Here is a 57,671-nt window from a genome sequence, read left to right as displayed (position 1 = left end):
CCTACAAGCCAGCGTCTTATTCGCATTTGGGGTGCAGCTTAAGCGGCATAATTTCTCCTTTTTGCCGCTTGTATTCCTAAAACTACCGTTTAGTGGTTTTGTAAAGACAGATTATTTACAGTGCCGTATAGTCAAAATTACAAAACAGAAAGCTGGCAAAAGCTAAGAAAAGTTAGCAAAAGCTAGTAAACGCTAACGGTAGTATACGAAAGGGGGCCTGATGAAAGTAACGATTGCTATTGTGCCGCCAGAAGAAGAGCAGTGCGTTCAATTGTCAGTTCACAATATTGACGATAACCTTAAACGCATTATAGCCAATTTGCAAAGCATTGATTCTAAAGATGCAAAATCAAGCAATGCTGAAAATAATACTGATATTGCCGAAAATAATACTGCGAATGCGGCAAATAGCAATAATAATTCATTCATATATGGTTATATTAATGATTCGATTATTGTTATGCACGAGCCAGATGTGATTATGATTTGCGTAGAAAATTCGCGCGTAATCATTCACAGTGATAAAGGCGAGTGCGTGTCTTACAAGCGTCTAATGGATTTTGATAATCCGCAATTCGCGTCGTTTGTGCGCATATCTAAATCCGCAATCGTGAACTTAAATCGCATTGTTCGAGTTGATCCAGGATTCGGCGGAAGTATGAGCGTAAAAATGGACGACGGAAGCGTTGAGTGGATTAGTCGCAGATGCTTGAGCTCGTTCAAAAAGCGCTTGGGAATGTAGTTTTAAGCGTATTTTTAATACTAATTTTTAATAGTAATTTTTTAATACTTAAAAAGGAAACGATTATTATGGAAAAGCAAGTTACAACTTTTGGTAAAACAATGGTAAAAAACATTGTTAGAGGCATTGGCATAGGGTGCACTATTTTTACAGTAATGTCTTTTGTTTCAAGCCTGTTAGCACATAGCGCGGTTGGAAACAGAATTGCATCTTATGCTGTAGCCGCGTTTGTTATAGGCATAGGATATGGAGTGTTCGCTATTTTTTGGTCGAATGAACGCATGTCAAATCTTGCAAAGTTCGTTTTTGCGCTAGTTCCTCCAATTGCTATTCAATTTATTGTGTCTGTGATTGTTGGATGGATTTCATTTAAAGATGATCCAGCGGTGATTTGCGGATGGATTGCGTTCACTGTTATTTTACCGATTCCTATTGCTGCAATAATTTATTACTTCGAGAAGAAGAAAGCGAAAGAAATGAACGCTAGATTGCGCGAATTGCGTAAAGAAAGCAAGTAAATTAGTGACAATTAAATAATTTAAGTAAAAATTTAAGTAAATAAAATAATCAAATAAAAATTGAGTGGTGTTCATCTTCGCCTTTGAAGAAGAACGCCACTCGCTATTCTAAAACGCGTCATAGAATGGTCATAATTTATTCGGCGTTTTGCTAGATTTTTGCTAAAAATTAGTATTTTGACTAATCTTTAGCAATTGTCTTTCCAGCATTAGCTCCAGAAGTCAAATCCTGAATCTCATTAATCTCCATAACAGGAACAGCAGCAGGCTTCTTTGTGCCCTTTTCTTCTGCAACGCGAACCTGCTCGTTGTAAATCGCGTCATCCGTGTGAAGTGTAACAGTTCCGCGGAAGCGATAGCCCTTCTTTTCTGCCAAATTTGCAACTGCAACAACAAGCTGGCTGCCGTCTTGCAAGTTCTTAAAATGCTGACCTGCAGTGCGCTCGTGGTAAGCAAGGTGATTATTGTCTAGAACAAACATCGACATCTTTGGGCCAAGATCAAGCTCGCCATCTTTGCTAATCGTTGCAATCCAAGCCAAATTGTTCTCAATAAAAGTCTTCATATCTTCACTAAGAGTTGCCATGTTGAGTCCTTTCTTCAACTGATTATTGTGCAATCGCGCAATCATATGATTATGATTCAATCACTTTTAAGATTACGCGCAATCGTGCATATAAAGGCTTAAAAATCGATGCATTTTTGTAAAAATGCGTAAACTTGTGACATAAATCACTAATTGCATAATGCTAAGAGTTCCGCTTTGTGTTGCTCAACACAGGGATAATAGTAGTTGCGTTATATTTGTAGTGCGCGTAATACATTTGTTACGTTTTTACAGCTAAAAACGTAACAAATGTCTCATCAATGATGCAAATGTAACGGATTTAAGCCAAAAAACGTAACATTTGTCTCACCAGCGAGACAAATCTAACGAATACGTAGTGCGATTGTACCGAATTTTGGTGTTTTTTGATACAAACGCACTACCTAAATCATGAATCGTAAATATTAAGGCAATAGCGTGCTATCAAGTGCTGATTTCGCAATAAAGTAGTAAATTTTCCGAAGGAACGCCAATGGGTTGTACTTTTCTTGTTTTTGTGGCTATTCTATAAAGTTTATAAGGCAATTTAGCTAACTTAAAGAAAAATTTAATGCTATAGCCTTGTTGTTTGCAATAATGAGGGGAGTGACATGAGTGAAATAAATAGCGCTGTTCAACCAAGGCAGAATAATCGAATTACCGTAAACATTGCGCGAATCATGTTGCTCTTATGCGCCGCAATTTGGGGCGGAAGTTACGTATCGTCTAAATACGCTCTAGAGGTATTCACGCCGCAATGGCTTATGGGGGTTCGCATGCTTGGAGCGTGCATAATAATGGGCGTGGTTTTCTTTAAGACGATTCGCAAAAATTTTACTAAAAAGCTAATAATTCCTTCGCTTTTAACGGGCGTTACATACTACGCGTCTTTAGTTACGCAAACAGAAGGATTAAGGTGGATTGATCCAGGCAGAAGCGCTTTTCTTACAGCTGCATATTGCGTTATAGCGCCATTTTCCGCGTGGATGATTATTAAAAAGAAGCCAACGCTTTTAGGAATTATTGCTGCTTTAACATGCGTTGTGGGCGTTGGATTCGTTGCGCTAAAGCCAGGCTTGCTTGTTCTTACGCTTTCTCACGGAGATGTTTTAACTCTTATTTGCGCGGCTGTTTTTGCGTTTAACTTAACATACTTAGCGTATTACTCTAGGCAGTACAATCCCGTTGCTTTAACATTCGGCCAGTTTAGTGTTTCTGGAGTTCTATTTTTGTGCGGAGCTGCAATAAGCGAGCCTTTGCCTAACTTTAATGCCGAAGATAATTGGATTACATTTACAAACATGTTCTATCTTATAGTGATAGTAACTGTTGTTGCTCAAGTTATTCAAAACTACACGCTGATTTATCTTTCTACAGCTAACGCTTCTGTGATTATGTGCACAGAATGCTTGTTTACATTGCTATTTTCTAGCATTCTTTACAATGAGCGAGTAACAAGCATGGCTTTTGTTGGATTTGCGTTGATTTTTGCTGCGATTCTTCTTGCAAGTTTGGCAGAGCATATTGAGCTTATAAAAGCAAGAAAAAAGCAGAGCGCTTATAAATCTAAAGCAAAAGTGGCATCTGCGCCAGCATCTACAATCTAAGTAGTAGTCAATTTGAATACTAATTAGCGAATATTTTTGGTGATTACTAATTGGTGTATATTGCTCAGCGAATAGTGGTAGATAACGATTTTTAAGGTGTGCTTGTGAAGAACTTCTTTAAGGGAATATCATTTACGCAAGTTCTAGCTGGCTCTCTTGCAGCTGTGACGGCGTTTTTGCTTTCGTCAAAAATTGGTATTGCGGGGTCTGTTATTGGCGTTGCAATAGGTTCGATTGTCTCTGCTGTAGCATCGCAACTTTATCAAAATGTTATTCACGCGTCTTCTAAAAAGATACAGTCTTCTTCTGCGCTAAAGTCAGGTTCAAGCCGCTATGAAGAAGATGACACTAAAGTGGTAAATAATGCGCGTTTTATTGCATTAGAGGATGATATGCCTAAAGAATACGAAGTTTACAATAATATGATTGATTCGAGCAAAGAAAAACAAGCTAGAAGAGTTGTTGCAATGGCTTCTAATACAAATGTTGCAAATGTTGCTGGCGATTCTTTACGTGATGTTGATTCTTTAAGTTCGCAAAACGCAAAATCGGGGGAATCGCAAGCACTTAATGCCGAAAGCACGAGTGTTATGGAATTATCTTCCTTAAGAAAACTAAAAGAAGAAGATAATGAGCTTTCGGAAGGAGACGAAGACTCGATTCTTACTCTTAACGACGCTAAACGCGAATTAGGTGGCGGTAGTTATTACGCAAATAGTGAAGCGAAGTATAAGAAGCTTACGATTGTTATTGCTATTTTGAGCGCGCTCGCGGCTGTTCTTCTTACTGCTGGCGTTGTGCTTCTGTTTACTCAAGGAAAGGGCACAGATAATTTAGTGCCTTCTGGCCAAAATACAGAACAGAATAATGGCCAGAATCAAAATAATCCAATGCGACAAAACGGCCAGAATAATGGCGTTCAAAATCAAGATAAGAACTCGCAAGACGCGCAAAAAGACTCTCAAGACGCGCAAGATAGTAAAGACAGCAAAGAAGGCGAAGACGGCAAAGAAGGAAAAGAAGGAAAAGATTCTTCGAGCAAGAATTCTAGCGAAAAGCAAGATAAAAAGACTCACGAAGGGTCTTCCTCCTCTTCTTCTTTAGATTCAAATGAGTCTAATGCAGGTTCTGGCGAGCAAAGCTCTGGAGATTCTGGTGTTTCTGGAGCGGATTCTGGTGCGCGCGGGTCTAAAGGCGATTCTTCGGTTTCTGGCGACTCTTCGTCTTCGTCGTCGCTTTCATCTAACGGAGCGAGTGGCGGATCTGCTGCACAACAAGGCGAATCTGGCTCGCAGCAATCAGGTGGCGGCGAATAGTCGACGAATAGTCGGCGAATAGAAATAGCTGCCAAAAACGCCGTATACGACACGCCGAGTTTGGTTGGCAGCAAAATCTGTTGTATTCTATCAAAGGTTCGTTTGAGCTGTACAACTAAAACGGGGCTATGGCGCAGCTGGTAGCGCATCTCCATGGCATGGAGGGGGTCGGGGGTTCGAATCCCCCTAGCTCCACAATTTGAAACGTCACTTCTAATCGGAGTGGCGTTTTTGTTATATTTCGATACGTATCTTATATACTTGTAAGTCCTAGTGCATGTAACGTATTTTGCACAAGCATTCTAAACTTAAAACTTAACTTAAAACTTATAGGAGATAATTCAGCATGTTAAAGCGCGCGTGGAAAGTGGCATGCAAAATAGCCAATAATGAGCGTACGTCTGGGTTGATTATGCTCGGATTTGCTTTAGCTGGATTAATGCTTGCAAATTTGCCATTTGCGTCGCCTATTTTTGAAGCTGTTTCTCACACGCAAATCGGAATTCCATACACCAACATTCACATGTCGATTAGCCACTGGGTTCAAGACGGCGTGCTAACTATTTTCTTCCTTACAGTTGGTTTAGACTTAAAACACGAGCTTATTGCAGGATCCCTTAGAGACCCGCGCGCTGCAGCAATGCCAATGATTTGCGCTGTTGGCGGCATGATTGTTCCGCCGATTCTTTTTGTTGGAACTGTTACAATATTCTCGGAGTTGCACGCTGGTCAAGAGATTATGCGACTTACTTCTGGAGCGCTTCCATCTTTAGAAATGGTTCGCGACGGTTGGGCTATTCCTACGGCAACAGATATAGCATTCTCGCTGGCTGTTCTTGCGCTTTTTGCTAAAACGCTTCCTAAAGCATTGCGCGCATTTTTAATGACTCTGGCTACAGTCGACGACCTTCTTGGAATTGCGTTAATCGCAGTGTTCTTCTCTTCGCTTAACGCATGGTATTGGTTTGTAGGCGTTGTTTTATGCGGATTAGTGTGGACTATGCTTGTGCGATTAAAGCGCGTTCCATGGCCTGTTGTGGCTCTTGTTGGCTTGCTTGCGTGGGTTATGATGTATCAAGCTGGCGTTCACCCAACTCTTGCAGGCGTAATGGTTGGTTTGCTAACTCCTGCGCATCTTGTTCACGGCGAAAAGTCGCTTAGGGCCGAAAGGTATCGCCAGAAAATTCAGCCTTTGTCTTCTTTGTTTGCGCTGCCAGTTTTTGCGCTTTTTGCAACTGGAGTTCATTTTGAAACATTGACTTGGCAGCTGTTTTTGTCTCCAATACTAATTGCGATTACGATTGCGCTAGTTGTTGGAAAGCCTCTTGGAATTATGATTACAGCTTGGCTTGCTAAGAAAGTTATTGGCTTGCGCGTTCCAGACGATTTGCGCGTTCGCGACCTTTTGCCTACAGCATGCGCGTGCGGAATTGGCTTTACTGTGTCTTTGTTAATCGCTTCGCTTGCGTACAGCGATGCGGATCTTTCGGGCGAAGCGCGATTCGGCGTACTAGTGGCGTCTATTATTGCGGCTGCTGTTTCTGGATTCTTGCTTGCAAAGCAATCGAATCATATGGAAGAAGAATTAGACGATATTGAAGAGTGATTTAGAGTGATTTAGAGTGATTTAGAGTGATTTAGAGTGATTTAGAGTGATTTAGTCTGTTTTTAATTGCGATTAGAAGGTTTTAGAGGTGACTTATGGTTTCTAATAATAATTTAGGTAATTTAGATAATTCTGGTAAATCTGATAATCCAGATAATTCTTGCGACTCGCGCTCGCAAAGCGAACAGAACTCACCTTGGAAAGACACTTATTACAGCGGTGCCGTAATGATGCGTGGGCCAATGATTCCTAAGGAAAGCACAACGGAAACACTGTTGCAACACGATTTGCCTAATAGCGATTTGCATAATAATTACGCGTGGCAAGGCCTTGACCCTTGGCGAGTTCTTAGAATACAAGCCGAATTTATTGATGGCTTCGACGCTTTAGCAAAACTTGGATTAGCTGTTAGCGTGTTTGGTTCTGCTCGAATAAAGCCAGACGAGCCAGAATACAATAGCGCTCGCATAATGGGCAAAGAGCTTGTAAAACGCGGTTTTGCGGTGATTACGGGCGGAGGGCCTGGAATTATGGAAGCGGCAAATCGCGGAGCAGCAGAAGCTGGTGGAACAAGCGTGGGGCTAGGAATCGAATTGCCTCACGAGCAGGGCTTAAACAAATGGGTAAATCTTGGAATGCAATTCCGTTACTTTTTTGTTCGCAAAACAATGTTCCTAAAGTATTCTTCGGGAATTATTGTGTGCCCAGGCGGTTTTGGCACAATGGACGAGCTTTTTGAGTCGCTTACGCTTGTTCAAACGCATAAGGTTTCTAAAATTCCTGTTGTGCTTTTTGGCAGCGAATATTGGAAAGGCCTTATGAATTGGATTGAAACTACAGTTAAAGAAAGAGGACTTATATCGTCTTTTGACCCTAGTTTGCTTGCGATTACAGACGACCCTCTAGAAGCTGTGCGAATTGCTAGCGGAGACAAGTTTATTAACTAGTTTTTGCTGCTAGCGTCTTGGATAGTTTTTGCTAGTTTTTGCTAATTTTCCTTCATTTTGCGCTCGTTTATAAGCGTTGTAAGTTGCCAAATTTCTTCTCCAACGTCGATTCCGCGTGGGCATTGCCTGGAGCATGCTCGCACGGATTGGCACGCGCTTATGCCGTCGCTAGAATCCGCCAAGTCTAATCTTCGATTAGTGGCGTTATCTCTGGAATCATTAATAAATCGCGCAGCATTTATAAGCGCTGCAGGTCCAATAAATGCTTCTCCGCCTGCATAAACTGGGCAAATTCCTTCGCACACGCCGCACATTATGCAATTGCTTAAAAGCTCAAACTTTGCAAGCTGCTCTGGGTGTTGCAAAAACTCAATAATCGCAAGCTTTCCGCTGCTGTTTCTTGTTTGAACATTTTGCGCTTGCAAATATGGCTCAAGTCTTTTAAGTTGTGCAATCATTGGAGAAAGGTCACAAATAAGGTCTCTTTGAACAGCAAAGCCAGAAAGTGGCGCAACCTCAATAATGCCAAAGCTTCCATTTTGGATTAGTGAAGATATTTCTTTAGATTGTGACTGAAGATTGTGATTTTCGGCGACTGATGTTGTAGCTGCAGTTGATGTTGTGGTTAGTGTTTCGGAAGCTTGCGACTTTACGCTACCAGTTTTTCTAAAACCGCTTGATCGAACGCCTTGATTTTGCGGGTTTTGCGTATTTTGCCTAGCATTTTGAGCGATTGTGGCTGTGCAAAGTAAAGTGGGCATGCCGTTTACGTTTGCAGCATCCGATCCGCAAACGCCGTGACCGCAAGAGTATCTAAATGCTAAAGTGGGGTCTAGTGTGCGCTTAATTTTAAGCAAGCAGTCTAAAATCGTGTCGTTTTTGCGCGCGCGAATCGTATAATCTTGAATCCAATGTTTTCCGCTTAATGGTTTAGCTTGCAGGTCGCCAGAATTTTGAGCCTGGAATGGGCTGCTTTTACGCTTTTTTGCAAAAGGACTTTCTCTGTGCCTTCTAACTAAACCAGGGGAGTTAGTGGAGGAGATTTGTGTTAAGTTAGTGGTTGGGCCAGTGCTTGAATCGCCAGCAACCGCTGAGTCGCCAGCAACCGATGAATCGCAAGAACCGTCATTTGGAGTAAAACGAGATACGCGAAAAGTCACAAAAGCTTCATCGCTTGTAGTGCAATCTTGATTAATGGAATGCGCAAAGTTGCGTCTAAAATCGTCAACCATTTGCGCATACCTCCAATTCGTATAATTCTAGTTTGCCATAATACTTGCACAGAAATACTTGCACAGAAATACTTGAGCGAAAATGCAGAAGTAGAAATACTTGCACAAAATCACAAAAGTAACAAAAATGTTGGCTGCGCCTAACGTTAGGCTTAAATTATGACAGATGCTTTGTTTTTGCTGGATACAAATAAAGACGATGCGCCCGTTCTTGCAAATGGGATTGAAGAGGGATGGACTCTTAGCTTGCCTCAACACGTTAAAAGGCACGCAATAAGCGCAATGCGACTTTCGGATGGAGATTCGCTAGACCTTTCGGACGGCAAAGGAGTGCGAATTCACGCAACGATTACAGACAGCGAAAACGGCTTAGTTAAAGTAGATTCGTTTATAAAAGAGCCAGCGCCAACAACCAGATTAGCGTTGATTCAGGCGCTTGCAAAAACGGGTCACGACGAGCAAGCAATAGATATGGCTACGCAAATCGGAGTAGACGAAGTAATTCCTTGGTGCGCAAATAGGTCAATCTCAAAATGGAAGCCAGGGCGCACGGATAAGCGATGGAATCAGGTGCTTGAGGCTGCAACGGAGCAATCGCGAAGAGCGTGGATGCCGCAGCTTTTAGAGCCAGTTACAAGTAAGCAGATTCTAGCAATTTGTAGGCGTGCATGCGTTTATGGAAGTCTTGTAGTTGTTTTGCATCAAGATGCAACGGATTCTTTTAGTCAAATCGAAAACTACGTAAACGACTTAACAGAAAAATGCTTAAAAGATGGCAAAACGCGCACTGTTTACGTAATTGTAGGGCCAGAAGGTGGAATTAGCGAAGAAGAAGTGCAAAGTTTTATAGACGCTGGAGCTAAAAGTTGCGTTTTGGGAAGCAATATTTTACGAGCGTCTACAGCAGGGCCAGTATGCTTATCGTTGCTTTCTAGAGCGCTTGGCAGGTACGAATAGTAAGCAATTTTGCAATTAATTCTTGCAAGCTTTGTGCGTGTTTTGTGTAAAATGGTAAATGGTATTTTGCAATAAGAATTGTAATAAGAATTGCAGTAAGAATTATTGAAAAGTGGGCAAAATAATGGATAAAGCATGCAATACATACATAACTGACAAAGATTGCATTTTTTGCAAGATAATTGATGGGCAAATCCCAAGCAGCAAAGTGTATGAAGACGATGCAGTAGTGGCTTTTAACGATATTAATCCGCAAGCCAAGGTGCATGTTTTGATTGTTCCGCGCAATCACTACAAGAATGTTGTTGAGCTTGCGCAAAATGATTGTGATGTTTTGGCTCATATTGCATGCGTTGCGCAAAAAATTGCAAACGACTTTTATAATGGCGATTATCGCCTTGTTTTCAACACTGGTTTGGGAGCTGGTCAAACCGTGTTCCATGTTCATGCTCATGTTTTAACAGGCGAAAAACTTGAAGAAGGTAGTTTATAAATCGTGGCAAATAGTACAACGCGTATTGTTCAAATTCCAAGCGAATTAAGCCCAGTTGCTGTTTTGGGAGCAGCAGATTCAAACTTAAGAGAGTTGGAGAAGGCTTTTCCAAGCGTAGATATTTCCGTTCACGCGGATTGTGTGAAAATAGTATCTAGAAGCGCAAGAAGTGAGGAAGACGCTTGCAAAGCTGAACACGCGTTGCGCAAAATAGTTGATTGCGCTTACGAAGCTCCTGTTGATTCTTATGCTGTAAAACGCATGTTAGAAAGAGATGTGCTTAAAGGTAGCGAGCATAATGTGCGAATCGATAGGATTGGGCACAATGGTGGAGTTTTAGGCGGAGCGTTTAGCGGATTAAAGTCTTTTGATGCTGGTGCTGGCTTTGGTTCTGGCTCTGGTTCAATCGAAAGCGATTTTGCGCGAAATTCTGCCGATTTAATGCCATCTAGTGAAGATGCTAAAAGGCGAGCAATGAGCCGCAAAGCGCGAATGGCTAAAGGCGTTATAACGTTTGCAGGCGGAAATCCTGTTCGCGCAAAAACAGCGGGTCAAACGGCTTATGTGCAAGCAATGGAATCAAATACTGTAACGTTTGGAATTGGGCCTGCTGGTACTGGAAAAACGTATTTGGCGGTTGCTAAGGCGGTTAGAGCTTTAGAAGATGGGCGAGTGCGAAGAATAGTGTTGACGCGCCCTGCTGTAGAAGCTGGGGAAAATCTTGGATTCTTGCCTGGAACACTAAACGACAAAGTGGACCCATATTTAAGGCCGCTTTACGACGCGCTTTCCGACATGTTGGGCGCGCCGCAACTTAAGAGGTATATGGACGAAAACGTTGTGGAAGTGGCTCCGCTTGCATACATGAGAGGTCGCACGCTTAATGACGCTTTTGTTATTTTAGACGAAGCGCAAAATGCTACTGTTCAGCAGCTTAAGATGTTTTTGACGCGTCTTGGATTTAACACAACAATGGTGATTACTGGAGATAGAACGCAAGTTGATTTAGCGGTTCCAAAATCTGGATTAGCTTCGATTGAGAACGTGCTAAAAGACGTTAAAAGTATTGCGTTTGTTCACTTAAATGCGCAAGACGTTGTTAGGGCCGAGCTTGTTGGGCGAATCGTAGAAGCGTACGAAGCGTGGGAAAAGCGCGAGGCTGATTTTAGGCGCGAGAAGAATGGTGCAAAGCGCGAGGCTGGGGATGCGCGTGGAAAGTCGCAAGAAACCGTGCAGTCGCAAGAAACCGCAGAATCGCAAAATCGCAAAATCTTGAATCGCAAAATCTTGAGAGGAATATCAAGTAATCATGAGTGTTGAAGTGATGAACGAAACCGTTTGGCAAATCGACCCAAAAATATTCTCCGACCTTGGAATGTGGGTTTTGCAACAAATGCGAGTAAGCGTTCAATCCGATTTGTCGATTACTTTTGTAGACCCAGAGCCAATTGCTAGTCTTCACGAAAAGTGGATGAACTTAGAAGGACCTACAGACGTTATGAGCTTTCCAATGGACGAGCTGACTCCTGGAAGCGACGACAAAGTTAGCGAAGGAATGCTTGGAGACCTTGTGATTTGCCCGTGGGTGGCGGCGCAACAGGCAGCTGCGGCAGGGCATAGCACAATGGAAGAGATGCTATTGCTTACGATTCACGGAATGTTGCATTTGCTTGGCTACGATCACACTACGCCTCAAGAAGAAAAGCAAATGTTTGGCTTGCAAAGACAGCTTTTGCTAACGTTCTTTGCGGCTAGATCTGGTGAGCTTTACGACGCCACTTTGCCAGCAGGTGCCGTAAATGAGCTGGAAGAATACGAGAAAAATCATGCTAAATAACATTACAATTCCGCCGATTCCCGATTTGCCTGCGCATATGTGGGCTTGCTTGGGTGTGATTGCAATAGTCGCAGTTTTGCTTGTGTGGCTTTCGCTTGCAATGGCGGCGGCGGAAGGGGCTGTGCCAAGAGTTACAAGGTCTAGTCTTAATAATCTTATGATTGAAGAGCAAACGAACGATAACGAAAGTCAAGTCGTTCGCTTGAGGAAGCTTGCTAGAATTCGCAGAGCGAAGAGGCTTATAGCAGATAGGTACGCAACGAGCGGAGCGTGCGCGTTTGTGCGAATCGTGTGTAATGTGCTGGATGGCGTGGCTTTTGCTGCAATCGCGGCAGCTCTTGGTGCGTCTTTTTGGCTAACGCTATTAATCGGACTAATAGTGGCAATGATTGTTGCAATTGTTTCTATTCTTGTGCGGCCAAGGTCTGTGGGCGCGGCTCAGCCAGTGTTTAAGCTAATGCGCTTGTCTAGAATAGTTTCGATTGCTGTTTTTGTGAATCCGTTTGCAAAAATCGCAAGCCGTGGAGATTCGCAAAGTCAAAGCCAAAATCATAAGAAAAATGCTGCTCTTTCCGACGACGAAGAGTTGGAGAATATTCAATTAGATCAAGCTAAAGCGAGTATTGACAGGCTTGTAGAGGCAAATGATTTTGACCCAGAAGTTTCGGAGATGATGCGCAATGTGCTTACACTTTCCGACACGTTAACGCGCGAAATCATGGTTCCGCGAACCGATATGATTTGCGTTAAAAACGACGAAACGCTGGAAAATTTCCTAAAATTATGCTCAAGATCTGGATTTTCTCGCGTGCCGATAATTGGCGAGTCGGTTGACGATTTGGAAGGAATTGCGTATTTGAAGGATGCTGTGCGCGCAACTGTGTTTAATCCTGCGGCATCTGAGCGCGCGGTTTCTACGATTGGCCGAAGCCCGATGCTTGTTCCAGAGTCCAAGCCAGTGGATGATTTGTTCCACGAAATGCAGCGAATCCGCCAGCACGTTGCCGTTGTTGTAGACGAATATGGCGGAATTGCAGGGCTTGTGACGATTGAAGACGCGATTGAGCAAATTGTTGGAGAGCTAGAAGATGAGCACGACCGCACTCAGCACGCGGATCCGCAAGAGGTGAGTAAGGGTGTGTGGAAAATGCCTGCGCGCACGCCGATTGCCGATTTGGAAGATATTTTTGAAGTGCATATAGACGAAGACGATGTGGACACTGTGTTTGGGTTGCTTACTAAGTTGCTTGGAAACGTGCCGATTGTTGGGTCGAGTGCTGTGACTCGCGGCCTTAAGCTAACTGCGGTTGATTCTGCTGGGCGGCGCAAGAAAGTCTCCACAATTCTTGTTGAGCGAGATATTCAAGGCCTTAAAGATATTCAGGGTCTTAAAGAAGAAGACGATAGCGCTGGAAAGAGTGGCGGAAAGAGTGACAGCAGGAGCGAGGGCAAGAATAATGCCAAGAATGGCGATAAAGATAGTGAATCATCGCAAGTTGATGGCGATAAATAGTGTTGAATTATGAATGATATGAAAGATGTTAATGATATGAATGACGATATGGAAGATATGGACGACGAAATGAATGACGATATGAATGACGAAATGTTTGCTAATTTAGATCCTTCTCTAAAAGCGAGCGTAGAAGTGCCTGATTTTAACGGCTATAAATCGGGATTTGTTGCTGTAGTAGGCAGACCAAACGTTGGAAAATCAACGCTTATGAACGCGCTAATCGGAACGCAAATCGCAATCGCGTCTTCTCGCCCAGAAACAACGCGCAAGGCGATTCGCGGAATCTTAACAACTCCAAACGCGCAAATGGTGTTAGTTGATACGCCAGGAATCCACAGGCCGCGCACTTTGCTAGGCCAGCGATTGAATGACATTGTAGACGAGTCGCTTGCAGATGTTGATGCGATTGCTTTCTTGCTTCCAGCAGATCAAGAGATTGGGCCTGGAGATAGAAGAATCTTAAGCCGACTTCGCTCCGACTTTGCCAAAAAAGATGCGGCTGGAAACTGGGTGTGGAAGGTTCCGCTTATTGGAATCGTAACAAAAATTGATACGCTAAGCCGAGATGAGTTGGTGTCTCATTTGATTGAGATTCAACAGTTTGCTGATTTTACGGATATTGTGCCAGTTAGCGCTTTGGAACGCGACAATGTTGACGAAGTTAAGAAGGTTTTGATTGACAATCTTCCAGAAGGTCCGAAGATGTATCCAGACGATCAGCTTAGCGAGGAGAGTCCTTCTAGCATGATTGCGGAGTTAATTCGCGGGGCTTTTCTTGAGGAACTTGACGACGAGTTGCCACATTCTCTGGCGGTTGTTGTAGATAGCATTGTGCGCCCAGGAGATGAGGACTATGCGCAATATAGCGATAATAAAGCGCATGTTATTGTGTCGGTGTATGTTGAGCGCGATTCGCAAAAGCCGATTATTATTGGGCGCGGTGCGGAGCATCTTGTGCGCGTTAAGAAGCGTTTGCGCACTGCGGTGAATCGTATTACAGGCGCTAAAGCTGTGCTCGATTTGCATGTGAAGGTTGCAAAGGGGTGGCAGAGCGACCCTAAGAAGCTTGAGCGCTTGGGGTTCTAATTCGTCGCGCCCGAGAATGTAGCCCTCATTGGTGTGTTGAGCTACAAAGTGCGGAGTTGTGTTCCGCTTTTTGTACGTGATTTAGGCGTAATTTGGTACAAAGTGCGGAGTTGTTTGACGGATTTTGTACGTGATTTAGGTCGAATTTGGTACAAAATGCGCGGGCGCGACGACCTGCCTTCGAGCTTAGAGCGTAGCGCGAGAAGGCAATTTGGAGCGCTGAGCAGCTCAAGGCAGAAGCACTGCTTCTGCGCTGCAAAGCGCTTTGACTGAGCTTGAAATTGCATAATGCATTTCAAGCTCCTTTAAAGCGTGATTTGGCTCAAATGTAAAGTCCAGTGGACTTTACATGCCAAATCAGCCGAGCTGCTACTAATAGCCGCGAGGAATAGCGCACTGTAACGCGCGAGCGATTTGACGGGTTTTGTTGTTGATAGATACAAAAACCGCGGCAGACGAGTTGGTGAAGACTGGTCAACCGCGGTTTTTGTTTTCTTTGTTTTTTTAGTTTTGATTACGCACGACGATGGCGAGCAAAGTAAGTGCCGCCTCCGATTGCTGCGATTCCTGCAACAACAGCCGCTATAGCTGCAACAACCTTAAACGTAGTGCTGTTGGATGCGCTTTGTGCTCCGTTTTGAGTGCCGCCAGACGCTTGAGCGTTCTTAGACTCACTCTTAGATTCGCTCTTGTAATCATTCTTGGAGTCGTTCTTAGACTTGCTCTTTTCGGAATCCTTTGCATCGTTCTTTGCGGACTCGCTCTTAGCATCGTCCTGCTTTGACTCGTCTGCTTTGGCTGTACTCTTGGCTGCAGCCTTAGCGCCAGCGGCTGCAAGCGCTGCTGCGATGCGGTTAGCGTGCGCAGCTCCTGCAACATTATTCGCTGCAACGCCATTAGCGTTCTGAGCATTAGCTCCGTTTGCACTCTGCGATTGTGCAGCTGGAATCACAGCGTTAAAGCCAAGTTGCTCGTTTCCGAACAAGTTGTTTGCATATCCTGCAAGATACTGGTTGTAGTAGTTGGAGTTGCTACTAGAAGCATCACTACTGGAGCTGGAGTCGTTGCTAGAGCTGGAGCCAGAGTTAGAGCCAGAGTTAGAACCAGGCACTATTGCATCTCCGCTTGGTGCTGGCGCAGGCGCAGGTGGCGTTGGAACTGGAACTGACGGCTCTGGAGCTGGTGGAACCACTGTGTCTTTTACGTTCTTATTAAGCGCGTCTGCGTTATCGTTCAACGTAGTTGTCAACGTTTCAAGCTGCGTGGTGTAGCTCATCAAATCCGTTTGCATATTCTGGAATCGCCCAGTAGCAGCAAGGAACTTGGCCCTGTATGTTTCCCGAGTAGCTTCATTAGGCAGCTTCTTGATTATCTCGTTAAACTTAGCTTCAGCAGCCTTAACAGTCTTTTGTGCTGTTGTAACCTTAGCTTTTGCGGCTTTAAGAGTGGCTTGAGCAGAGGCAACCTTAGCCTTAGCATCTGCAACGGTCTTTTTAGCTGCCTTAACAGCCTCAATCTTTTTGGAAACATCAGCTTTAGTTTCTACAACCTTTTTATTTGCCTCATCTGCTCTTTTACTTAAAGCAGAAAGCTCGTTGTTTACTCGTTCTTGCTGATCATTAGCACTTTTAACAGCCTTTTGCGCATCAGAAACTCTATTATTTGCTTGTTCAATCTTTTTAGTTTCCGCTTCGACTGTTTTCTCTAATTCAGCAATCTTATCAGCTAGCTCATCAGCCTTTTTGTTAGCAGCCGCAAGCGCTTCACTTTCCCTATTCTTGTCGGCTTCTGCAGCTTGAACCGCTTGCTTTGCAGCATCCACCTTGCCTTGAGCAGTATTAACAGCATCACTCAAATCGCCATCAATCGTAGCCTGTTTTGCATTTGCTGCTTTATGAGCTTCTTCTGCAGTATTCTTAGCATTATCAGCATTTTTGTTCAAATCAGTCGAAGCTGCTTGCAACTTTTTAAGTTCTTGCTCAAGTTGCTTCTTTTTGTTTTCTCTAGCATTTTCGTCAAGCTGAGCATTAGCATCTGCCTTCTGCTTTTCTTCTTCATAAAGCTTTTTCGCAGCCTCAGCAGATTTTTCCAGAATGCTTTTGGTTTTATTTGCGTTTTTAGACTCTTCTTGAGCTTGCTCAAATTTGCTAACAGCATCGTCGAATTTTCTTCGAGGCCTTTAATAGCGGCACGATCCTGTTCGCTCATGGCGTGCTTTTTCTGCAAAACCTTATATCTGGCGTTAAAAATAGCCATATTTGCAAGGTTTGCGTCCGCATTAAGCTGCTTCAACTTTTCTGCGTTATCTGGTTCCAAGTTATTGTTATTAGGATTAACTTTTTTAACATAAGCATCAAGCAAATCCTTATATTGGCTAACTGTAATCGTCGATTCGTTGCTACCATGCCACATGGCAATATCTTGGTATTTGTTTTTATTGTCATACGAGTTGTCGCCTTCGGCGAAGCCCGCAGCAGTATTTGACCTATCGGCAAAGTTTGTGTAATGGCCAACTGCGTTTATAAACTTCTTAGTAAGCGATTCATCATTGTCGTTTTCAAATAAGATAGTTTTTGTATTGCGAGTAAAATCTGCAAGATCATGTCTATGTTGTTGCAGTATTTCTTTAGCGCCATTTGCGAGTTTATGATTCGCCCATTTGCCGCTGCTAATTGTGTTGTCGTACAAGGTTTTTTCTATTGTGTACCAACCGTCTAGAGCGTTGTGTGAGTCGCCAGAGTTGATTTTGCAAGAAAAATGACCTTCGTCTGTTACATTGCAGTCCTCAAACTTCTGTGGATTTCTTGTATTGTCGTGCCCGTCTAACTTGTTGCTCCACGCAACATTTTCCGCAGATCGATTATATGCATGTGTTTTTAAATCTTCTGCTACATTATTAGGTTCATGAGATACAGCATGACCAATATACGCGGCGGAGTAGAAGGAGTGTACAATGCTCTCTGCAATATGCGTTAAGCGCACGCCGACTTCTGGCAAGGAATCGTCTGCCTTGCGCAGCTTGTTAAGAGCATCGTAGTATGTTGATGCTTCAATCATATTTTGCAGCGAGTCTGCGCTACCAACCCTGCCAAGTCCAGGCTTTACTAAGTCGTTGTACCAAGTTGGAGCATAAACTGTGTATCCTGGAGTAGTATGTGTGACATTTCCAACAGTTTTGTTCTTATCAGGAACCGTATAAGATTCGCCCTTAAGGACTTTTTGAGCGCGCTCAGCGTCTGCAATAAGGTCAGCGTTGCCTGCGTTTTCCTTAGCTTTTTCGGTATCAATCACATATTGCAAGAACTTGTAGAAGTCAGACTTTTCTTCTACTTTTTTGTTTGAATCTTCTGTATCTGCGGTAAGATCGTATTCGTCACTTTTTTGTTTTGCTGTGCGTTTGGCTTCCTCTACATCGTTTTTTAAATCATAAAAGTCTTTGTTCTTTGACTTAAGCTCATTTTCTGCTTTTGTAAGATTGTCGCTTGCAGAGTTGACTTCCGAATCTTTTTTAGCAGCATTAGCCTTTGCTGAATCTGCTTTTTCTTGCGCTTTTTGAGCTTCTTTTTCTAGATTTTTAACATTCTCATTTTCGCTAGCAGATTTTGGATTTGTAAGCGCTTCTATCTGGGCCGTAATTTTCTTTTGATTGTTATTGTTTTCTTCAACAAGCTTATCTGCATTTTGTTTAAGTACATCTAACTGATTGGCCTTTTGCAATAATTCTTGATGCTCCTTTTTTGCATTGCTTAGAGCATCCTTGGCTTGTTGCAGATTTTCGTTTTCTTTCTCTTGAGCTTTTTGCTTATCTTTTAAATCTTCATCTGCTTTATCTGCTAGCTCTTTATGCTTTGCAGCGTCACTTTGAGCAGAAGCATTAAGTTCTTCGGCTTCTATTTGTGCATTTGCAGCATCTTTCCTTGCGTCTAAAGCAGCTTTTTCTTTATTTTTTTCTGCTTCTAATATTTTAGTTTTTGCTGTTACTTCGTCTTTTGCTTTAGATGCCTGCAATTGCTTTTCTTGCAATTCTTTATTTGCTTTAGTTTGATTTTCTTCTGCGAGAGTTTTCTCTTTTTGAGCATCCTCTAACTCAGATTGTGCAGTGCTGGCAACATTGTTGGCGTCGGTCGCAGCTTGATTAGCCTGATTATATTCGTCTTGAGCTTTTGTAAATTCTGTATTAGCTTCTTTTTCTAGTCTTTCGGCTTCGTCTGCAAGCTTGTTTGCTTCTTTATTTGCTTCTTCGCTGGATTTTGGATTGGATTGTGGTTCGGATTGTGGATTTGCGCTGTTAACTACATTGTTAGTTTCTTGAGTTATGTTTGGATTCTGTTCAACAGCGTTGGCCACATTTGCCACACCGAATAATGCCAGTGAACTTGCGCCTAAAGATATAGCGGCTGCGATTTTAGCATTCATAAAACCTCTCCTCATATTTGATAATAGGAAATCGTTAGTTTTCGTGTTTTTGAACAAGATTTTTTAGCAATTGCTTGCCGTTCGTCTTGTTTTGGAAAACATATTTTCTACCGGGGGGGGGTATATAGTTTTCAACGTGATTTTACCAAATACCTATGGATTAAACTGCGAATCGACGATTTCGAGCTGCATAATTTCCCCGTGTTTGTTTACTTTTTCTTGCTTTTGTTTCCAAAATTGACCAAAAAGGGAACAAACGCGGGTAAAAGGGAACAAACGCGGGCAAAATCAACAACAAAAACCGCGGTAGACGAGTAGGTATAAGACCAGTCGACCGCGGTTTTGGGTGATTCGCGCATAAATCGCAAGTAGGTTTGCTGGCGATTCGCGCTTTAATCAGCGCTACTTCTTGCGAATCGTGTACATTTGCGTGTTGAGCAATGCAGAATACTTCTTAATAACTCGAGGGCGAATAATCTTCATAGAAGCCGTCATTAAGCCGTTTTCTTGAGTAAACTCTTCTGGCAAAATAATGAACTTTCGCACAGATTCCGCGCGAGATACGCCCTCATTTGCAATATCTACAAACTTTTGAACTTCCGCACGCACAACCGCGTTATTTGCGGCATCTTCCATGCTCATAGTCTCGTCCAGACCCTTGGATTTAAGCCAATTGCGCAAAATCTCCTCGTCTAAAGTAACAAGAGCAGATATAAATGGCCTCTTATCTCCAAGAACAAGAGCTTGAGACACAAGCTCGCAACGCTTAATCACTTCTTCAATAGGGCCAGGAGCCACATTCTTTCCGCCAGCAGTAATGATTAAGTCCTTCTTGCGACCAGTAATGTAAAGCATGCCGTCGTCGTCAATTCTGCCCAAATCGCCAGTAGCATACCATCCGTCTTCTGTAAACGAAGTTTCAGTCGCTTCTTCGTTCTTGTGATACTTCTTAAATACGCAAGTGCCCTTAATTTGTACTTCGCCATCTTTGGCAATTCGCAAAGTGAAAGCTGGGAAAGCAATGCCAACGGAGCCTTCGTGGAATGGAACGCCAATAGGTGTAAATGCGCATGGGGCAGTGGTTTCCGTAAGACCGTAGCCTTCGTAAACTGGAACACCTGCGCCGCGGAAGAACGAAAGCAGCTCTGGGTCAAGTGGAGCCCCGCCAGCAACAATCCAGCGCGCGCGTCCGCCAAGCGCTTGGCGAATCGGGCGGTAAACCAGTGGATCGTAAGCAGCGCGGCGAGCCTTTGTTAGCGCCTTAGCGTCTCCATAATCTTGTACTTCCTTCATGTATTGCTGAGCCGTAACAACAGCACCCTGGAAAGCAAGTCCCTTAGCGCCGTGACCTGCCTTTTGCGAAGCCGCGTTATACACTTTTTCGAGCACACGCGGAACAACAATCATAACGGTTGGCTTTGCAACTTGAAGATCGGATATAAGCGTTGTAATGCCTTGTGCAATGTAGATTCTAAGCGTGCTAGCAACAACAATATAGTTGATTGCGCGCGCAAACGAATGTGCTTGAGGCAAGAACAACAGCACAGATCCATCAGGCTCGCTAAGCAAGTCTGGCAAATAAATCGGCAAGTTTAACGCCGTTGTGCAATAATGCTCATGCGTCATTTCCACGCCTTTTGGCGCAGCCGTAGAGCCAGAAGTGTACACGATTGAGCACAAGTCGGTTTTTTTAACCGAGTCAATGCGCTCGTCCAGCTCTTCGTCGCTAACAGCGTATCCAAAAGCCTGAAGTTCCGCCAATCCGCCTGTTTCTATGCAAATAATGCGCTCAAGGCTTGGGCACTCTTCGATTGCGCCATCTGCCTTTTCCTTCATGTCGGTTGTTCCAACAATCAAAAAGCGCGAATCGGAGTTGTTTACAATGTTGCGAATTTGTTCGGCAGAATCAGTGTCGTAAATCGTAGCAAGCACGCCTCCGCAAGCCATAACAGCAGCGTCTGCAATATCCCACTCGTACGAGGTTTTGCACATTAACGCAACAGCATCGCCCTTGCGCAAACCGTAGTGCATTAAGCCTTTTGCGGCATCTCGCACTTCTTTAAGGAACTGATTTGCGGTTTTTGTAACCCATTCGTCGTTTTCTTTGTACGTGTAAAGCGGATCGTCTCCCATTCGAGCGGCCCTATCTGCATACAAGTCGTAGATGCTTGTGCCTTCATCTAGCGGAGCGCTTCCCTCGGTTTTTGTAGTCAACAAGCCAGTTTGTGGGTCTAGGAAAGTGGTGGTTGGCATTTCTGCGCCCCACTCTTCTACGCGAGGCAGACGCGATTTTTGCGCAAGTAGCGTGTTTGCTGCTTCTTGTTTTTCTTCGACTTGCGAGTAGTCTTGGCTTCCCGAGCGATCGTCGCTAACTGGGTGTGCAAAGTTGCTGCCGATTTGCAAGGCCTTGCGGGCAAGGTTGAAAGCTTGCTGCTGGAGTGTGTTTAGCACGGACACGTCTGCTCCTTAATTGCGCTAATCTTGAGTCATAAATTTGCGTTGCAACATGTAATTTGTGTTGCAACTCGTGTCACAAAATCAGCTTGTTTTTAATCGCACAATTTAATGCGCGCTTACTTCTTTTATATATGATAATAGCTTGTGTGGCTCAAGTCACTTTTTGCCTTGATATTGCCTTGATTTTGTGTTGATATTTTTTGGATAAGCGCATGTCTAAGTGTTTTTGTAGACTAGATAAGTTGCTTTGGCGAGGGAATAACACTGCGATACTTGCGACGAGCGCTTTGCGATTGCTGCCTGCGATTGTTGTGTAAGTTCCGTTATCGACTGGGCTGATGCCAACTTATGGTGGTTTTCGGCGCGTCGGTGCGCCTGAAGCTGGATTTAAATAAGATTATCCGCATAATCCAGACCATAAGGAGACCGATATGGCTACAAAGATTACACTTGAAGGCAATGTGCGCAATGAGTTCGGTAAGGGTGTTGCTCGCCGTTTGCGTGTTGCCAATTTGATTCCAGCCAGCATTTACGCTGGCGGTGCTGAACCTGTACACGTTACTCTTCCAATGAGGGAGACCACTCTTTCGCTTCGTCACGCAAACGCCTTGTTTACCATTAAGTTTGGTAAGGAATCGCGAATCGCAGTTGTTAAGGATGTTCAGCGCAACCCTGTTAAGCGCATTGTTGAGCACATTGACTTCTACGAAGTTAAGGCTGGCGAGAAGATTGACGTTGAGGTGCCAGTGTTTGTTGAAGGCACTCCAAAGGGTGCTGCTGTTGCATTCGTAGACGTTCAGGAGCTTAAGGTTCGCGCAGACGTTGCCAACTTGCCAGAGCGCTTGGTGGTTAATGTTGACGGCTTAACCGATGGTACCAAGGTGTTTGCTAAAGACGTTAAGCTTCCTGAGGGCGTTGTTCTCGACATGGATGGCGAAGAGTCTGTTGTTAGCGTTACCGTTCCAGAAGATGCTGCTACAGAAGAGCCAGCTGCCGCTCCTGCTGCCGATGCTGCTGCTCCTGCCGCAGAAGCTCCTGCTGCCGAGTAAGGTTTTGCTTAGGAATTTTTCTTAAAAGTTTCTAAGTTTTTCTAAGATTTTATAAGCCGCGCGTAGTCAAGGTTTTCTTGGCTTGCGCGGTTTTTTTGAAAATCAAGAATCTTTACCGCGCTTTGTATCTCACTTAGTGCAAAAACCCTTGAAACAAAAATACTTATGGGGGGGGGGGTATCCGTGCTATCTGATAAAATACAAAGGTTAAGTATTACGAGTTGGGAGTTTCAGTGGATAAAGCAAAAGACGTTGCTAGCAAGGTTAATTCGAGCAGCAAGCAAGTTAAGCATAAAAGCGCTAAAAATAAAGGCGTTAGTAGTTTAAAGAATGTTTCTTCGCAAAGTGCGAATAATGCTTCTGGTCGCATTGGCGTTGCTGCCGTAGCTTTAGCGTCTACGCTGTCTATGTTGTTGCCTGGCGCAACTGCTTTAGCTAAGACTCCTCTTAACGCTGATTCTTTTGATTCGTCTTATGTAAAGAGTGCTGCTAAGACTTCTGGCAAGGGTGCTGGGAATGGCAATGGCAAGGGCGATGGAAACGACTTATATAAGAATGGATTGCTGAACACAGGTGCTACTTCTGAGCGCGCTATGCGACAGATGGTTGGTTCTGCTAAAGAATATTTAGTTAAGCATGCTGATTCTAATGCGGATTCTAACAATAGTGCGGCAGGCGTTAATAATCAGGAAGCGGCTGCTGGCGATTCTTCCGTAGGTGTTAAGGATTCTGGCGAGCGTTCTGGGTCTGGTTCTGAGGCTGCTTCTGAGACTGTCAATGGCGATAATGATGTCGATGGCGATGGCGCGGTTGCTAGTACCAATAGTAGCGATGATGTTAGCGTAGAATCCAGCAGCAAGCAAATCAAGCCTACAGCTGAACCTAAAGCTGCAACTAAGGGCAAGCAAAATAATCAAAAGGTAACAAAGTCAGATAGTAAAGCGGCTAAGAAAGAGCAATCAGCAGAAGCAAAGCCAGCTGAGACTCCTGCAGCAAAGACGGAGCAAACAAATACAGATTCTGCAAAAACGGATCCTGCAAAAACAGAAGTTGTGAATCCAACGCCTGCAGCGAAGACAGCTGATGCATCGAATCCAGAACCTGCAAATTCTGAGCCTGCTGCAAAGACAGATTCGGAAACAAAGACGAATTCTTCTGCAAATACTGAGCCAGATCAAAAGTCAGCGCAGCCTGCAAGCACAGAAAACGAACAGCCTGAAAATGCGCAAAACGCACAACCTGCAGCCGAACAGTCTGCAAGCACTGCAAGCACACAGCCTGCCGCAAAGTCCGAGAATGATTCCAATAAGTCAAAAGTGCGTTCTCGTAGAGATGCTAATCAAAATGATGAAGATTCTAACAAGGGGAGTAGTGTAGCTCCTGAAGGTACAGAATCTAGCGCTGGTGCTGGAACTACGGAGAACCCAAGTACAGAAAAGCCTAGTGCAAAAAAGCAAGTTGCAGAAAGCAATGCAGAGGGTGAAGTAACAGATAGAAACAATGAGAATGCGAATGGCTCTAATAATAATTCTAATGCCAACAGCCAGGTAATTAAGCCGAATGAGAAGAATCAAACGGCTGAAAGCCAAAACGAGGCCAACGAACAGGTACAAACCGACAAAAAGCCAACAGCTACATATAATTTGCAAATTCGCTATACGATTGGCGGCGCTCCAAATAAGCAGCTTGTGCAGCCATATGAGCTTACGATTGACGAAGCTAAGCTAAATGAGCTTGATAAACCTGAAAATTATGTGTATGTTAAGCTTCCAAAGTCTGCAGGATATAACCCTGCCGTATATCATAGTGGCAATTACCAGTACTACATTGAAAAAAAAGGCAAGTATGTTATTGATGATGGCATGAATGCGGATGCTGATCGCTACTTGCGTATAGACAAAAATCTTATTAAAGAATACGCTGTAAAGCAAAGGCAGGTTGTTGGAGGTAACAGCAGCGACCAAACTTCGCAGAATCCATCGTCTTCGCAAGCACCAGCAGAAGACGGCATTCAGTACTATGGCGAGTTGAACATAAACTATGCTCCTAAAACAGCTAAATATTACATTCGCCACATGCTGCAAGATGCTGACGATAGAAATAAATTCGAAGAAGATAAAAAGGTGCCAGGGGTTAAGACCCTTACGGTAGGTGGCAAGCAAATTCACGTTACCGAAGTTACTGGCACAGTCGGCTCTAATGTAAGCGCTGTTTCTGTGTATATTCCAGGCTACGAGCCAGAGCACAATTTGATTAGCTCGCCTCTTTCGGATTCCGAAGACGAAAAAGACAAGCTTGTTTTGAACCTTCGCTACTACCGTAAAGCTTACGACGTTACTTACGATTCTGCTGGCGGCACGGATGTTACTGCGCAAAAAGTGTATTATGATCAGCAAATAACACCAGGTACAAAGCCAACTAAGCGCGGCTACACGTTTAAGGGTTGGCAGATTGTTGACTCTACTTTTGGGGATTCTGCTGCAGGCACGACTTCTGAATCATCTTCTACTGGCTCTATGAGTACAAAAACAGTTGATTTTGATAAATTCAAGATGCCAGATCACGATGTTAAACTTCGTGCGATTTGGGAAGAGAATAAAACCACCAGCTACAGTGTGAGCGTGTGGGTACAAAAGGCGGATTTGGTAGACAAAGAGCATCCGGATTCGCGTGCAAACTACGACTTTGTTGGTCTTGTTGAGCGCAAGAATGTTAAGACTGGCAGCAGCGTTGATCTTAATAGTATGAACGATGCTGGCGTTGCTAATAATCCTAATAAATTAAGCGGCACTAATAAAGATAATCCTATTTTGGACTCTGAGCTTGGCTTAACTAAAGAAGAGTTGCAAGGCAAAAATTCTGATCACAAAGACGGCTTAATTGCAAAGTTCAATTGGATGAACGATACGCCTGTAACAAGCTTAGATGGGTATGATACTGAGAATCCTGGTGCCGAGAGCAATTACCTTAAAGATTCTGATGGTAATTATGTTAAAGGTCCTATTGATCCTAATAACCGTGATTTGGATAATAGAGTTTACAAGGATTTATTCACGCGTTACTTCAAAGTGAATAAAAAGCTTACTAAAAGATACACAAAAGATCCTAATAATACAAGCACTAAGCTTTCTGCTAACGACTTAGATAATACTTTTGACTTAGTTTACGACCGCAAAGAGTACGAGCTTATTTTTGCTGCTCCTAAGAACAGTAATAATGGTATGGGCGGCAATAATGCTGTTATAAATAAAAAGAACAGCAAAGGTGAGATAATTAGCTACTGCTACGCTGGCGGCGGTGATTGTTCAGATAAATTAGACAATAAGTCTACTTACACGTATGGTAATAGTTTTAATAAAGTAACTAACAAAGTTGATCATAATGGTTACCGTGTAAAGGTTCGTTACGGTCAGAGTCTTACTGATTTTTGGCCTAATTCAGATGAAGTAGACTTTATGGATGATGGTAACACTTCTTCATTAGGTTTTGTGATTGGTGGAAATGCTGATGGAGGTACTTATGGTACATATCGTGATACTCCTCCATTCCGTTTAACGAAAGAAGAATTTGTTGATCCAAAATTCCATTGGATGTATGGCAAGGGCACAGCTCCGCAGATTAGTGACGACCCTGCAGATAAAAATGCGTCAAAGTATACTGTAAAAGATGATCAGCGCCTACTTATTCTTGATTCCTATGATAATTCTATACAACTTCATGCTGCTCCTATACAGGTAATCATTAAAAAACAGAGCATTGCATCTGCAAAAAATGGCGATACTGGCAAAAATATTAAGTATGAGCTTTCTACAGATTCCTATAGTAAGGATGATACTAACAATAATGATTATGTGTTTCCTCCGTCTTCTATTGCGGGCTTTGAGTCAAAAATAACTGGTCTTAAACCTGCAAACAGTAATCGTGAAGATGGTGTTAAGGTTGGGGAAAGCCTCGATGCTTATGACTTCTATGAAAAAGTACATGAGCTTTATGAAGAAGTAACAGGTGAAGATGCTCCAGACGATCCTCCAGAAGAAGGAGGTGATGGCGATTTTCCTGCCCCTGATTATACTTCTGGCGAAGACGATGAGGATGGAGGACTTGCTCTTAAAAAGTTAAATGATGAGATTGCTAGAAGACTTAAAACTGATCCAGCATATAAGAAATATTACGAGTTTAAAAAGAAATATCATCTTGAGTTCCGTCGCTACTTCGCTGGCATTGAAAAAAGCTTAATTTTGGTGATGAGGTTAAGTGTAGAGAATTTGAAACTTATAATATAGTAACTCTCGAGTACAACCGCCAGAAGTACGCTGTGCAGTTTTATAATGCGGACGGCAATGCTATAACAAAAGATAATGTCGCTGCTAAAGAAAAACTGCCGTTCGAGTATAGCTTGACTAAGCGCGGCAAAAAAGATTTGACGGGCGAAGACAAAGATCTATACGGAAAAGATACGTCTTACGATGCTTCTGTAACTAAAGACGGTGGTACCAACACCGCAACTCAGTTAGATGGCAAGTACACTTTTACGCTTAACGGTACTAAGTACTCCATCGTTCGCCCTGATGATTTGCCAAATGACTACGTGTTTAAAGGCTGGGCTGTTGATCAAGCTGGTATTCATCTTATAAATGGCACGATAAACGACAATAGTGAAGGTGCTGAAGGCGGCAGCGAATCTGGGAGCAAAGATAAAGGCGAAGTTAAAGATTATACAATGCCAGTTAACGGCATTAAGCTTTATGCTGCGTGGGGTAAGCCAAAAGGTGTTAAGCACACTGTAACGATTGATTACAATATGCCGCAAATCGACGATCAAGGAAACGTAATTACAGATAGTGATGTAACAGAACAGTTTACAGTCAAGCACCGCACTGAAGTTAATGAGCAAGATCTTAAGGTACCAACGCGCAAAGGCTTCGACTTCTACGGATGGGAGCTTTATAAAAAAGGCAATGAGGTAGTAACTACTAATACTCCGTACGCTTTTAGTAACAAAGTAGTAGAAGATATAACGCTTAAAGCTGTGTGGGTTGAAGATACGCGCTACAACGGTACTTTTAAGCACGTGTTCTTAAAGCCAGGCGTGACGATTGATGACTATAAGAAGGCTACTACGGAAGAAGCCAAAGCAGCACTTGTAGATCACATTTCTACTCAAACGGTTTCTGGCTTGCGCGAGCATTTGCGCTACAATGCGGAAGCAGTCTACAGTGACGAAACGCACTTCCCAGATAAGCATTTCACTAGCTTTGAAGCCTCGAAGGACGAGAATAATAATACTGGCGAGTTTATTTACCAAACGTACAATACGCGCAAGTATAAGGTAAAGTATATTGATCAAAACGGCAATGAGCTTCTTCCAGAAAGCGAAGTCAGCTCTGTAAATAGAAAGTACGACGTAGCATTCTACAAGCCGATTGAAGGCTTTAAGCCTAGAGAATTGCAGCATACTATTACGTATGTTACCGATGATGACGGTAAGCAGATTGGGGATATTCCTCCTTACAAGTTTATATATGACGACGTTCGCGTGCTTAAGCGCCAGGATGATGCTCAAGCACGCCCAGATCACTACACGCGCTACGTGTTCAAAGTGGCCGATGGTCAGTCGAATATGGGCAGCATTGTTGGATACGATAGTAGGCCTGCTGGAGAAGGCGGTTTAGTCTACGACGTTATTGGCGGAACGAAGGCTTACCAAATGCCTTTACCTCAAGACCCAGCAGTTGCAAAGCAAGGCTATGAGTTTGAAAAATGGACTTCTGAGATTTATATAGATGATGGACATGGTGGGAAAACAGTTACTGGTGGTTTCGACCGTCTGCCAATTCTTTCTGAATCTCAAACTAATCCAAAGGTTGTTTACACTGCTAACTTTAAGCTTAAAGCGCCTGTTGCAATCGATACTAAGATTTTGAAGCCAACAGATACTTTGACTCTGGATGAGGCTTCAGCTAAGAATCTTATAAAGAATTCTAATGAGTATCCAGATGGTGCTACGTTCAGCTTTGCTGACGGCGCAACATTCGACAATACTCCAGGCTTGCACAAGATTAAAGTGCAAGTGAAGCTTGATGGAAATATTGCGCAAACTGAAGTGCTGTACCGTGTGCTTCCAGATTTGGTGTACGAAAGCGATTGGGATAAGTTTAAAGCTACAGGCTACGGCAGCACACATAAAGACGATTACGTGCCGATTAAGTTTACTGGTAGTAATGATAAAGGCAAGCTGATTGGCCACGATAGCGATAATGCTGATACTCCTGGCGGCACTACTACGCTTACTGCTTACGCTTATAAAGGTAAGGAAGTTAGAATCCGCGTGCCGCAAGCTTTCGGCAAAGATTACAGCGACCAGCATTATCACTACGTGTTTAAGGGTTGGACTACTGGGACGCAAACCGATCCAGCAAATATAACTAATTACGATGTTAAGTCTGAAGATCGCTACAAAACAGACACGTTTAATAATGATGTTACTTACACTGCTGTTTATAAGAAGATTGAATACTTCTCTAGTTCGTCTGACGGTGGTGAAGTTCCTAAGGATGCTGTAGTCGCAATCTTCAAGCCTGCTCCAGGGCGATTGTGGAATGACGGCACAAGCGGCCCTAAAGTGTTCTACGTAAAGAAGGGCACTGATATTTCCCAAATTCCTTACAGCTCTAGCGACCCTACTAATGCTTTGGTGAGACTTAAAGAAAATCTAACCAATGCTACTGGCACTTGGAAACGAAGCAGCATGCTTAATGACGGTAAGAAACTTGATGAAGTTAAAGATGTTGCTAAAACTGATGATAAATGGAAAGACGGCTGGAAAGTCAATGAATCATTCCAAGAGTTCGTGGCAGATCAAACTCCTTGGACAGAGCCAGATGTTAAGAAAGACTACTTCGTTGCTGTTCAAGGAGACGCTTCAACTCTTCCAAAGCTTAAAGATTATGTAATTAATCTTAAAGCTCTTTGTGATGAAGCTAAAATTGATGCTAATAATGTAGCAGACGTAAAAGTTGAATACGATTTGCCACAAGAAGAGCAAGAGAAATTTAAGCAGAAGATGCTTGATAAGCCTGCTACGTACACTATTCCTTTGAAGATTACTGTTAATTATAAAGACGGAATTAGTGCAAAAACGTATAAGAGCGTTGGCTTACTTAAAGTAATACATAAGCTTATGTACCCAGAAAGCTTGCCGAAGCTTGCGAATGGAGATATTGACTTTAATTCTCCAGAAGCGAAGCAGGTATTTAATAACAATTTTGCTAAAGTGAACTTTATTAATGCGTACAAAGACCAGTATTCGCGAGACGGCAAAGGAAGCTTTGGCAAAAATGACCGCACGTTGTATTACGCGCTTAAAAATTCTGCTACTGGCGTAAAAGCGCCGCAGGTTACTGGCAAGGATTATGACGCTAATGGGTATCATTACGTGTTCAAAGGCTGGAGAAAGCTCGACAATTTTGTTGATCCTGCTGCGAATAGCACTGTGCATACGCGTGCAAGGCGTAGCTTGCCTGATTATTCATCAATTCCTTTCACTACTTTGATGGTAAGTGAACCAGAATCTGTGACTAGCGTTAATAATGTGCCAGATACAAATAAGGATCTTTTAACAGACGAGCAGATTCGTAATGAAATGCATGATGCGGATACAACGTATCAGGCAGAGTACGATAAAATACCGAACGTAATCGACGCTTCACAGCAAGACGAGATTCCAGATGGATATGTTGCAACCATATTTATGCCAGGATATGGAAGAAAGTGGTCTGATGGTTCACATAGGCCAAAGATTATGTATATTCGACATGGCAAAGATAGGGAAGCAAATATTAAGTTTGCGCAAGAAGTTGCTAATCGTATGAGTAAAGACCTTTCTGGTTTTACTAATTGGCAAATTTATGATGCTAAGAATAATAAGTCAAGTATTTTCCTAAGTGATAGTTGGAATATATCTACTCCTAGAATACTTGTTGCGGAACAAACTGGTACTTCAGATATAAAGATTCCAGAAACAGTTATTGGCGTGGGTGAGAGTATTCCAAACGTTAATAAGCTAGTGCATAACACTGACCCTAAAGTGAGTGTATCTGTAGATAGTAGCTCTACGGTTGATGTTTCAAAGCCTGGAATTTCAACAATTATGGTGAATGTAACTAAGCCTACTGATGAAATTGATACGGCTACAAAAAAACATAAAACTGTTACGACTAAGTTGCCTGTGCGCGTGTACGTTTTGCCTAAAGTTATTGCAGATAACGATTTGCCAGCTGAGGGCACTGCTGCAGCCAAGTTTGTAGAAAAGAACTACACGAAGGTGACGTATGTAGCTGGTGAGGGCGGAGAAATGAAGTCTCCTGTGTTCACATACTGGGTGCGTAAAGGCGCTAAGGATTTGCACATGCCAGTTCCAGATGTGCTTGCAGCTAATGGCTACGTGTTCAAGGATTGGACTTCTATCACGACTGAGACTCCAGTAGCTCCAGCAGATAGACGCAAGGCTACAGAAGAAGAACGCGAAGCTTTGGCTCGTTTGGCTAAGATTGACGGAATGCACGATGTTGCAAATCAGATTAGTGATTCGCGTAAGTTTACGTTTGCTGCTTTGCAAAATCTGCTTAACGAAGCGCGAAAGAATCGTGCGAAGCAAGAAGCTTACAATGTCTACAATGCTAAGCGCGAAGAATTAGCTCAGGTTGCTGAAAGAAAGGGTAATACTAATCTAGCTCAACAAATTCGCGATTCTCATGATTCCTTGCAAGATATTAAGTATAAGCTTGCAAAAACTGGTATTGATGTTGACGAAGTCATTGAGCAACTTCATGAAAAGGCTTTGCTCGTGAAACTTGCAAAAGAAGCTGGAAAGGAATGGCTTGCTAAGCAAATTTCCAATTCCAAGCGTTCTTCAATAGAATCGCTGAAGAATTTGATGCGAGAAGCTGGAATAGACTTGACATTTGCTAATTATGAGGAAACGAATAAGAGTAATGTCAGTGATGAACAGCGAGAATTGCTTGCTGAGATTGCTGATGAAGCAGATAAGCCATTTGTTGCAAAGATAATTCGCAGCTCCAAGAAGTCTAGCTTGGAAGTTTTGAAGCAGCTTTTGCGCAATGCTGGTGTGGATTTGTATGCTGTTCCTGCCTCTGAGCCAAAGAAAGAAATCACTATTACTGCCAACTTCGAGCAGATGGATCCTGTGGAGTTTAAGTTTAGTGGCAAGGCGATTGAGGGAGTTCCTGCAACGTTTACGCTTGCAAACTTAACTAGGGGAGTTCTTAATGCTGATGGAACAACGAATGCAAACGCAACTGTTTCGGTTGATAATAAACAGTTTATTGTTAATGCGTTGTCTAGTAGTAGTAGTTTGAAACAGCTTGGAATTTCTCCTTCTTGCAGCGGCACGACTTGCACAATTTCTGGTACACCGAAGATTGTTGATGGTAAGAAGGTTGTTGAGCTTACTTTCACGAGTGTAGATAAGTATGGTCGCAAAGCTAAGGTGACGGTTGATATTGAAGTGCTTCCAGCATCGAATGATGTTAATCCAACGCCAACGCCTGAGCCTGATTATTCAACGGTTCCTTCGGATTATGTTGTTCCAGCGTATGAGCCAGCACCTGTGCCAGCTCCTGTTCCTGTTGTGCCTTTGCAAGATAAGCAAAAGACGGGAGTTAAGGGAGATTTGCTGCCTCAGACTGGTGTTGATGCTTCGCAATCTGCGTTAATCGCAAGCTTGTTAGCATCTGTTGGTTTTGCTGGGTTCGCTGCAAAGCATAGGAGAAAGCGCGAAGACGGTAAGAATAACTAAGCGAGTCGAGGGTAGTAACTAAAATAGCGAAGGTTCCGGTTCACGCTTAGCTATTGGGGCTTTGCGACCCGGGTCGCCCGAATTCCATAGGAGACATTATGAAGCAGGGTATTCATCCCGACTATCACGCAGTGCAGGTTACCTGCTCTTGCGGAGACACTTTTGTAACTCGTTCCACCGCTGATGGCGATCATATGACGGTTGACGTGTGCTCAAAGTGCCACCCATTCTATACCGGCAAGCAGAAGATTCTCGATACCGGCGGCCGCGTGGCTCGCTTCGAGAAGCGCTACGGTAAGAAGACTAAGTAGCTTTTTAATCGCCAGCCCTGCTTTCGTGTAATCAGCGGAATCGGGGCTGGCGTTTTATGTGCTAAACATGCGTGTATCTTACAATATTTAATTTAATATTTTCGATTTAAAAATCCGCGTTATGCGCGACTATAAAGGAACAAAATGGCCGAGTCAATAGATGAGCAATTCCCAGCAGCGGTTACAGCTCTAAACGAATACCGCGATATTGAAAATCGCATGGGGCAGCCAGAAGTAGCGTCTAATCCAGACGCAATCCGCAAGCTCGGTCGTAGGCATGCAGAACTTGGGTCAATCGTAAGCGCGTACTTAAATTACAAGCAGCTTTGCGAAGACTACGAAGTAGCTAGCGAGATGGCAAGCGAAGACGAAGACTTAGCAAAAGAAGCAAAACATTTAGAAGAACAAATTCCAGCAGCAAAAGAAAAGCTTCGCACAGCGCTGATTCCTAGAGATCCAGACGATGCGCGAGACATGATTATGGAAATCAAAGCTGGTACGGGTGGCGAAGAAGCGGCTCTGTTTGCTGGCGATTTATTGCGCATGTACATGCGTTACGCAGAAAAGCGCGGATGGACTACCGTAATCCAAAGCGAAAACGCGACGGAGCTTGGCGGCGTAAAAGACGTGCAGCTTGCGATTCGCGCAAAAGGCACTCCTGCTCCAGAAGACGGCGTGTGGGCAAGCATGAAGTACGAAGGCGGAGTGCATCGCGTGCAGCGAATCCCAGTTACTGAATCGCAAGGTCGTATTCAAACTTCGGCAGCTGGTGTAATTGTGTTCCCAGAAGCAGACGAAGACGACGACGAAATCGAAATCGATCCAAAAGACCTTAAAATCGATATTTTCATGAGCTCTGGCCCTGGCGGACAGTCCGTGAACACTACTTATTCCGCGGTTCGCATGACGCATATTCCAACGGGAATTGTTGTTAGCATGCAAGATGAAAAGTCGCAGATTCAAAACCGTGCGGCAGCTCTTCGCGTGCTAAAGTCGCGTTTGCTTGCTATGAAGCACGAGCAGGAGGCAGCGGAGGCAGCAGATATGCGCCACTCGCAGGTGCGCTCGTTGGACCGTTCTGAGCGAATCCGCACATACAACTTCCCAGAAAATCGTATTGTGGACCATCGCACGAATTACAAGGCATACAATCTTGACCAGGTGCTTAACGGCGATTTGCAAGCGGTTATAGACAGCGATATTCAGGCGGATGAAGCCGATCGCTTAGCTAAAGCCAAGTAAATAGTAATATCTTTAAACTCGTTGCTTGTGTTGGCTTGCAGAAATTAAATTGTAGAAATTGGCTTGTAGGAATTAGCATCTAGGAATTGCTTGTATTATGCGCGAACTCTTGCAAAATGCTATTGCGTGTCTTTGTAAAGCAGGCGTAGATTCTCCACAATATGACGCTCGTGTACTTTTAGCACACGCTTGTGGCATAAGCTTAGCAGACTTAAACAAAGCGCTAATACTTGGCGATTTTAAGGATTTTTTGCCCGATTATGCTAGCAAATATAGCGATTTTATATCTAGACGTGCCTCGCGCGAGCCATTGCAACACATTATTGGATTCGCCACTTTTCGCTACATAGACCTAATAGTAGGTAAAGGTGTTTTTGTGCCAAGGCCCGAGACAGAAGTGGTAGTTCAAGAGGGAATAGATTGGATTCGCGCAAATAATCTAAAAAATCCTATTGTTTTAGACTTGTGCGCAGGGTCGGGAGCGATTGGATTATCGGTAGCAAGCGAAGTTGCAAACGCGCAAGTGTGGGCTGTTGAAAAATCGCCAGAAGCTTTTGAATATTTGCAAAAAAACTACAACAAAATCGCGGAAAAATATGATATTTTAAACAGATATCACGCAATATTAGGCGATGCTACAAACGTTAATCTGCCTGAAACAGCTGCGATTAAAGAGAAAGTAGACGTAGTAATCACAAACCCACCATACGTGCCAGAAAGCAAGCCACTAGAGCAGATTGAAGCTCGCGACTACGATCCAAAAATGGCGTTATATGGTGGATCTAAAGACGGACTACTAATACCGCAAAAAATTGTAAAAGCGAGTTTTGCGTATTTGCGTAGGGGTGGAATAATGATTATGGAACACGATATTACGCAAGGAGAAGCGCTTGCAGATTATGCAAAAAACGTAGGATTTAGCAGCGCAAAAGTCAAAAACGACTTAACAAACAGAGCAAGATTTGTAGTATGCAAAAAATTGTAGTATGCAAAAAAGAGGCTAAAAATGAGTAAAATTTGCACGATTAACGAAGAATCATTGCAACTTGCGGCGCAAATAATCAACGCGGGCGGAGTAATTGTAGTGCCAACAGACACAGTTTACGGAGTGGCGTGCGATCCATTTAACGAGGATGCAGTAGCGAAAATCTACCAACTAAAGCGCAGACCGCGCACGAAGGCGCTGCAAATTTTAATGAGCAGTGTAAGTGACTTAGAAAAACTTGGGCTTTACTTGCCAAGCCCATTAGACGTGCTTGCGGAAAAATTCCTGCCAGGCGGATATTCGCCAATCGCGCGCGCAAAAAAAGATTCGGTAGCTACAAGGCTTGCTACGCTTTGTAAAGCAGATGAGAACAATGAGCAAAACAAAATCCAAGCTGAAGCAACGCAAGGCGTGCGCGTTCCAGATTGCCCAGAACTAATGAAAATTTTGCGCGTTACGGGGCCATTGGCGGCATCTAGCGCAAATCGCAGCGGAAACGAGAGCGCAGACAGCGTAGAAGAAGCGTTTGCGGCTTTTGGAGACGAAATCCCGCTGTACTTAAACGCTGGCCCAACACGCTCGCATGTAGCAAGCACAGTAGTTGGCGCCGATTCAAGAGACAAAGACGGAATTGTGATTTTGCGCGAAGGTGTAATAAGCGAAGAACAGATAAGAGCAGAAAGTCGCAAGAAATGAGGGTATACCTGTTTATAGCAGCAATCGCAGGAGGCGCAACGTGGCTAATAATGCCGCTTGTACGTCATCTTGCGATTCGCATAGGAGCCGTAGGAAAAGTGCGCGCTCGCGACGTGCACACAATACCTACGCCCCGTATGGGTGGAGTTGGAATGCTATTCGGCTTTGCTGTGTCGATGGCGTTTGCAAGCTCCATGCCTTTTATTTCGGGGCTTTTTGCAGGAACACACCAGCCGTGGGTGGTTTTGGCTGGAGCTGTACTCATATGCCTTTTGGGAGTTTGTGACGACATTTGGGACTTAGATTGGATGCTAAAACTTGCAGGTCAATTACTAATAGCTGTTTTTGTTGCGTGGGGAGGATTACAAATCGTAGCGTTGCCGCTTGGCTCTCTAGTTACAGCGTCTCCAAGTCTTTCAATCGCAATAACCGCAATACTAATCGTGGCTTCAATTAATGCAGTCAACTTTGTAGACGGACTAGATGGACTGGCTTCTGGAATTGTAGCAATTGGCGGAATCGCCTTCGCAACATACTCTTATATTCTTGCGCGCACGTCTCCAAGCTACGCTTCAATGGCAACTCTTATAGACGTTGCAATGGTGGGAATGTGCTTAGGGTTTATTTTGCACAATTGGCATCCAGCAAAGCTTTTTATGGGCGATTCTGGCTCCATGCTAATCGGGTATTTAATAACTTGCGCGTCTATTATAATGACAGGCCACTTAGACCCATCTGCAGTGCACACGAGCATCTATTTGCCAGTATTTATGCCGATTTTGCTTCCGATTTTAGTGCTGTTTTTGCCAGTGTTAGACATGTGTTTAGCAATATGCAGAAGGCTTGCAAAAGGGCAGTCGCCAATGCATCCAGACCGCATGCATTTGCATCACAGAATGTTGCGCATTGGGCATTCTGTGCAAGGAGCAGTGCTTATTTTGTGGGGATGGGCGGCGCTCATATCTTTTGGCTCAATAATGATTCTGTTCTTTAAAGCAGTTTACGTGCTTGTTGGCATGATTATTGCGGCGGCGTTGCTTACGGTTCTTACAATGATGCCATATTTGCGCAGGCGGCTGCCGGAGTTGCGAAATTCGTAAAAAGTGGAGTAGTGTTTGAATTGATGCTAATCGCAGTACCCGTCGCATTAGTCGTAGATAGTCGTAGATAATCGTATATAGTCGTAGATAATAGCGCTGTAGTAGTTTTATATCAAAATGGCCACTAAATATTGTGTATGAAACGCGGCTTTTGCAAACGTCATAGCAAAAACGTATAGTGACCCTATGGTTACAACTGATATGAACATGCAATCTGCGTATACTCCTGTTCCTCCAATTTTCGAAAAGCTCGGCCTCGCGTACGACGATGTGCTTCTGCTTCCAAACGAAACTGATGTAATTCCATCCGAAGTAGATACAACTACTCATCTAACTCGCGAAATCACTATGAAAGTTCCTGCAATTTCTGCAGCAATGGACACAGTAACTGAGTCGGATATGGCTATTGCAATGGCTAGAAATGGCGGAATTGGCGTACTTCACCGCAATCTTTCCATTGATGATCAGGCTGCGCAAGTAGATATTGTTAAGCGCAGTGAGTCTGGCATGATTACCGACCCACTCACTGTTCACCCAGATGCAACGCTCGCAGATTTAGATAAATTGTGCGGGCGTTTTCATATTTCGGGTTTGCCAGTGGTAGATAGCGAAAATCGTCTAGTTGGTATTATTACCAATCGCGATATGCGTTTCATTGCTTCCGAAGACTATGATCGTTTGAAAGTCAAAGACGTGATGACTCGCGAAAATCTCGTCACTGGTCCTTCTAATATTTCTAAAGAAGACGCGCATCGTTTGCTTGCAGACAACAAAGTTGAAAAATTGCCTTTGGTTGATGCAGAAGGCAAGCTTACTGGTTTGATTACTGTTAAGGATTTTGTGAAGACTGAGCAGTATCCAGATGCTACTAAGGATGATCAGGGTCGCTTGCGCGTGGCTGCTGGAATTGGCTTCCTTGGGGATGCTTGGCAGCGTGCATGCGCTCTTATGGAGGCTGGAGTTGACGTGCTTGTGGTTGATACCGCAAACGGAGAGGCTCGCTTGGCTCTAGATATGATTCGCAGAATTAAGGCAGATAGGGCTTTCGACGGCGTACAAATTATTGGCGGAAATATTGCTACTCGCCAAGGCGCGCAAGCTATGATTGATGCTGGTGTTGACGCTGTAAAGGTTGGCGTTGGACCAGGCTCTATTTGCACTACGCGCGTTGTTGCAGGCGTTGGTGTGCCTCAGCTTACTGCTGTTTATGATGCGGCTCAGGCTTGCAAGGCTGCTGGCGTACCATGCATTGCTGATGGTGGTATTCACTATTCTGGCGATATTGCTAAGGCTTTGGTTGCTGGTGCTGACACCGTTATGCTCGGCGGTACTTTGGCTGGTTGCGAGGAAGCTCCTGGTGAAAAGGTTTTGCTTCACGGCAAGCAGTACAAGCTTTATCGTGGCATGGGTTCGCTTGGCGCAATGGCTCCTCGCGGTAAGAAGTCTTATTCGAAGGATCGTTACTTCCAGGCAGACGTTACAAGCTCCGATAAGGTGGTTCCAGAAGGCGTGGAAGGCGAAGTTCCATATCGCGGTCCGCTTAACGCTGTGCTTTACCAGTTGCTCGGCGGATTACATCAGTCTATGTTCTACGTTGGTGCTCACAATATTAAGGAAATGCAAGAGCGCGGACGCTTTATTCGCATTACGGATGCGGGTCTTCGCGAATCGCATCCTCACGATATTGTGATGACTGCAGAAGCGCCAAACTACAGCGGTTTCCACAACTAAATCGCGAGTTGTGCGCGAGTTGTGCGTATAAGTCGCGTATAAATCGCAAGTATTTTTGCACTAAACGGCGAAAAGTTAGCTAAGTCTTATTTTCTACTTTCTAACTTTTCGTCGTTTTTGTTTGTTTAAACATTATGATTGCTGTTGTATGTATATTGTATTACAATAGCAATTTAATAAAAATAAAAATCATTAGAAAGTGTGTATAAAATTGTCTGCAATATTGGTTAGCGATAGCGTCAAAAGTAAATATGCTGAAAATACGCATCAAGCAACTGTGAGTTTTCGCACAGATTCTAGAGTTAAAGAGGAAGCAAAAAAATTATTTTCTTCAATGGGAATGGATTTGTCGACTGCGATTAATGTCTTTTTAAGACAGTCAATTGTTGATCAGGCTATGCCTTTTTTGATTACTCGTGAAAGCCGTGAAAGTGTTGAAGCTCGTCGTCAAGCTGAAGCTCATGATGGAAAATCATTTAATAACACAGATGACCTTATGCAGGATTTATTAGATGCTTAAATCAGTATTTCGTACAACTCAATTTAAAAAAGAGTTCAAAGCTTTATTGAAAAAGCATGTAGATCCAATAAAATTCAAGCATGCAATCGATGCCCTAATGAAACAAGATAAGCAACTGTTGTCTACTCGATATAAAGATCATTCTCTTACTGGTAATTGGAAAGGGTATAGGGAAATTCATATTGAGGGGGATTGGCTTCTGATTTATAAGATTGAGAAAGAAGAATTGCAGCTTGTGCTCACTAGAACTGGCTCTCATGATGATTTGTTTAATTGATTTTAGGGTCTAGTAGTCTGTACGAAGATGTAGGCTGATGGGTTCGAAAAAATATTAGGAAAGGAACGAAAATGGCAGAAGCTAAGGAAGATCTTACGTTTACGCCGGAAGAATCGCGCTTAATTTGGATCGATTGCGAGATGACGGGACTCGATATTTTCCACGACGAATTATGCGAAGTGTCTGTAGTTCCAACCGATTTTAATTTGAAAGTTCTAGACGACGGTATTGATTTAGTGATTAAGCCGAGCGATGCTGCTGTGGCTAATATGAACGATTTTGTGCGCAATATGCACACTTCTTCTGGACTTGTTGACGAGTGGAATAAGAACGGTTTGCCTTTGGAAGAAGCGCAAAAGCAGGTTGTTGAGTATGTAAAGCGTTTCCTGCCAGAGCGCGGAAAAGCTCATCTTGCTGGAAACTCGGTTGGTTCCGACAAAAAGTTCCTCGACCGTTATATGCCAGATTTAATGGCAAATTTGCACTATCGTGTAATCGACGTAAGCACGTTGAAGGAGATTTCGCGCAGGCTTTACCCGGACGTTTACCGCAATAAGCCGGCAAAACATGGCGGTCACCGTGCGCTCGCGGATATTATTGAGTCGATTGACGAGTTGCGCTACTACCGAGACATGATGTTCGTTCCAGCTCCAGGACCAAGCGAATCCAAGGCAAAAGCGGGCGCGCAACACATTGAAAGCACGAGCTTGCTTCGTGACTATGAGCGCCGCGGTGAAGCATTAGAAGACGTAAATTCCGCAGAAAAGCGCGATTATTAAACAAAGCGTGACTATTAAACGCATTAAACGTAATAGCGCAAATAGCGCAAATAAAAGGTGCTGCCAATGAAGCAATCGGAAGCGTTAGAAATAATCAATGCAGGCGCAAGTGTGTTTTTAACGGGCGCTCCTGGGTCGGGAAAAACGTATGTTCTAAATCGTGCTGTGCGCTCAATGCGCGAGAACGGTTTAAGCGTTGCAGTAACGGCTTCAACGGGCATTGCAGCAACGCATTTGAACGGCCAAACCATTCACTCGTGGAGTGGAACAGGCGTTGCAAACGCGCTTACCGATTCGCTTCTTAAAACCATTAGAGCTAGGCGCGCAAAGCGCATAAAAGCCACAGACGTGCTTGTGTTGGACGAAGTTTCCATGATTCACGCTTGGCTTTTCGACATGGTTGACGAAGTGTGCCGCAAGGTGCGCAAAAATGATTTGCCTTTTGGTGGACTGCAAGTGGTGGTTTCTGGCGACTTCTTCCAGCTGCCTCCAGTTAGCACGTCTACGCGAAATCGCGATGTATTCGAGCCTAGCCCGGAGTTTATTACATCGCGCGAAAAGTATGCTGCTGCTGGCAAAAATCCCGAAGGCTATATTACGGAATCGTTTGCGTGGGATTCTCTAAAACCTGTTGTGTGCTATTTAACAGAGCAACACAGGCAAGATGATGGCAAGCTTCTTAGCGTTTTAACGGATATTCGAAGTGGCATTGTGAGTAATGAAGATAAGCAAGTTCTTGCTAGTCGACTTGGCGAATATCCTCAAGATAGCGAAGTTTCGGTTCATCTTTTTCCAACAAACGCGCAAGCGGACGGCTTAAATAATGTTCAACTTGCTGCGATTGATGCTGAGCCTCACGAATTTGTAGCAACGGAAGCTGGCCCTAAAAATCTTGTAGAGCGCTTAAAAAAGAACATGCTTGCGCCTGAGCGTCTTGTATTAAAGGCTGGTGCGGCTGTAATGGCTTTGCGAAATGACCAAGATAAGCAATATGTGAACGGTTCTGTTGGGCGAGTTTTGCGATTTGCACCTGAATCCAAAGGTGGCTGGCCGATTGTTGAGTTTGAAAACGGCAATATTGTTACTCTTAAGCCTGCTGCTTGGGAGATGACAGATGGCGAAACTGTTCTTGCTAGCGTAAATCAAGTGCCACTTAGATGCGCGTGGGGAATTACGATTCATAAGTCGCAAGGAATGACGCTTGATAGTGCAGTTATGGATTTGCGCCGTACTTTTGCGCCTGGAATGGGCTATGTTGCGCTTTCGCGTGTGGAAAATTTGAGCGGGCTTTATTTAGAGGGCATTAATGACCGCGCGTTTAGCGTTTGCGCGGATGCTGTGATTCTTGATAGCTCTTTGCGCGAGGCTTCTGAGAAAGCAAGTAAGCTTCTTGCTAACAGTGGTGCTAATTCTTTAGTAAAAAACACGTTAGAAAACGAATTCGCCAGTCAGCAGGAACTTGATATTTTTGCAAGTACTAGCAACGATGAGTTTGGATTCAATGACGAGTTTTAGTTGAAAATTACCTATTGTGAATTTGTTTAGTAGCGTAAACAAGTGTTTATGTCCTCGTGCGCAAATAGATTGGAACGCATGGGTTCTAATGTACTTCGTATGTCTAAGCTGTTCCTTCGTACGCTGCGCGAAGATCCAGCAGACGCGGACGTTAATTCCGCAAAACTTATGCAGCGCGCAGGCTACATTCGTAAATCTGCTCCAGGCGTGTGGACGTGGTTGCCGCTTGGTCTAAAGGTACTCAATAAAGTTCAAGCGATTATTCGCGAAGAAATCAACGGTATTGGCGCTCAAGAAGTTCACTTCCCAGCGCTTCTTCCACGCGAGCCATACGAGGCTACAAACCGTTGGGAAGAGTACGGCGACAACATTTTCCGTCTTAAAGATCGCCATGAGGCTGACTATCTTCTTGCTCCAACGCACGAAGAAGTCTTTACTCTTCTTGTAAAAGATATGTATTCTTCGTACAAGGATTTGCCACTAACTTTGTACCAGATTCAAACGAAGTATCGCGACGAATTCCGTCCGCGCGCAGGTCTTATTCGCGGACGCGAGTTTATTATGCAAGACGCTTACTCGTTCTCGATTGACGAAGACGGCTTAAAGTCTGCTTATGTTGAAGAGCGCGCTGCTTACGCTCGAATTTTTGACCGCTTGGGCATTAAATACGTGATTGTTCACGCTGTTTCTGGCCCTATGGGCGGATCGGATTCCGAGGAGTTCTTGGCTCCAATGGCAATTGGCGAAGATACTTTTGCGCTTGCTCCTTCTGGAAAAGCTTGGAACGTTGAGGCTTTGACCACACCAGAAATGCAAGATGTTGACTGCTCGGCAACTCCTAAAATGGAAGCTCTTGATACTCCAGATGCTAAGACGATTGAAGCTTTGGTTAAAGTTTCTAACGATTTGCATCCACGCAAAGACGGCCGCGAATGGCAAGCAAGCGATACTTTGAAGAACTTGATTATTGCTGTTAAGCACCCTGCAGATGCTGTCGGCGGCGAGCACGAGGAGCCATGGCGCGAAATCGTAGCTATTGGTGTTCCAGGAGATCGCCAGGTAGATATGAAGCGTCTTGAAGCTCAATTTGCTCCTGCAGAAATCGAAGAGGCAACCGAGGATGACTTAAAGTCTCATCCTGAGTTTGTTAAGGGATATATTGGCGCTGGCGTGTTAGGTCCTCAAGCTCGCAAAGAGGGTAGTGGAATTGAAAATCCTGTCCGCTACTTGATGGATGCTCACGTTGCAAAGGGAAGCGCCTGGATTACAGGAGCAGATGAAGACGGTAAGCACATTTACAACGCTGTTTACGGCCGCGATTTTGAAGCGGACGGCGTTGTTGAGGCAGCCCAGGTTCGCGATGGAGATATGAGCCCAGATGGTTCTGGTCCATTGAGCTTCGAACGCGGTGTGGAAATCGGACAGGTGTTCCAGCTTGGCTTAAAGTATTCTAAGGCTTTGGGCTTAAGCGTTCTTAACGAAAACGGCAAAGCTGTGCCAGTTTGGATGGGATGCTACGGTATTGGCGTTAGCCGCGTTATTGCGTGCCTTGCAGAAACACATCACGATGATGCTGGCCTTGCGTGGCCTATGGCAATTGCTCCTGCCCAGGTTCATATTGTTGCTACTGGCAAAGATCAAGTTGCTTTCGACGCTGCCGAGAAAGTTGTTGAAGAGCTTAGCAAGCAGGGAATCGAAGTAATATTCGACGATCGTCCAAAGGTTTCTCCAGGCGTAAAGTTTAAGGATGCGGAGCTTGTTGGCGTGCCGCTGATTGCTGTAGCTGGCCGAGATACTGTGAACAATGGCACGATTGAAATCCGCAATCGCAACGGTTCAAACGTTGAAGCAGTTCCAGTGGATGAGGCTGCTAGCCGCATTGTAGAGCGCGTTCGCGAGCAATTGTAATCGCAATAATTTGTAACAGCTAATCAGTGATTACAGCTAATCAGTGATTAAACAATTGAACAATTAAAACAATATTGCCGTTGATATAATGCTTTGCATGTTTTGCATGTGTGCGCATTATTTTCAGCGGCAATATTGCTATGAATAACAGTAGTAAAATTTTAAACAACACTATGTTTGAGTCTAATGTTTAATATTATTAGACTTTTCTAAAAATCATTGGCGCCTCCTTCAATATCGTTGTATTGTTCTTCATCTAATTGGCCTCCAAAATCACTTATTTCTGCATCTTCTTGAGAATCTTCTTGAGAATTATCTTGAATAGAAGAATTTGATTTAGAAGACATTGGATTTTTCATTGCAAAGTTTTGATTTTGACTATCTCCATTTTTGCTATAGTCTTTGTTTTTAGACTCTGCGTTTGCAACGCTTTTGTTTCTAGCATACGAAGTCTTAGTAAATTCACTGATTCCGCGATTTAGGTCGTGTCCTATTGATGTTGCTTCTAGAACCACTCGCGATCGGTCTTCTCCATCTTTGTGCCAAGATTCCGTATTTAAATTTCCGCAAACTACGATTGCGTCTCCCTTATGCACGCTTTTTAACACGTTTGATGCTAGCGACTTGTACGCTTTTACAGTCATCCATGTTGTTGGGCGCTCCTTCCAAGCTTTTTCTTCGTTATGGTAGTAAGAAGAAGTGCTTCCGATTCTTAGCGAGCATGCGGGCGCGTTTTCGTTGCGACTAAAGTTTACAGGGTCGCTTCCAACGTAACCGCTGATTGTTAATGTTGCTTGTTGCTGTGCCATATTTTTCAACCTTTCAAGAGTTTGGACTGCGACTAATTTAAGTCTCGAAGTTCATCGCGCAAAACCGTGTTGATTATCGTGGCTTTTGGCAAATTCGCCGCAGTAGAATCAACTATGAATTATGGAAAATAGTTGCGCAATATATTTTTATAAATGTGGTTAAAGCCTATGTTTTATTCACATTGATTAAAAAGTCTTGACAAAATATGCAAAAGCGAGTATCGGATTAAAAGTCTAAAAAATATATGTAGATTGGTATACTTAAAGGAGCGGTTTTTGTTTTGTTTAGCATAGAGTGAGCCTAGATTTTATTTACTTCTACTTACTGTAATGCTAAACATAAAATTGCTAAGAGATAGTTATGTTCGTATACGAGAGAGGACTACACTTATGTGGAATAAGTTGCATGTGTTTTCTGTAAAGAAATGCCTAGCTGTTGCAACATCGGCTGTTGCTTGTGTGGCAATGATTGGATCTACTGCAGTATCTGCTAGTGCATTGGTTGATTTGCCTAATAACAGCGTTGCAAATGTTAATACAAATTGGCAGATTAAAGACAGTAAAGTCGCAAGCTACATTTTAGGCGAAATACGTAATTTGCGCTTAAAGTATTATCAAGATGGCGTTACACTTATGAATGGCATGCCTCTTGCGGATTATGTTACTTCTAAGGGTCTTACAAAAGAGCAATATATTGATGGTATTCGCTACGATCGCGCAAACGAAGAAGATGCGTATCGTCGCGCAGCAGAAACTGCTAAGCATGGACAGATTGATCATTTGGCGGCAGACGGCGTAAATCCTCCAGACTACACTGGTCGTAAGGCTTGGGGCGAGAACCTTGCTTGGGGCGAAAATGCGAAAGAATCTATGTATGATTGGGCACACGAAGAGGAATCCCAATTACGTCAAGCTAATGGCATGATAAACGGTGATAACGCTCACTTATATTAAATTTTGAACCCAGAAAACATTTCCTTCGGTTATGGTGAGGCTGCTGGCGGTCCTCACGGAAGAGTATCTGCTTTAACTTTGTCAACTCAAGTTGGAGATACCGACTATCAAAATGGCAAGCTAAATAGCAATAACGCTACTAACCTTGATTTTGCTTGGATTATTCGAGACAACGATATTGCTGTTGGTGCAAATGCCTATAGCGATAAGCCTCTTGAGTATCGTTGGCTTTCTTACAATTTGAGTACTCAACAGTGGGCAACTATTGCTGATTGGAGTACTGGAAACTGGGCTTCTTGGGTTACAAGGCCAGGCGACTATTGGTTGCATTGCGAAGTACGCGATCCTTCTACCAAGAAAGTTATTTTAGAGAAGACAATTGCTTTCCACTACACGGTTCCAAGCCAGACTGTTATTGCTGGAACGTACGCTGCATGGCAGGGTAATAGTGTTCTTCTTGGCGCAACTACTAATAATCCTAATGGTTCTACCAAGATTAAGATCTACGATTACAACGCTAAGCAGTGGGTTGAAGGATTTGATGGTCCTTGGGCTTTGTGGAGCCCACGTCCAGGTATCTATTGGACTCATTTTGAGGCATATGATCAGAACGGCAACTTGTCGGATGTTAAGACATACGCCTTTGGCGTGTGAGTTTGATTAGCTGGTCTGATTATTTGGTCTGATTAGCAAGTCACATAAACATAAAAAGAATCAATATAAAAAGCCTGCTTACGTATTAAACGTTTGCAGGCTTTTTGTTTATATTATTTGCGACTTACAAAATGTTGCGATTTACCAAATGTGTACGCGCTCAGCAGGGGCGAGCCACATTTCGTCGCCTTCTTTAACGTCGAATGCGTTGTAGAACAAGTCAACGTTGCGCGCAATGCCGTTAGTGCGGCACTCTGCAGGGGAGTGTGGGTCGATTTGAAGGTATTGCTCCGCAATCTCGTTACGAGACTTTGAACGCCACACAAGCGCGTAGCTTAAGAAGAATCGTTGCAAAGCAGTGAAGCCATCTACCTTAGGAGCGTTCAGCAAAGTTTCGCGAATTGCATCGTCGCTTCCGTCAATCTCTTGACCATTGCTCTTTTGCAAAGCAAAAGCGTACGCTTTAAGCGCAATAGTTACGCCGCTTAAATCGCCAATATTTTCGCCGATTGTTAAAGCGCCATTTACGTGAGGCATTGCATTGCGTTCTTCTTTGCTCTTTAAGTGAGAATACTTAACAATAAGCTGCGTTGGAGTAAAAGCATTGTATTGCTCAATAAGCGCTTTAGTGCGCTCAGTGAAGTTGGTTTTGTCTTCTTCAGTCCACCAATTGTTAAGCACGCCGTCGCCATCGTATTCGCAACCTTGATCGTCAAAACCGTGGCCGATTTCGTGGCCAATTACTGCACCAATAGCACCGTAATTTGCTGCGTCTGGAGCACTTGGGCTAAAGAATGGAGGTTGTAAAATCGCAGCTGGGAACACGATTACGTTAAGCAGTGGATCGTAGTAAGCGTTTACGGTTTGCGGAGTCATCTGCCACTCTTCGCGATCCACAGGTTCTCCAGCTTTTGCAGTATACCTACCAAACACAAATCGAGAAACTTCGCGCATATTCTCAATTAAGCCAGCGTCTTCCTTAATATTTAGCGCAGAGTAGTCAATCCAATGATTTGTGTAACCAATATTTGGTTCAAACTTGCTAAGCTTTTCCAAAGCCTTTGCCTTAGTCTCCTCGCCAAGCCAGCTGCTGTTAGAAATAGATACGCGGTAAGCGTTAATAAGATTGCTAACTAAGCCTTCCATATACTTTTTAGAAGACTCAGGGAAGTGCAAGCGCACATATTCACGGCCAACTTCTTCGCCGCAAGCATCGTCAACAACTCCGATTGCGCGCTTCCAGCGGTCGCGCGGCTTGGTGGCGCCAGAAAGCACTTTGCCGTAGAAGTCGAATCGCGCTTGTGCAAAGTCCTCGCTTAACATGCTTGCCCAGCACAAAATCACATGAACGCGTGCCCAAAGCTTTAGATCTTCTAAGTTCGCTTCTTGCCAAATCTTATTCAATCCTTCTATAAAGCTTGGCTCGTGAACTACTACTTTGCTAAAAGCTTTGCGAAGATCTATTGGCTGATTCTTTGCTTCTTCCGAGTTATCGTAAGATTTTTGAGCAGCATCTAAGAAAGCGTCAAGGTTTAACGCTTCAAGCGTTTTTGCCAAATCTTCATAATCGTAAGGATTATAAGTTTTTTGAGAATCGCGTGTTGCTACGTTATCCCAGTGGTTGCTTGCGATTTGTGTTTCCACCTTCAAGAAACGTTCCGATTGCTCGCTTGTAGTAGTGGCATCTCCGTAACCAGCTAATCGCAGCAACTTTGCTACCATTTTTACGTATTCAGCGCGAATCGGAGCGTAATTATCTTCGCGATAGTATGCTTCGTCTGGCAAGCCCAATCCAGCCTGCTCAATGTGCATAATATTCGTCTTAGGGTCTTTAGGATCTCCGTATACGCCAAAAGCAAACATTGCATTTGGGCCGCCGTATGGAGTAAGAGAAGCAATAGTGCGAACTAAGTCTTCTTTGCTGCTAGCTGCATCAACAGCGTCTAAATCGCTCTTAATTGGCGTAATTCCAGCTTTTTCAATAGATGCAGTATCTAAATAGTTACGGTATAAGATTCGCGACTTTTTGGCTGGGCAATCTTCGCTTTCTAAAATATCTCGAATTTGCGTCTCTGCATCTTCTGCAAGCTTGTAGAAAGCACCAAACATTGGTTTGTCTTCTGGAAGAGTGTAAGTGTCAATCCAAGAACCGTTTACGTAACGGAATAAATCGTCTTGTGGTCGAATAACCGAAGAGAAGGAAGCTGGGTCAAAATTTACAGCAGAAATTTCCTTCTGCGATTCTTTATTATTATTTTCATTGTTATTAGGCATGTGCCTAGATTACAAGTATTAAGCGACATCATTGGCTAGTATTTTCGCCATATTTTGTGCTATTTTCGTGCCTGCGCGTTAGTCTTAAATCATGATTGAACTTAAAACTCCATCCGAAATTGAAGCTATGAAGCCTGCGGGTCGCTTCGTTGGTAGTATTCTTAAAGATTTACAAGCAATGACAAAAGTCGGAACAAATCTTCTTGAGATTGATGACTTTGTTCGCCAACGCATTATGAGCCGTAAAGGTGCATCTTCTTGCTATGTTGATTACGCTCCTGATTTTGGAACTGGTCCTTTTGCGCACTACATTTGCACTTCTGTAAACGATGCTGTTCTTCATGGTGTTCCTTTTGATTACAACCTTAAAGACGGCGATTTGCTAACGCTTGACTTAGCGATTAACGTTGACGGATGGGTTGGAGATTCTGCTATTAGCTTTGTTGTTGGAAAGCATGCAGATCCAGAAGATTTGCGCTTGATTAAGTGCACTGAGGAAGCACTCGAGGCTGGCATTAACATGGCTCAGCCAGGCAACCGTCTTGGGGATATTTCTGCAGCTGTTGGATGCGTTGCTCACGAGTATGGTTACAGCGTAAATCTTGAGTTTGGCGGCCACGGAGTTGGCCATATTATGCATGGCGATCCGCACGTTCCTAACGATGGCACAGCTCACCACGGCTACAAGCTTCGCCCAGGCTTGGTTATTGCGATTGAGCCATGGTTCTTAAAGACTACTGACGAGATTTATCAAGATCCAAAAGACGGTTGGACTCTTCGTTCTGCAGATGGTTCGCGCGGTGCTCATAGCGAGCATACGATTGCAATTACAGAGAATGGTCCAGAGATTTTGACTGTTCGCTAAACTTTTAATAGTAATTGTGTAAAGCGTTAAATAGCGTTAAATAGTAATTGCGTAAAACGAACATAATAAAACATAAAGAGGTACTTTAAGTAAATGGCGGAATTTGATTTTGCTCAAGCGTTAAATGATGTTGAAGCAAAGTATTCTTCGATTTCTAAAGCAATAGATATTGATTCATTGCAGTCTACGATTGCAGATTTAGAAAAGCAAGCTGCACAGCCTGGACTTTGGGACGATTCTGAGCACGCTCAGCAAGTTACGAGTAAGCTTTCGGCAGCTCAGTCTCAATTAAAGCGCTTGCAAGCTGTAGATCAGCGCATTGAAGATGCTAAAACTTTGATTGAGCTTGGGCAAGAAGAAGGCGATGCCGATTCTATGAGTGAGGCTCAAGAGGAGCTTGGCTCTATCGCGCACGAGCTTGACGATATGGAAGTACAAACTCTTCTTGATGGCGAATACGACGCGCGTGCAGCTGTAGTTACAATTCGATCTGGCGCTGGTGGCGTGGATGCGGCTGATTTTGCGCAAATGCTTCTTAGAATGTACTTGCGCTGGGCAGAGCGAAATGGCTACAAAACTAAGATGATGGACACGTCTTATGCGGAAGAAGCTGGTATTAAATCTGCGACTTTCCAGGTGGATGCCCCATACGCGTATGGTCGTCTTTCCGTAGAAGGCGGCACTCACAGAATGGTTCGTATATCTCCATTCGATAATCAAGGCAGGCGTCAAACTGGCTTTAGTGCCGTGGAAGTAATCCCACTTGTTGAAGCTACGGATCATATTGATATTCCAGATTCAGATATTCGCGTAGATACTTTCCAAGCGTCTGGCCCTGGCGGACAAGGCGTAAACACTACGTATTCTGCTGTTCGCATTACGCATTTGCCTACTGGTTTGGTTGTTTCTATGCAAGATGAGCGCAGCCAGATTCAGAACCGTGCTGCTGCAATGGCAGTTTTGCAATCGCGTTTGCTGGTGTTAAAGCATGCGGAAGAAGCAGCGAAAAAGAAGGAGCTTGCTGGAGATATTAAGGCAAGTTGGGGAGATCAGATGCGCTCCTACGTTCTTCACCCGTACCAGATGGTAAAGGATTTGCGCACAGGCTACGAAACTTCGCAAACTCAAGCTGTTTTTGACGGAGATATTGACGGTTTCATTGAAGCTGGCATTCGATGGAGGCACGAGCAGCGAGTTGCTGCAAAGCGCGGATAATTGCGTCTAGGTTGTTTTGACTTAGCGTAAAGCGCCTAAAATCAAAAACAATCTATAAGATAGTAAAAAGTAAAGAATATCGTTCAATAGTTCGTAAAGGAAAATGCAGATATGTCTCTGATTTCGCTAGAACATGTGTCGAAGATTTATCCTAAGGGCACGCGCCCCGCTTTGGACGATATTTCTTTAGACGTTAATCGCGGCGACTTTGTGTTTCTTGTTGGCGCTTCTGGGTCTGGTAAGACAACGCTTTTGAGTTTGCTTTTGCGAGAAGAAGAAGCCACAAAAGGCGAGATTCACGTTGCTGGCAATGACTTGAGGCGACTGGTAAATCGCCAGGTTCCGCAGTATAGAAGGTCGCTCGGCTTTATTTTTCAGGATTATAAGCTGCTTAATAATAAAACTGTGTATCAAAATGTGGCTTTTGCACTAGAGGTTATTGGCACGAGCCGCTCTACGATTAAGTCGCTTGTTCCGCGAGTTTTGGAAACAGTTGGTTTAACTGGCAAGGAGAATAATTATCCGCACGAGCTTTCGGGTGGAGAGGCTCAGCGAGTTGCCATTGCGCGCGCGTACGTTAATCATCCGCAAATTCTTCTTGCAGACGAGCCTACTGGAAACTTGGATCCTACAACTTCGCTTGGAATTATGGAAGTTTTGGACGCCATTAATCGCACGGGTACTACGATTGTTATGGCTACGCACAATGAGGAAATTGTTAACTCTATGCGAAAGCGCGTTGTGGAGCTTCATTCTGGTCATATTGTGCGAGATGAGCGCGAGGGTTCTTACGATTCTGCGCTTTACTTCCCAGACGCAGATGTTGAGCAAAAGTCGAAAGCTCAGCAAGCTGTAGAAGGAGACTCCATTAGTGCGGCTGTTGCTGATTCTAAGGGCGGTTCTAAGAGCGGTTCAAATGGCGAATCAAATGCAGAATCAAATGGCGAATCTAGCTCAAATGCTAATAGTCAATCACCTATAAATGCAAATGGTTTTGACGAGTCGCAAGAAAATTATCGTTTTATGTCTAAACGTGCAAAGCGTGCGGTTCAAGCAAAAAAGGCAATGGATGCTGTTGCTCAAACTTTGCAAAATGGGTCCGAAAATAATGAGGGCATTGCTCGTCTTGCGCAATCTGTTCATTCTGGCAGAACGGGTAGATATGGCGAGGTTTTTCAGCCTTTAGAAACAACTATGACTTGGGGGCGTGGGCTTTCGATTCCGCCTGCTCCTCCTGCAAAAAAGTCAGAAGATAAGGGTGATGCCAGTAGCGTTGACGAGTCGAACGAAGCAAGCTCTAATAGCAAAGCTAGCGATAGCGAAGCGAATAAAACCGAAGCGAATAAAACCGAAGCGAATAAAAGCGAAGTAAATAAAAGCGAAGAGAATAAAACGGAAGTGAATAATAGCGAAAATCTTAAGAACGAAGGAGACGAGTAATGCGATTGCGATTCATATTCTCCGAAACGTGGATTAGTTTACGCAGAAACGTTTCTATGATTATTTCGGTAATGCTCGTTACCTTCATATCGTTCTTGTTTATAGGCGCATCTGTTCTTATGCAAGCACAAATCACAAAAGCTAAGGGCGATTGGTACGACAAAGTAGAAGTGGTTGCGTGGCTTTGCCCAGATGGCACGAGTCAGGCAGCATCTTGCGCTTCTGGAAAAGCTCCAACAAAGAGCGAAATCGTAAAGTTAGAAAACATTATTAACCAAGAACTTGGCTCAGACGTTTCAAACATAACTTACGTTAGCAGAAGTGAGTTTTACAAGAACACTTTTCTTAAGCAATATCCTAATGGCTTATATCAAGGCCGCACTTTAACAGCTGCAGATATGCAAGATTCCTTGCGACTAAAGCTTACAAATCCAACAAAATATCAAGTTGTTTCCGAGGTTCTTTCTGGTCGTGAAGGTGTAGAAGAAGTTGTGGACCAAAGGCAGATTTTTGACCCCGTGTTTAGTGTTTTGAATCACGCAACAGCTGTGACTATTGTTCTTGCTGCAGTTATGGTTGTTGTGGCGATTATGCTTACAGGTACTACGATTCGCATGTCTGCGGCTTCTAGAAAGCAAGAGACAGAGATTATGCGACTTGTTGGCGCTTCTAATTGGACAATTCGCATGCCGTTTATTTTAGAAGGAGCGTTTGCTTCTCTTATAGGATCTTTGCTATCTGGGTGCGCGCTAAGCATTGTTGTTAAGGTGTTTATTACAGATTGGCTTGCACAAAATGTTCGTTGGATGCCGTTTGTTAATCAAGCAACTGTTTGGATGACTGTTCCAGCATTGGTTATTGGAGCTGTTTTGCTTTCAATAATCGCCTCTGCGTTTGCTTTGAGACGATATTTGCAAGCGTAAATCGTCTTAAATATAAATATAAGTGATATAAAACTTAAGATTGGTTTGAAACGCTTACGATTAATAAGATTTTCAATGTATAATTCGCTTTAGTGCTTGTAAAGGTTGAAAGGAAAGCAAGTTGGGTAGAAAGTTTGAAAGCAAAGGATGCTATTTTTACTATTCTAAACGCGTTGTTACTAGCGTGATTGCGCTAGGCGTTCTTATGCTTTCTGCATTTACTATTCTACTTGCGTATACTCCTTTGCGTGCGAATGCTGTAACAATGCAAGATTACAACAGAAAAGTGCAAAGTAATGCGGCTCTTAAAAAGCAATTGGCTGGAGTTAGTAAGCAGCTTGCAGATAAGATTTTAGAGCTTAATGATCTTAACGAGCATCAAATTCCAAACCAGATTCGAGCAGCTCAACAGGCTCAAGATCAAGCGCAACAAGCAATGAGTCTTGTTGAATCAACAAATCAACGTTTGCAATCTGCTCAAAAAGATAAGCGCGATTTGGAAGAAAAGATTAAAAAAACTGGCGAAGATTTTGACGACGCAAAGGCTGCGGTGGCTGCGCTTGCGCGAAAAAGTTTCCACGGTTCAAACGCTTCTAACGTAATGGCTATGGTAACCAATTCAACAACTACCGAGCAATTTGTTGGAAAACTTCAATCGGAAGCTGCCGTTGTTCGTAGTGAGGCGAATGCTGCTAACGATGCTGCTGTTACTTTGAATAACTCAATGAATAGGCGTCAGCGTTTGGCTGCTATAGAAGATGAGATTCAAAAATTAAAGCAAAAAGCTCAAGACCAGGCACAAAGCGCGCAAGCTGCAGCAAAAGCTGCTGTAGATAAGCAGCGTTCTTTGCAAAATCTGCGAGACCAGGGAAGTGTTCTTAGAAAGCAGTTGGAAAGTCAAAAGAACAGTCTTACGTCTCGTGCTGCTCGTGAGGCTGCAGAAATCGTTGCGTTAAAGTCTCAAATCGACGCTCAAGCTAGGGCTTTGGCTGCGTCTGCTGCAGCTCGCATGAATCCAAATGCTAATCGCCAACAAATACGTGGTGGTGGCTGGAGTGCGCCTTATTTGCCTGCGTTGCCTCTTTCTAATGGTGCTGCAAGTGGTATGAATTACTCAGTTCCTGGCAATTGCCCTGCTGGTGCTGGTAATTGCTACGGACATAATACTGGTAATACTGCGGGAGGTTCTGCATACCCTGCTCGCCAGTGCACGCTTTGGGCGTATTTGCGTAGGTCGCAGCTTGGTTTGCCTGTTGGGTCATTTATGGGAAACGGCGCAGACTGGGCAAATTCTGGGCGCAGACTCGGTTATCTTGTAAATCGCACTCCACACGTTGGCGCTGTTATGGTGTTTTCTAGAGGTGCTGCTGGGTCCGACCCTACGTACGGCCATGTTGCTGTTGTTGAGCGTGTAAATTCCGATGGCTCCGTGCTTATATCCGAAGGCGGCGTTGGGTTTGCAACTTTCCCGTCTTATAGGACTATCGGCAATGCTGGAAACTATGAGTACGTTCACTATTAATTTTTAATTTTTATGATTTGATTTAGGTATGACTCGATTTAGGTTGGTGTAATTTGGATAAAAAACCTGGTTCAGATGGTACTTTAACTGTTGCAAGAAATAAAAAAGCTAATCACGACTATGCGATTGAAGATTGCTACGAAGCAGGTATTGCGCTTACTGGAACCGAAGTTAAGTCTTTACGAGAAGGCAGAGCTTCTTTAGCTGAAGCGTTTGTAAATATTGATAGACGTGGTGAGATTTGGCTAGAAGGCGCAAATATTCCAGAGTATCTAAATGGAACGTGGAATAATCATGCGCCAAAACGCAAGCGTAAGTTACTTCTTCATGCTGTTCAAATTGCTAAGCTTTCTAGGCAAATTGAAGCTAAAGGTTATACGATTGTGCCTTTGAGGATTTATTTTAAGGGCAGTTACGCTAAAGTTGAGATTGCTTTGGCGCGAGGCAAAAAAGAGTACGATAAGCGGCAGGCTTTGCGCGAAGAACAAGATAAGCGCGAGGCATTGCGCGCTATGCGATACAAGAATATGCAATCTAGATGATTTATGTAGTGCGATTGTATAACGACACGCCGTATATTATTCATTTTTACGAATAATATACGGCTTTTTGATTTTGTAATTCGTTATTTTTCGTTATTTTTCAGCATATGCGTGTATAGCAATTTATGAATATTCAGTTTTTGTATTTTAATAACCGCAATTTAGTAGCGATATCGTGTATAGTTATGCATATCACTGTAAATTATAAGTTATTCATTCTTTAAAACTGAAGGATTGAACAGGAGAAGAAAATGCTTAAGTCAAATAAGATTTTTATGTTCGCTAAGCCAGTTGCTGCAATTGCAACTCTTGCATTGATTGGATGCACATGCGCATGCGGCCCTGCTGATTCTAAAGCAGAAGACCCAGATGTGGCACGCAGCTACGATGTAAGCAAAGTTCAAAAAGACGAAGAGATTGCAAAGCTTGTTCCAGAAAGCGTTGCAAAAACTGGCGAGCTAACTGTTGGCGTAAATGTTAGCTATGCTCCTGCAGAATTCTTTGCTGCCGATGGCAAAACTCCAGTCGGCTACGAGATTGATTTTTCTAAGGCGTTAGCAAAGCTGATGGGCTTAAAAGCCAAGATTATGCACGCGCAATTCGATTCCATTATTCCAGCAATCGGAAGCAAGTATAACGTTGGAATCTCTGGCTTTACAGTCAACGCTGAACGTATGAAGTCCGTTGATTTTGTAACGTACGCAAACGCTGGCTTATCTTTTGAAGTTCGTAAAGGCAATCCAACTAAGGTGGATCCAAAGAATCTTTGCGGCAAAAAAGTTACATTAGAAACTGGCACTGTTGGCGAGCCAATCATGGAAGAAGCCAAGAAGCAATGCAAGGCTAATAACAATAAGCCGCTTGAAATCCTAAGCTTTAAGGATCAAACTGATGCCACTACAGCTTTGCTTTCTGGCCGCGCAGATGTTATGTATGCAGACACTCCTGTTGCTGGTTATGCTGCAATAAAGAATAGCGGAAAGCTAGAGATTCTAGAAAGCAGCAACGATGCTGAGCCAATGGGTGCAGCCGTTAAGAAGGGTGATGCTAAAATGCTAAAGCTTATTAAGGCTGCAATCGATAAGCTTATGAAGAATGGCGTTTACAAAGACATTCTTAAAAAGTGGGGCGTTGAAAACGTTGCTATTAAGGAAGCGCAAGTAAACCCAGAAGTATGATTTTAAATTCGGCGTGCGTTTGTAGCTATTAGCATAGGTAAAATCGCACGCCAATTTTTTGTATTTAATATATAGTGATTTGCACATGTTTCTACGTATATGTTGCAACCTAAAGTCTTTATGGAGAAAGTATGTTTAACAGTTTAAATAAAAAGCCTTTGCAAAATTCGCAAGGAAGCGAGCGCATTTTGCCAGTTAAAAATCCTGGACCAATCGTAGCTGGCATAATCGTAGCTATAATCGCATGCTCGCTGCTTTACTCAATAGTCACAAATCCGCGATTTGAGTGGAATGTTGTTGGAATTTATCTTATAAGCAACAACGTTCTTGCTGGTATTGGTTGGACTTTGTTGTTGACTTTTCTTTCTATGGTTATTGCGATTGTTTTGGCTGTTTGTTTGGCTATGATGCGTAAGAGTGTTAATCCTGTTTTACGTGGTGTGAGTTGGTTCTTTATTTGGTTTTTCCGTGGTACGCCTGTTTATACGCAGCTTGTTTTTTGGGGTATGTTTGCGGTTCTTGTTCCTAAGTTGAGTTTGGGTGTTCCGTTTACGTCTGTTGAGTTTTTCTCGATTGATTCTAATGTTGTTATGACTTCTTTGAATGCTGCTGTTATTGGTTTGTCTCTTAATGAGGCTGCGTATTTGTCGGAGATTGTTCGTGCTGGCTTGGAGGCTGTGGATGCTGGTCAGGTTGAGGCTGCTCAGGCTTTGGGTATGGGTAGGTCTTTGACTATGCGTAGGGTTGTTTTGCCTCAGGCTATGCGTATTATTGTTCCGCCTTTGGGTAATGAGACTATTGGTATGCTTAAGACTACGTCTTTGGTTTTGGCTGTTCCTTTTACTTTGGAGCTTCAGTTTGCTACTAATGCTGTTGCTAATCGTATTTATAAGCCGATTCCGCTTCTTATTGTTGCTAGTGTTTGGTATTTGGTGATTACGTCTGTTTTGATGGTTTTGCAGGTTATGTTAGAAAAGCATTTTGGCAAAGGATTCGAAGCAAAAGACATTGTAAACAATAAGCAAATCAACTCAAATGCTGCAAAGCGTGGAGATAAAGCCATTAAAGCTGCTAGCGATGCGGTAAATGGTCGCAATAATGCAACAATGCTTGGATTTAACGCATAGTTGTATTGATTGCATAATGCAAGCATAAATAAGTGCATTATAAATGATAAAATTCCATTAGTTTTTATTAGATTTGAGGAAAAATGACAAATAATCTAACACTTACAGAGCAAGACGTACAAGACGCGCAAAATCAGAATAATAATAATGATATTCCAGCAGTAGTTATAAGCGATTTGCATAAGAGCTTTGGCAATTTGCAAGTTCTTAAGGGCATTAATATGACTGTTAAGCCAGGAAGTGTAACAGTTATACTTGGGCCTTCGGGAAGTGGAAAGTCAACCTTACTGCGATTAGTGAACCAGCTTGAAACAATCACATCTGGAAAAATTACGATTTACGGCGAGCGCATTGGTGTAAAAACTATTGTTCGTAAGGGTAAAGAGGTTTTGCAAGCGTTAAACGATAAAGAGATTGCAGCGCAGCGCGCAAAGCTTGGAATGGTGTTCCAGCGTTTTAACCTGTTTCCACATATGACTGCTATTGAAAACGTTATGGAAGCTCCAGTTCACGTTTTGCACATGGACAAAATTGCAGCGCACGATTTAGCGGTTAAAGAGCTTGAGCGCGTTGGAATGGCAGACCGCGTAGATCATTATCCTTCTCAACTTTCGGGCGGTCAGCAGCAGCGAGTGGCTATTGCTCGCGCGCTTGCTATGAAGCCAGAAATAATGCTTTTTGATGAGCCTACGTCTGCGTTGGACCCAGAGCTTGTTGGAGAAGTGCTTAATGTTATGCGCGACTTGGCAAACGATGGTATGACAATGATTGTTGTAACTCACGAGATTGGTTTTGCTCGAGAAGTTGCAGATCAAGTTGTGTTTATGGACGGCGGAAAAGTTGTTGAATTTGGAACGTCTGGGATTATCGATAATCCTCAAACTGAAAGGTTCAAGGATTTTCTGCACAACGTTTTGTAAGC

Annotated in this window: 42 protein-coding genes, 1 tRNA gene and 2 pseudogenes (1 of these 45 cut by a window edge); 38 read left to right on the top strand and 7 right to left on the bottom strand. The window is 43.5% G+C overall.

The annotated features are described in order from the left end of the window. The 3 genes from D0T20_RS04565 to D0T20_RS04555 all read left to right on the top strand — a co-directional run. Positions 1-42, top strand: partial view of a histidine phosphatase family protein gene (locus D0T20_RS04565; protein WP_060785516.1) — the 3' end only. Its footprint begins 780 nt before the window's first position; only the last 42 of its 822 coding nucleotides appear in the window; its start codon lies off the left edge, out of view; it ends in the stop codon at positions 40-42. Positions 43-220: 178 nt separating this feature from the next. Continuing rightward, positions 221-742 (top strand): LytTR family DNA-binding domain-containing protein, encoded by a 522-nt coding sequence (locus tag D0T20_RS04560; RefSeq protein WP_016797538.1) that lies wholly within the window; start codon positions 221-223, stop codon positions 740-742. 68 nt (positions 743-810) lie between these two features. After that, positions 811-1,260, top strand: coding sequence for a DUF3021 family protein (locus tag D0T20_RS04555; RefSeq protein ID WP_032813214.1), 450 nt, complete (start codon positions 811-813; stop codon positions 1,258-1,260). Positions 1,261-1,441: 181 nt separating this feature from the next. Here D0T20_RS04555 and D0T20_RS04550 read toward each other — a convergent pair whose 3' ends face one another. Further along, positions 1,442-1,846 (bottom strand): pyridoxamine 5'-phosphate oxidase family protein, encoded by a 405-nt coding sequence (locus D0T20_RS04550; RefSeq protein ID WP_016806710.1) that lies wholly within the window; start codon positions 1,844-1,846, stop codon positions 1,442-1,444. 611 nt (positions 1,847-2,457) lie between these two features. On the opposite strand from D0T20_RS04550, the gene D0T20_RS04545 reads away from it, so the two are divergent. From D0T20_RS04545 to D0T20_RS04525, 5 genes are all read left to right on the top strand, one after another. Beyond that, complete coding sequence (locus D0T20_RS04545) at positions 2,458-3,453, top strand: DMT family transporter (protein WP_016635855.1); 996 nt, start codon at positions 2,458-2,460, stop codon at positions 3,451-3,453. 104 nt (positions 3,454-3,557) lie between these two features. Continuing rightward, positions 3,558-4,769: a hypothetical protein gene (locus tag D0T20_RS04540; protein WP_116438518.1), complete on the top strand. Its 1,212-nt coding sequence runs from the start codon at positions 3,558-3,560 to the stop codon at positions 4,767-4,769. A gap of 122 nt (positions 4,770-4,891) precedes the next feature. Further along, positions 4,892-4,964, top strand: a tRNA-Ala gene (locus D0T20_RS04535). Between the two features lie 151 nt (positions 4,965-5,115). Further along, the gene (locus D0T20_RS04530; RefSeq protein ID WP_116438517.1) at positions 5,116-6,375 is read left to right on the top strand and encodes a Na+/H+ antiporter NhaA; all 1,260 of its coding nucleotides are present in this window, start codon (positions 5,116-5,118) and stop codon (positions 6,373-6,375) included. A 95-nt stretch (positions 6,376-6,470) separates the two neighbouring features. Beyond that, entirely contained in the window at positions 6,471-7,322 is an 852-nt protein-coding gene (locus tag D0T20_RS04525; protein WP_016797549.1) for an LOG family protein, read from the top strand. Positions 7,323-7,363: 41 nt separating this feature from the next. Here the strand turns inward: D0T20_RS04525 and D0T20_RS04520 are convergent, their stop codons facing one another. Continuing rightward, entirely contained in the window at positions 7,364-8,554 is a 1,191-nt protein-coding gene (locus tag D0T20_RS04520; RefSeq protein ID WP_116438516.1) for a succinate dehydrogenase/fumarate reductase iron-sulfur subunit, read from the bottom strand. Between the two features lie 159 nt (positions 8,555-8,713). On the opposite strand from D0T20_RS04520, the gene D0T20_RS04515 reads away from it, so the two are divergent. From D0T20_RS04515 to era, 6 genes are all read left to right on the top strand, one after another. Beyond that, on the top strand, positions 8,714-9,511 hold the full coding sequence (locus D0T20_RS04515) for a 16S rRNA (uracil(1498)-N(3))-methyltransferase (protein WP_016635850.1): 798 nt from the start codon (positions 8,714-8,716) through the stop codon (positions 9,509-9,511). Positions 9,512-9,635: 124 nt separating this feature from the next. Continuing rightward, positions 9,636-10,004: a histidine triad nucleotide-binding protein gene (locus D0T20_RS04510; protein ID WP_016635849.1), complete on the top strand. Its 369-nt coding sequence runs from the start codon at positions 9,636-9,638 to the stop codon at positions 10,002-10,004. 3 nt (positions 10,005-10,007) lie between these two features. Further along, a complete protein-coding gene (locus tag D0T20_RS04505; protein ID WP_116438515.1) occupies positions 10,008-11,324 on the top strand; it encodes a PhoH family protein in 1,317 nt (438 codons plus the stop codon). Next, the gene (gene ybeY / locus D0T20_RS04500) at positions 11,314-11,841 is read left to right on the top strand and encodes an rRNA maturation RNase YbeY (RefSeq protein WP_004130585.1); all 528 of its coding nucleotides are present in this window, start codon (positions 11,314-11,316) and stop codon (positions 11,839-11,841) included. The genes D0T20_RS04505 and ybeY overlap by 11 nt, the downstream gene beginning before the upstream one ends. After that, positions 11,831-13,354 carry a hemolysin family protein gene (locus tag D0T20_RS04495; RefSeq protein WP_116438514.1) on the top strand — a complete coding sequence of 508 codons (1,524 nt, stop codon included), beginning with the start codon at positions 11,831-11,833 and terminating at the stop codon, positions 13,352-13,354. The genes ybeY and D0T20_RS04495 overlap by 11 nt, the downstream gene beginning before the upstream one ends. A 9-nt stretch (positions 13,355-13,363) precedes the next feature. Further along, on the top strand, positions 13,364-14,443 hold the full coding sequence (gene era / locus D0T20_RS04490) for a GTPase Era (RefSeq protein ID WP_102705028.1): 1,080 nt from the start codon (positions 13,364-13,366) through the stop codon (positions 14,441-14,443). Positions 14,444-14,957: 514 nt separating this feature from the next. On the opposite strand, the gene D0T20_RS06550 is transcribed toward era, so the two are convergent. The 3 genes from D0T20_RS06550 to D0T20_RS04470 all read right to left on the bottom strand — a co-directional run bounded on the left by D0T20_RS06550 (position 14,958) and on the right by D0T20_RS04470 (position 21,316). Beyond that, entirely contained in the window at positions 14,958-16,385 is a 1,428-nt protein-coding gene (locus D0T20_RS06550) for a hypothetical protein (RefSeq protein ID WP_116438512.1), read from the bottom strand. After that, the gene (locus D0T20_RS04475; protein WP_116438511.1) at positions 16,382-18,859 is read right to left on the bottom strand and encodes a coiled-coil domain-containing protein; all 2,478 of its coding nucleotides are present in this window, start codon (positions 18,857-18,859) and stop codon (positions 16,382-16,384) included. Before D0T20_RS04475 ends, D0T20_RS06550 begins: the two co-directional genes overlap by 4 nt. Positions 18,860-19,261: 402 nt before the next feature. Next, positions 19,262-21,316: an AMP-dependent synthetase/ligase gene (locus tag D0T20_RS04470; RefSeq protein ID WP_116438510.1), complete on the bottom strand. Its 2,055-nt coding sequence runs from the start codon at positions 21,314-21,316 to the stop codon at positions 19,262-19,264. A gap of 431 nt (positions 21,317-21,747) precedes the next feature. On the opposite strand from D0T20_RS04470, the gene D0T20_RS04465 reads away from it, so the two are divergent. The 13 genes and pseudogenes from D0T20_RS04465 to D0T20_RS04400 all read left to right on the top strand — a co-directional run bounded on the left by D0T20_RS04465 (position 21,748) and on the right by D0T20_RS04400 (position 43,246). Then, positions 21,748-22,365, top strand: coding sequence for a 50S ribosomal protein L25/general stress protein Ctc (locus tag D0T20_RS04465; RefSeq protein ID WP_004132884.1), 618 nt, complete (start codon positions 21,748-21,750; stop codon positions 22,363-22,365). Between the two features lie 233 nt (positions 22,366-22,598). Next, a pseudogene (locus D0T20_RS06530) lies at positions 22,599-32,182 on the top strand (InlB B-repeat-containing protein). Positions 32,183-32,280: 98 nt separating this feature from the next. After that, positions 32,281-32,493, top strand: coding sequence for a 50S ribosomal protein L31 (gene rpmE, locus D0T20_RS04450; protein ID WP_004113085.1), 213 nt, complete (start codon positions 32,281-32,283; stop codon positions 32,491-32,493). 144 nt (positions 32,494-32,637) lie between these two features. After that, complete coding sequence (gene prfA, locus D0T20_RS04445) at positions 32,638-33,735, top strand: peptide chain release factor 1 (RefSeq protein WP_116438507.1); 1,098 nt, start codon at positions 32,638-32,640, stop codon at positions 33,733-33,735. A 97-nt stretch (positions 33,736-33,832) separates the two neighbouring features. Then, positions 33,833-34,720: a peptide chain release factor N(5)-glutamine methyltransferase gene (gene prmC / locus D0T20_RS04440; protein WP_116438506.1), complete on the top strand. Its 888-nt coding sequence runs from the start codon at positions 33,833-33,835 to the stop codon at positions 34,718-34,720. Between the two features lie 21 nt (positions 34,721-34,741). Next, on the top strand, positions 34,742-35,416 hold the full coding sequence (locus tag D0T20_RS04435) for an L-threonylcarbamoyladenylate synthase (RefSeq protein ID WP_116438505.1): 675 nt from the start codon (positions 34,742-34,744) through the stop codon (positions 35,414-35,416). Continuing rightward, positions 35,413-36,516 carry an MraY family glycosyltransferase gene (locus D0T20_RS04430; RefSeq protein ID WP_116438504.1) on the top strand — a complete coding sequence of 368 codons (1,104 nt, stop codon included), beginning with the start codon at positions 35,413-35,415 and terminating at the stop codon, positions 36,514-36,516. The genes D0T20_RS04435 and D0T20_RS04430 overlap by 4 nt, the downstream gene beginning before the upstream one ends. 186 nt (positions 36,517-36,702) lie before the next feature. Further along, positions 36,703-38,247 (top strand): IMP dehydrogenase, encoded by a 1,545-nt coding sequence (gene guaB, locus D0T20_RS04425; RefSeq protein ID WP_116438503.1) that lies wholly within the window; start codon positions 36,703-36,705, stop codon positions 38,245-38,247. A gap of 211 nt (positions 38,248-38,458) precedes the next feature. Beyond that, positions 38,459-38,767 (top strand): type II toxin-antitoxin system RelB/DinJ family antitoxin, encoded by a 309-nt coding sequence (locus D0T20_RS04420; protein ID WP_116438502.1) that lies wholly within the window; start codon positions 38,459-38,461, stop codon positions 38,765-38,767. After that, positions 38,760-39,044 carry a type II toxin-antitoxin system RelE/ParE family toxin gene (locus tag D0T20_RS04415; RefSeq protein WP_004136925.1) on the top strand — a complete coding sequence of 95 codons (285 nt, stop codon included), beginning with the start codon at positions 38,760-38,762 and terminating at the stop codon, positions 39,042-39,044. The genes D0T20_RS04420 and D0T20_RS04415 overlap by 8 nt, the downstream gene beginning before the upstream one ends. Positions 39,045-39,115: 71 nt before the next feature. Beyond that, entirely contained in the window at positions 39,116-39,823 is a 708-nt protein-coding gene (gene orn, locus D0T20_RS04410) for an oligoribonuclease (RefSeq protein ID WP_116438501.1), read from the top strand. A 66-nt stretch (positions 39,824-39,889) separates the two neighbouring features. After that, positions 39,890-41,338, top strand: a complete 1,449-nt coding sequence (locus D0T20_RS04405; RefSeq protein ID WP_116438500.1) for a PIF1 family DEAD/DEAH box helicase — start codon at positions 39,890-39,892, stop codon at positions 41,336-41,338. Positions 41,339-41,416: 78 nt separating this feature from the next. After that, a complete protein-coding gene (locus D0T20_RS04400) occupies positions 41,417-43,246 on the top strand; it encodes a proline--tRNA ligase (RefSeq protein WP_162862684.1) in 1,830 nt (609 codons plus the stop codon). A gap of 209 nt (positions 43,247-43,455) precedes the next feature. Here D0T20_RS04400 and D0T20_RS04395 read toward each other — a convergent pair whose 3' ends face one another. After that, a complete protein-coding gene (locus tag D0T20_RS04395) occupies positions 43,456-44,055 on the bottom strand; it encodes a single-stranded DNA-binding protein (RefSeq protein WP_116438499.1) in 600 nt (199 codons plus the stop codon). A gap of 390 nt (positions 44,056-44,445) precedes the next feature. On the opposite strand from D0T20_RS04395, the gene D0T20_RS06480 reads away from it, so the two are divergent. Together D0T20_RS06480 and D0T20_RS06475 are read left to right on the top strand one after the other, a co-directional pair. Further along, on the top strand, positions 44,446-45,009 hold the full coding sequence (locus D0T20_RS06480; RefSeq protein WP_198684160.1) for a spore germination YkwD domain-containing protein: 564 nt from the start codon (positions 44,446-44,448) through the stop codon (positions 45,007-45,009). A 141-nt stretch (positions 45,010-45,150) separates the two neighbouring features. Then, a pseudogene (locus D0T20_RS06475) lies at positions 45,151-45,663 on the top strand (1,4-beta-N-acetylmuramidase); the annotation flags it as partial. A 141-nt stretch (positions 45,664-45,804) separates the two neighbouring features. Here the strand turns inward: D0T20_RS06475 and D0T20_RS04385 are convergent. Beyond that, complete coding sequence (locus D0T20_RS04385; protein ID WP_116438498.1) at positions 45,805-47,937, bottom strand: M13 family metallopeptidase; 2,133 nt, start codon at positions 47,935-47,937, stop codon at positions 45,805-45,807. A gap of 91 nt (positions 47,938-48,028) precedes the next feature. Between D0T20_RS04385 and map the strand changes: the two genes are divergently transcribed. The 9 genes from map (at position 48,029) to D0T20_RS04340 (ending at position 57,669) form a co-directional block, all read left to right on the top strand. Then, complete coding sequence (gene map / locus D0T20_RS04380; RefSeq protein ID WP_004132877.1) at positions 48,029-48,802, top strand: type I methionyl aminopeptidase; 774 nt, start codon at positions 48,029-48,031, stop codon at positions 48,800-48,802. 93 nt (positions 48,803-48,895) lie between these two features. Next, positions 48,896-50,017 carry a peptide chain release factor 2 gene (gene prfB / locus D0T20_RS04375; RefSeq protein WP_116438497.1) on the top strand — a complete coding sequence of 374 codons (1,122 nt, stop codon included), beginning with the start codon at positions 48,896-48,898 and terminating at the stop codon, positions 50,015-50,017. A 111-nt stretch (positions 50,018-50,128) separates the two neighbouring features. Continuing rightward, positions 50,129-51,457 (top strand): cell division ATP-binding protein FtsE, encoded by a 1,329-nt coding sequence (gene ftsE, locus D0T20_RS04370; protein ID WP_116438496.1) that lies wholly within the window; start codon positions 50,129-50,131, stop codon positions 51,455-51,457. Then, positions 51,457-52,380: a permease-like cell division protein FtsX gene (gene ftsX / locus D0T20_RS04365; protein ID WP_032812849.1), complete on the top strand. Its 924-nt coding sequence runs from the start codon at positions 51,457-51,459 to the stop codon at positions 52,378-52,380. The genes ftsE and ftsX overlap by 1 nt, the downstream gene beginning before the upstream one ends. Positions 52,381-52,585: 205 nt before the next feature. Further along, the gene (locus D0T20_RS04360; RefSeq protein WP_240320605.1) at positions 52,586-53,902 is read left to right on the top strand and encodes a CHAP domain-containing protein; all 1,317 of its coding nucleotides are present in this window, start codon (positions 52,586-52,588) and stop codon (positions 53,900-53,902) included. A 53-nt stretch (positions 53,903-53,955) separates the two neighbouring features. Continuing rightward, entirely contained in the window at positions 53,956-54,444 is a 489-nt protein-coding gene (smpB, locus tag D0T20_RS04355) for an SsrA-binding protein SmpB (protein WP_004130644.1), read from the top strand. A 251-nt stretch (positions 54,445-54,695) separates the two neighbouring features. Then, the gene (locus tag D0T20_RS04350) at positions 54,696-55,622 is read left to right on the top strand and encodes an ABC transporter substrate-binding protein (protein WP_116438494.1); all 927 of its coding nucleotides are present in this window, start codon (positions 54,696-54,698) and stop codon (positions 55,620-55,622) included. A 131-nt stretch (positions 55,623-55,753) separates the two neighbouring features. Next, positions 55,754-56,749, top strand: coding sequence for an amino acid ABC transporter permease (locus D0T20_RS04345; RefSeq protein ID WP_116438493.1), 996 nt, complete (start codon positions 55,754-55,756; stop codon positions 56,747-56,749). 83 nt (positions 56,750-56,832) lie between these two features. After that, positions 56,833-57,669, top strand: a complete 837-nt coding sequence (locus D0T20_RS04340) for an amino acid ABC transporter ATP-binding protein (RefSeq protein ID WP_116438492.1) — start codon at positions 56,833-56,835, stop codon at positions 57,667-57,669. The last annotated feature ends 2 nt before the right edge of the window (positions 57,670-57,671 follow it).

Source organism: Gardnerella piotii (assembly GCF_003397585.1).
GTDB classification, from domain to species: domain Bacteria; phylum Actinomycetota; class Actinomycetes; order Actinomycetales; family Bifidobacteriaceae; genus Bifidobacterium; species Bifidobacterium piotii.
This window is presented reverse-complemented; position numbering and strand designations above follow the sequence as displayed.

Bases quoted from the DNA above. Each gene is read 5' to 3' on its own strand.
- D0T20_RS04415 (WP_004136925.1), top strand. From the start codon at position 38,760: ATGCTTAAATCAGTATTTCGTACAACTCAATTTAAAAAAGAGTTCAAA.
- D0T20_RS04495 (WP_116438514.1), top strand. From the start codon at position 11,831: ATGCTAAATAACATTACAATTCCGCCGATTCCCGATTTGCCTGCGCAT.
- D0T20_RS04340 (WP_116438492.1), top strand. From the start codon at position 56,833: ATGACAAATAATCTAACACTTACAGAGCAAGACGTACAAGACGCGCAA.
- D0T20_RS04475 (WP_116438511.1), bottom strand. From the start codon at position 18,859: ATGAATGCTAAAATCGCAGCCGCTATATCTTTAGGCGCAAGTTCACTG.
- D0T20_RS04400 (WP_162862684.1), top strand. From the start codon at position 41,417: ATGGGTTCTAATGTACTTCGTATGTCTAAGCTGTTCCTTCGTACGCTG.
- D0T20_RS04350 (WP_116438494.1), top strand. From the start codon at position 54,696: ATGCTTAAGTCAAATAAGATTTTTATGTTCGCTAAGCCAGTTGCTGCA.
- D0T20_RS04545 (WP_016635855.1), top strand. From the start codon at position 2,458: ATGAGTGAAATAAATAGCGCTGTTCAACCAAGGCAGAATAATCGAATT.
- orn (WP_116438501.1), top strand. From the start codon at position 39,116: ATGGCAGAAGCTAAGGAAGATCTTACGTTTACGCCGGAAGAATCGCGC.
- prfB (WP_116438497.1), top strand. From the start codon at position 48,896: ATGGCGGAATTTGATTTTGCTCAAGCGTTAAATGATGTTGAAGCAAAG.
- map (WP_004132877.1), top strand. From the start codon at position 48,029: ATGATTGAACTTAAAACTCCATCCGAAATTGAAGCTATGAAGCCTGCG.
- D0T20_RS04465 (WP_004132884.1), top strand. From the start codon at position 21,748: ATGGCTACAAAGATTACACTTGAAGGCAATGTGCGCAATGAGTTCGGT.
- D0T20_RS06480 (WP_198684160.1), top strand. From the start codon at position 44,446: ATGTGGAATAAGTTGCATGTGTTTTCTGTAAAGAAATGCCTAGCTGTT.
- D0T20_RS04395 (WP_116438499.1), bottom strand. From the start codon at position 44,055: ATGGCACAGCAACAAGCAACATTAACAATCAGCGGTTACGTTGGAAGC.
- ybeY (WP_004130585.1), top strand. From the start codon at position 11,314: ATGAGTGTTGAAGTGATGAACGAAACCGTTTGGCAAATCGACCCAAAA.
- D0T20_RS04550 (WP_016806710.1), bottom strand. From the start codon at position 1,846: ATGGCAACTCTTAGTGAAGATATGAAGACTTTTATTGAGAACAATTTG.
- ftsE (WP_116438496.1), top strand. From the start codon at position 50,129: ATGTCTCTGATTTCGCTAGAACATGTGTCGAAGATTTATCCTAAGGGC.
- D0T20_RS04530 (WP_116438517.1), top strand. From the start codon at position 5,116: ATGTTAAAGCGCGCGTGGAAAGTGGCATGCAAAATAGCCAATAATGAG.
- D0T20_RS04520 (WP_116438516.1), bottom strand. From the start codon at position 8,554: ATGGTTGACGATTTTAGACGCAACTTTGCGCATTCCATTAATCAAGAT.
- D0T20_RS04405 (WP_116438500.1), top strand. From the start codon at position 39,890: ATGAAGCAATCGGAAGCGTTAGAAATAATCAATGCAGGCGCAAGTGTG.
- D0T20_RS04435 (WP_116438505.1), top strand. From the start codon at position 34,742: ATGAGTAAAATTTGCACGATTAACGAAGAATCATTGCAACTTGCGGCG.
- D0T20_RS04560 (WP_016797538.1), top strand. From the start codon at position 221: ATGAAAGTAACGATTGCTATTGTGCCGCCAGAAGAAGAGCAGTGCGTT.
- D0T20_RS04515 (WP_016635850.1), top strand. From the start codon at position 8,714: ATGACAGATGCTTTGTTTTTGCTGGATACAAATAAAGACGATGCGCCC.
- prfA (WP_116438507.1), top strand. From the start codon at position 32,638: ATGGCCGAGTCAATAGATGAGCAATTCCCAGCAGCGGTTACAGCTCTA.
- D0T20_RS04510 (WP_016635849.1), top strand. From the start codon at position 9,636: ATGGATAAAGCATGCAATACATACATAACTGACAAAGATTGCATTTTT.
- D0T20_RS04525 (WP_016797549.1), top strand. From the start codon at position 6,471: ATGGTTTCTAATAATAATTTAGGTAATTTAGATAATTCTGGTAAATCT.
- prmC (WP_116438506.1), top strand. From the start codon at position 33,833: ATGCGCGAACTCTTGCAAAATGCTATTGCGTGTCTTTGTAAAGCAGGC.
- era (WP_102705028.1), top strand. From the start codon at position 13,364: ATGAATGATATGAAAGATGTTAATGATATGAATGACGATATGGAAGAT.
- D0T20_RS04555 (WP_032813214.1), top strand. From the start codon at position 811: ATGGAAAAGCAAGTTACAACTTTTGGTAAAACAATGGTAAAAAACATT.
- D0T20_RS04360 (WP_240320605.1), top strand. From the start codon at position 52,586: ATGCTTTCTGCATTTACTATTCTACTTGCGTATACTCCTTTGCGTGCG.
- D0T20_RS04430 (WP_116438504.1), top strand. From the start codon at position 35,413: ATGAGGGTATACCTGTTTATAGCAGCAATCGCAGGAGGCGCAACGTGG.
- rpmE (WP_004113085.1), top strand. From the start codon at position 32,281: ATGAAGCAGGGTATTCATCCCGACTATCACGCAGTGCAGGTTACCTGC.
- guaB (WP_116438503.1), top strand. From the start codon at position 36,703: ATGGTTACAACTGATATGAACATGCAATCTGCGTATACTCCTGTTCCT.
- ftsX (WP_032812849.1), top strand. From the start codon at position 51,457: ATGCGATTGCGATTCATATTCTCCGAAACGTGGATTAGTTTACGCAGA.
- D0T20_RS04385 (WP_116438498.1), bottom strand. From the start codon at position 47,937: ATGCCTAATAACAATGAAAATAATAATAAAGAATCGCAGAAGGAAATT.
- D0T20_RS04345 (WP_116438493.1), top strand. From the start codon at position 55,754: ATGTTTAACAGTTTAAATAAAAAGCCTTTGCAAAATTCGCAAGGAAGC.